This window comes from Streptomyces sp. NPDC006879, from assembly GCF_042869595.1.
Lineage (GTDB): Bacteria > Actinomycetota > Actinomycetes > Streptomycetales > Streptomycetaceae > Streptomyces.
This window is the reverse complement of record NZ_JBIAGC010000028.1, coordinates 1-55,596: the sequence shown is the minus strand read 5'-3', so window position 1 is coordinate 55,596 and position 55,596 is coordinate 1. Positions and strand designations below refer to the sequence as shown.

The 55,596-nt window shown below is 70.5% G+C and carries 55 protein-coding genes and 1 pseudogene (1 of these 56 only partly in view); 34 read left to right on the top strand and 22 right to left on the bottom strand.

Annotated features, from left to right (window positions below; all coding sequences use genetic code 11):
* From ACFYMC_RS20385 to ACFYMC_RS20340, 10 genes are all read left to right on the top strand, one after another.
* Positions 1-1,283, top strand: partial view of an adenosylmethionine--8-amino-7-oxononanoate transaminase gene (locus ACFYMC_RS20385; protein WP_388527058.1) — the 3' portion only. 31 nt of this gene lie to the left of the window's left edge; the window shows 1,283 of its 1,314 coding nt (coding positions 32-1,314); its start codon lies beyond the left edge, outside the window; its stop codon occupies positions 1,281-1,283.
* A 1-nt stretch (position 1,284) separates the two neighbouring features.
* Positions 1,285-1,998 carry a dethiobiotin synthase gene (gene bioD / locus ACFYMC_RS20380; RefSeq protein ID WP_388527055.1) on the top strand — a complete coding sequence of 238 codons (714 nt, stop codon included), beginning with the start codon at positions 1,285-1,287 and terminating at the stop codon, positions 1,996-1,998.
* A 134-nt stretch (positions 1,999-2,132) separates the two neighbouring features.
* The gene (locus ACFYMC_RS20375) at positions 2,133-2,810 is read left to right on the top strand and encodes a class I SAM-dependent methyltransferase (RefSeq protein ID WP_388527052.1); all 678 of its coding nucleotides are present in this window, start codon (positions 2,133-2,135) and stop codon (positions 2,808-2,810) included.
* Positions 2,811-2,903: 93 nt separating this feature from the next.
* Positions 2,904-3,668: an ABC transporter ATP-binding protein gene (locus ACFYMC_RS20370; RefSeq protein ID WP_388527049.1), complete on the top strand. Its 765-nt coding sequence runs from the start codon at positions 2,904-2,906 to the stop codon at positions 3,666-3,668.
* 182 nt (positions 3,669-3,850) lie between these two features.
* A complete protein-coding gene (locus tag ACFYMC_RS20365) occupies positions 3,851-4,318 on the top strand; it encodes a GNAT family N-acetyltransferase (RefSeq protein ID WP_388527046.1) in 468 nt (155 codons plus the stop codon).
* Between the two features lie 141 nt (positions 4,319-4,459).
* Positions 4,460-5,842, top strand: a complete 1,383-nt coding sequence (locus tag ACFYMC_RS20360; protein WP_388527043.1) for a hemolysin family protein — start codon at positions 4,460-4,462, stop codon at positions 5,840-5,842.
* Positions 5,839-6,858, top strand: a complete 1,020-nt coding sequence (locus ACFYMC_RS20355; protein WP_388527040.1) for a hemolysin family protein — start codon at positions 5,839-5,841, stop codon at positions 6,856-6,858. The genes ACFYMC_RS20360 and ACFYMC_RS20355 overlap by 4 nt, the downstream gene beginning before the upstream one ends.
* A 67-nt stretch (positions 6,859-6,925) precedes the next feature.
* Positions 6,926-7,705, top strand: a complete 780-nt coding sequence (locus ACFYMC_RS20350) for an SGNH/GDSL hydrolase family protein (protein WP_388527038.1) — start codon at positions 6,926-6,928, stop codon at positions 7,703-7,705.
* Positions 7,706-7,764: 59 nt separating this feature from the next.
* A complete protein-coding gene (gene purB / locus ACFYMC_RS20345; protein WP_388527035.1) occupies positions 7,765-9,198 on the top strand; it encodes an adenylosuccinate lyase in 1,434 nt (477 codons plus the stop codon).
* A 102-nt stretch (positions 9,199-9,300) separates the two neighbouring features.
* A complete protein-coding gene (locus tag ACFYMC_RS20340; protein ID WP_388527032.1) occupies positions 9,301-10,458 on the top strand; it encodes an ROK family transcriptional regulator in 1,158 nt (385 codons plus the stop codon).
* A gap of 123 nt (positions 10,459-10,581) precedes the next feature.
* On the opposite strand, the gene ACFYMC_RS20335 is transcribed toward ACFYMC_RS20340, so the two are convergent.
* Entirely contained in the window at positions 10,582-11,346 is a 765-nt protein-coding gene (locus ACFYMC_RS20335; protein WP_388527029.1) for a GntR family transcriptional regulator, read from the bottom strand.
* 675 nt (positions 11,347-12,021) lie between these two features.
* On the opposite strand from ACFYMC_RS20335, the gene ACFYMC_RS20330 reads away from it, so the two are divergent.
* From ACFYMC_RS20330 to ACFYMC_RS20315, 4 genes are all read left to right on the top strand, one after another.
* The gene (locus tag ACFYMC_RS20330; protein WP_388527026.1) at positions 12,022-12,867 is read left to right on the top strand and encodes an alpha/beta fold hydrolase; all 846 of its coding nucleotides are present in this window, start codon (positions 12,022-12,024) and stop codon (positions 12,865-12,867) included.
* Between the two features lie 127 nt (positions 12,868-12,994).
* Complete coding sequence (locus ACFYMC_RS20325; RefSeq protein WP_388527023.1) at positions 12,995-14,563, top strand: alkaline phosphatase D family protein; 1,569 nt, start codon at positions 12,995-12,997, stop codon at positions 14,561-14,563.
* 103 nt (positions 14,564-14,666) lie between these two features.
* Complete coding sequence (locus ACFYMC_RS20320; protein WP_388527020.1) at positions 14,667-16,082, top strand: GNAT family N-acetyltransferase; 1,416 nt, start codon at positions 14,667-14,669, stop codon at positions 16,080-16,082.
* 232 nt (positions 16,083-16,314) lie between these two features.
* A complete protein-coding gene (locus tag ACFYMC_RS20315; RefSeq protein ID WP_388527017.1) occupies positions 16,315-18,006 on the top strand; it encodes a DUF885 domain-containing protein in 1,692 nt (563 codons plus the stop codon).
* Between the two features lie 146 nt (positions 18,007-18,152).
* Here ACFYMC_RS20315 and ACFYMC_RS20310 read toward each other — a convergent pair whose 3' ends face one another.
* Complete coding sequence (locus ACFYMC_RS20310) at positions 18,153-18,677, bottom strand: rhodanese-like domain-containing protein (protein WP_388527014.1); 525 nt, start codon at positions 18,675-18,677, stop codon at positions 18,153-18,155.
* Between the two features lie 94 nt (positions 18,678-18,771).
* Here ACFYMC_RS20310 and ACFYMC_RS20305 point away from each other — a divergent pair, with 94 nt between their 5' ends.
* Entirely contained in the window at positions 18,772-19,218 is a 447-nt protein-coding gene (locus ACFYMC_RS20305; protein ID WP_388527012.1) for an Lrp/AsnC family transcriptional regulator, read from the top strand.
* 40 nt (positions 19,219-19,258) lie between these two features.
* Positions 19,259-19,834, top strand: a complete 576-nt coding sequence (locus ACFYMC_RS20300; protein ID WP_388527009.1) for a GNAT family N-acetyltransferase — start codon at positions 19,259-19,261, stop codon at positions 19,832-19,834.
* A 130-nt stretch (positions 19,835-19,964) separates the two neighbouring features.
* Here ACFYMC_RS20300 and ACFYMC_RS20295 read toward each other — a convergent pair whose 3' ends face one another.
* Both ACFYMC_RS20295 and ACFYMC_RS20290 read right to left on the bottom strand, forming a co-directional pair.
* The gene (locus ACFYMC_RS20295) at positions 19,965-22,988 is read right to left on the bottom strand and encodes an AAA family ATPase (protein ID WP_388527006.1); all 3,024 of its coding nucleotides are present in this window, start codon (positions 22,986-22,988) and stop codon (positions 19,965-19,967) included.
* The gene (locus ACFYMC_RS20290; protein ID WP_388527003.1) at positions 22,985-24,148 is read right to left on the bottom strand and encodes an exonuclease SbcCD subunit D; all 1,164 of its coding nucleotides are present in this window, start codon (positions 24,146-24,148) and stop codon (positions 22,985-22,987) included. The genes ACFYMC_RS20295 and ACFYMC_RS20290 overlap by 4 nt, the downstream gene beginning before the upstream one ends.
* A gap of 179 nt (positions 24,149-24,327) precedes the next feature.
* Between ACFYMC_RS20290 and ACFYMC_RS20285 the strand changes: the two genes are divergently transcribed.
* Positions 24,328-25,389, top strand: coding sequence for an enoyl-CoA hydratase/isomerase family protein (locus tag ACFYMC_RS20285; RefSeq protein ID WP_388527001.1), 1,062 nt, complete (start codon positions 24,328-24,330; stop codon positions 25,387-25,389).
* Positions 25,390-25,411: 22 nt separating this feature from the next.
* Here ACFYMC_RS20285 and ACFYMC_RS20280 read toward each other — a convergent pair whose 3' ends face one another.
* Complete coding sequence (locus ACFYMC_RS20280; RefSeq protein ID WP_388526998.1) at positions 25,412-26,044, bottom strand: YigZ family protein; 633 nt, start codon at positions 26,042-26,044, stop codon at positions 25,412-25,414.
* Positions 26,045-26,143: 99 nt separating this feature from the next.
* On the opposite strand from ACFYMC_RS20280, the gene ACFYMC_RS20275 reads away from it, so the two are divergent.
* Positions 26,144-26,551 carry a CoA-binding protein gene (locus ACFYMC_RS20275; RefSeq protein ID WP_388526995.1) on the top strand — a complete coding sequence of 136 codons (408 nt, stop codon included), beginning with the start codon at positions 26,144-26,146 and terminating at the stop codon, positions 26,549-26,551.
* 35 nt (positions 26,552-26,586) lie between these two features.
* Here ACFYMC_RS20275 and ACFYMC_RS20270 read toward each other — a convergent pair whose 3' ends face one another.
* Positions 26,587-27,159: a helix-turn-helix domain-containing protein gene (locus ACFYMC_RS20270; protein WP_388526992.1), complete on the bottom strand. Its 573-nt coding sequence runs from the start codon at positions 27,157-27,159 to the stop codon at positions 26,587-26,589.
* A 92-nt stretch (positions 27,160-27,251) separates the two neighbouring features.
* Here ACFYMC_RS20270 and ACFYMC_RS20265 point away from each other — a divergent pair, with 92 nt between their 5' ends.
* Positions 27,252-28,121 (top strand): EamA family transporter, encoded by an 870-nt coding sequence (locus tag ACFYMC_RS20265; RefSeq protein ID WP_388526989.1) that lies wholly within the window; start codon positions 27,252-27,254, stop codon positions 28,119-28,121.
* A gap of 20 nt (positions 28,122-28,141) precedes the next feature.
* Here ACFYMC_RS20265 and ACFYMC_RS20260 read toward each other — a convergent pair whose 3' ends face one another.
* Entirely contained in the window at positions 28,142-28,912 is a 771-nt protein-coding gene (locus tag ACFYMC_RS20260) for an acyltransferase (RefSeq protein ID WP_388526986.1), read from the bottom strand.
* Positions 28,913-29,043: 131 nt separating this feature from the next.
* On the opposite strand from ACFYMC_RS20260, the gene ACFYMC_RS20255 reads away from it, so the two are divergent.
* Positions 29,044-29,586: a gamma carbonic anhydrase family protein gene (locus ACFYMC_RS20255; protein WP_388526983.1), complete on the top strand. Its 543-nt coding sequence runs from the start codon at positions 29,044-29,046 to the stop codon at positions 29,584-29,586.
* A 30-nt stretch (positions 29,587-29,616) separates the two neighbouring features.
* Here the strand turns inward: ACFYMC_RS20255 and ACFYMC_RS20250 are convergent, their stop codons facing one another.
* Positions 29,617-30,312, bottom strand: coding sequence for a response regulator (locus ACFYMC_RS20250; RefSeq protein ID WP_388526980.1), 696 nt, complete (start codon positions 30,310-30,312; stop codon positions 29,617-29,619).
* The gene (locus ACFYMC_RS20245) at positions 30,309-31,919 is read right to left on the bottom strand and encodes an ATP-binding protein (RefSeq protein WP_388526977.1); all 1,611 of its coding nucleotides are present in this window, start codon (positions 31,917-31,919) and stop codon (positions 30,309-30,311) included. Before ACFYMC_RS20245 ends, ACFYMC_RS20250 begins: the two co-directional genes overlap by 4 nt.
* A 114-nt stretch (positions 31,920-32,033) precedes the next feature.
* Here ACFYMC_RS20245 and ACFYMC_RS20240 point away from each other — a divergent pair, with 114 nt between their 5' ends.
* Positions 32,034-33,428 carry a cation:dicarboxylate symporter family transporter gene (locus ACFYMC_RS20240; RefSeq protein ID WP_388526974.1) on the top strand — a complete coding sequence of 465 codons (1,395 nt, stop codon included), beginning with the start codon at positions 32,034-32,036 and terminating at the stop codon, positions 33,426-33,428.
* 69 nt (positions 33,429-33,497) lie between these two features.
* Here the strand turns inward: ACFYMC_RS20240 and ACFYMC_RS20235 are convergent, their stop codons facing one another.
* The gene (locus ACFYMC_RS20235; protein ID WP_388526971.1) at positions 33,498-34,163 is read right to left on the bottom strand and encodes a DedA family protein; all 666 of its coding nucleotides are present in this window, start codon (positions 34,161-34,163) and stop codon (positions 33,498-33,500) included.
* A 211-nt stretch (positions 34,164-34,374) separates the two neighbouring features.
* The gene (locus ACFYMC_RS20230) at positions 34,375-34,812 is read right to left on the bottom strand and encodes a DUF4442 domain-containing protein (protein ID WP_388527136.1); all 438 of its coding nucleotides are present in this window, start codon (positions 34,810-34,812) and stop codon (positions 34,375-34,377) included.
* 229 nt (positions 34,813-35,041) lie between these two features.
* On the opposite strand from ACFYMC_RS20230, the gene ACFYMC_RS20225 reads away from it, so the two are divergent.
* Together ACFYMC_RS20225 and ACFYMC_RS20220 are read left to right on the top strand one after the other, a co-directional pair.
* Positions 35,042-36,028, top strand: a complete 987-nt coding sequence (locus tag ACFYMC_RS20225) for a hypothetical protein (protein WP_388526968.1) — start codon at positions 35,042-35,044, stop codon at positions 36,026-36,028.
* Positions 36,029-36,120: 92 nt separating this feature from the next.
* Positions 36,121-37,452, top strand: coding sequence for an MFS transporter (locus ACFYMC_RS20220; protein WP_388526965.1), 1,332 nt, complete (start codon positions 36,121-36,123; stop codon positions 37,450-37,452).
* Here the strand turns inward: ACFYMC_RS20220 and ACFYMC_RS20215 are convergent.
* Together ACFYMC_RS20215 and ACFYMC_RS20210 are read right to left on the bottom strand one after the other, a co-directional pair.
* Positions 37,439-38,284: a spermidine synthase gene (locus tag ACFYMC_RS20215; RefSeq protein ID WP_388526962.1), complete on the bottom strand. Its 846-nt coding sequence runs from the start codon at positions 38,282-38,284 to the stop codon at positions 37,439-37,441. The genes ACFYMC_RS20220 and ACFYMC_RS20215 overlap by 14 nt on opposite strands.
* A gap of 16 nt (positions 38,285-38,300) precedes the next feature.
* Positions 38,301-39,182 (bottom strand): patatin-like phospholipase family protein, encoded by an 882-nt coding sequence (locus tag ACFYMC_RS20210; protein ID WP_388526960.1) that lies wholly within the window; start codon positions 39,180-39,182, stop codon positions 38,301-38,303.
* 209 nt (positions 39,183-39,391) lie between these two features.
* On the opposite strand from ACFYMC_RS20210, the gene ACFYMC_RS20205 reads away from it, so the two are divergent.
* Positions 39,392-40,123, top strand: a complete 732-nt coding sequence (locus ACFYMC_RS20205) for a TVP38/TMEM64 family protein (RefSeq protein WP_388526957.1) — start codon at positions 39,392-39,394, stop codon at positions 40,121-40,123.
* A 110-nt stretch (positions 40,124-40,233) separates the two neighbouring features.
* On the opposite strand, the gene ACFYMC_RS20200 is transcribed toward ACFYMC_RS20205, so the two are convergent.
* Positions 40,234-41,856 carry an FAD-dependent oxidoreductase gene (locus tag ACFYMC_RS20200; protein ID WP_388526955.1) on the bottom strand — a complete coding sequence of 541 codons (1,623 nt, stop codon included), beginning with the start codon at positions 41,854-41,856 and terminating at the stop codon, positions 40,234-40,236.
* Between the two features lie 220 nt (positions 41,857-42,076).
* On the opposite strand from ACFYMC_RS20200, the gene ACFYMC_RS20195 reads away from it, so the two are divergent.
* Entirely contained in the window at positions 42,077-43,036 is a 960-nt protein-coding gene (locus ACFYMC_RS20195) for a SigB/SigF/SigG family RNA polymerase sigma factor (RefSeq protein WP_388526952.1), read from the top strand.
* Positions 43,037-43,056: 20 nt separating this feature from the next.
* On the opposite strand, the gene ACFYMC_RS20190 is transcribed toward ACFYMC_RS20195, so the two are convergent.
* The 3 genes from ACFYMC_RS20190 to ACFYMC_RS20180 all read right to left on the bottom strand — a co-directional run bounded on the left by ACFYMC_RS20190 (position 43,057) and on the right by ACFYMC_RS20180 (position 44,452).
* Positions 43,057-43,671 (bottom strand): ATP-binding protein, encoded by a 615-nt coding sequence (locus tag ACFYMC_RS20190; protein ID WP_388526949.1) that lies wholly within the window; start codon positions 43,669-43,671, stop codon positions 43,057-43,059.
* Positions 43,672-43,690: 19 nt separating this feature from the next.
* Positions 43,691-44,077: an STAS domain-containing protein gene (locus ACFYMC_RS20185; protein ID WP_388526947.1), complete on the bottom strand. Its 387-nt coding sequence runs from the start codon at positions 44,075-44,077 to the stop codon at positions 43,691-43,693.
* Between the two features lie 81 nt (positions 44,078-44,158).
* The gene (locus ACFYMC_RS20180; protein ID WP_388527133.1) at positions 44,159-44,452 is read right to left on the bottom strand and encodes a DUF3040 domain-containing protein; all 294 of its coding nucleotides are present in this window, start codon (positions 44,450-44,452) and stop codon (positions 44,159-44,161) included.
* Positions 44,453-44,982: 530 nt separating this feature from the next.
* Between ACFYMC_RS20180 and ACFYMC_RS20175 the strand changes: the two genes are divergently transcribed.
* The gene (locus ACFYMC_RS20175; protein ID WP_388527130.1) at positions 44,983-45,858 is read left to right on the top strand and encodes an undecaprenyl-diphosphate phosphatase; all 876 of its coding nucleotides are present in this window, start codon (positions 44,983-44,985) and stop codon (positions 45,856-45,858) included.
* A 317-nt stretch (positions 45,859-46,175) separates the two neighbouring features.
* Here ACFYMC_RS20175 and ACFYMC_RS20170 read toward each other — a convergent pair.
* Positions 46,176-46,472 (bottom strand): annotated as a pseudogene (locus ACFYMC_RS20170) (carbamoyltransferase N-terminal domain-containing protein); the annotation flags it as partial.
* A gap of 227 nt (positions 46,473-46,699) precedes the next feature.
* Between ACFYMC_RS20170 and ACFYMC_RS20165 the strand changes: the two are divergent.
* Entirely contained in the window at positions 46,700-47,281 is a 582-nt protein-coding gene (locus ACFYMC_RS20165; protein ID WP_388526944.1) for a hypothetical protein, read from the top strand.
* A gap of 77 nt (positions 47,282-47,358) precedes the next feature.
* On the opposite strand, the gene ACFYMC_RS20160 is transcribed toward ACFYMC_RS20165, so the two are convergent.
* The 4 genes from ACFYMC_RS20160 to ACFYMC_RS20145 form a co-directional block, all read right to left on the bottom strand.
* Entirely contained in the window at positions 47,359-47,745 is a 387-nt protein-coding gene (locus ACFYMC_RS20160; protein ID WP_388526942.1) for a hypothetical protein, read from the bottom strand.
* Positions 47,746-47,819: 74 nt separating this feature from the next.
* Positions 47,820-48,227, bottom strand: coding sequence for a hypothetical protein (locus tag ACFYMC_RS20155; protein WP_388526939.1), 408 nt, complete (start codon positions 48,225-48,227; stop codon positions 47,820-47,822).
* Between the two features lie 138 nt (positions 48,228-48,365).
* Entirely contained in the window at positions 48,366-48,548 is a 183-nt protein-coding gene (locus ACFYMC_RS20150; RefSeq protein ID WP_388526937.1) for a hypothetical protein, read from the bottom strand.
* A 642-nt stretch (positions 48,549-49,190) separates the two neighbouring features.
* On the bottom strand, positions 49,191-49,352 hold the full coding sequence (locus ACFYMC_RS20145) for a hypothetical protein (protein WP_388526934.1): 162 nt from the start codon (positions 49,350-49,352) through the stop codon (positions 49,191-49,193).
* A 659-nt stretch (positions 49,353-50,011) separates the two neighbouring features.
* On the opposite strand from ACFYMC_RS20145, the gene dmpG reads away from it, so the two are divergent.
* The 7 genes from dmpG (at position 50,012) to ACFYMC_RS20110 (ending at position 55,165) form a co-directional block, all read left to right on the top strand.
* On the top strand, positions 50,012-51,052 hold the full coding sequence (dmpG, locus tag ACFYMC_RS20140) for a 4-hydroxy-2-oxovalerate aldolase (RefSeq protein WP_388526931.1): 1,041 nt from the start codon (positions 50,012-50,014) through the stop codon (positions 51,050-51,052).
* On the top strand, positions 51,049-52,029 hold the full coding sequence (locus tag ACFYMC_RS20135; protein WP_388526929.1) for a beta-ketoacyl-ACP synthase III: 981 nt from the start codon (positions 51,049-51,051) through the stop codon (positions 52,027-52,029). The genes dmpG and ACFYMC_RS20135 overlap by 4 nt, the downstream gene beginning before the upstream one ends.
* Positions 52,026-52,256 carry an acyl carrier protein gene (locus ACFYMC_RS20130; RefSeq protein WP_248013774.1) on the top strand — a complete coding sequence of 77 codons (231 nt, stop codon included), beginning with the start codon at positions 52,026-52,028 and terminating at the stop codon, positions 52,254-52,256. Before ACFYMC_RS20135 ends, ACFYMC_RS20130 begins: the two co-directional genes overlap by 4 nt.
* Positions 52,257-52,264: 8 nt before the next feature.
* Positions 52,265-53,110, top strand: a complete 846-nt coding sequence (locus ACFYMC_RS20125; RefSeq protein WP_388526926.1) for an HpcH/HpaI aldolase/citrate lyase family protein — start codon at positions 52,265-52,267, stop codon at positions 53,108-53,110.
* Positions 53,107-54,171 carry a hypothetical protein gene (locus tag ACFYMC_RS20120; protein ID WP_388526923.1) on the top strand — a complete coding sequence of 355 codons (1,065 nt, stop codon included), beginning with the start codon at positions 53,107-53,109 and terminating at the stop codon, positions 54,169-54,171. The genes ACFYMC_RS20125 and ACFYMC_RS20120 overlap by 4 nt, the downstream gene beginning before the upstream one ends.
* A 326-nt stretch (positions 54,172-54,497) precedes the next feature.
* Positions 54,498-54,842: a hypothetical protein gene (locus tag ACFYMC_RS20115; RefSeq protein ID WP_388526921.1), complete on the top strand. Its 345-nt coding sequence runs from the start codon at positions 54,498-54,500 to the stop codon at positions 54,840-54,842.
* Positions 54,839-55,165 (top strand): hypothetical protein, encoded by a 327-nt coding sequence (locus ACFYMC_RS20110; protein ID WP_388526918.1) that lies wholly within the window; start codon positions 54,839-54,841, stop codon positions 55,163-55,165. Before ACFYMC_RS20115 ends, ACFYMC_RS20110 begins: the two co-directional genes overlap by 4 nt.
* The last annotated feature ends 431 nt before the right edge of the window (positions 55,166-55,596 follow it).

The window sequence follows — 55,596 nt, the reverse complement described above, 5'->3', positions numbered from 1 at the left end:
AGGAGTTGCTCTCCCTCGACCGGCAGCACGTCTGGCACCCGTACGGTCCCATGCCGGGCAGGCAGGAACCGCTCCTCGTGGAATCCGCCTCGGGGGTGCGGCTGCGCCTGGCCGCTGCGGCAGAGGGGCAACACGAACTGGTCGACGGGATGTCCTCCTGGTGGTCGGCCATCCACGGCTACAACCACCCGGTCCTCAACGAGGCGGCCCGCGACCAGTTGGAGCGGATGAGCCATGTGATGTTCGGCGGGCTCACCCATGAGCCCGCCGTCCGGCTGGCCCAGCGCCTGGTGGAGATCACCCCGACCGGACTCGAACACGTCTTCCTCTCCGATTCCGGATCGGTCGCCGTCGAGGTCGCCGTGAAGATGTCGCTCCAGCACTGGCGCTCACTGGGTCGGCCCGACAAGCGACGACTGCTGACCTGGCGCGGCGGCTACCACGGTGACACCTGGCAACCGATGGCCGTGTGCGATCCCCAGGGCGGGATGCACGAGCTGTGGTCCGGGGCGCTGCCCCGGCAGGTGTTCGCCGACCTGCCCCCCGCCGGTTTCTCGGCCGCGCCGGACCCGCGGTACGTGGCGCACCTGCACGAGGTGTTCGCCCGGCACGCCGACGAGGTGGCCGCGGTGATCGTCGAGCCGGTGGTGCAGGGCGCGGGCGGGATGCGCTTCCACTCCCCCGGCTACCTCAAGGTGCTGCGCGAACTCTGCGACGCCCACGACGTGCTGCTCGTGCTCGACGAGATCGCCACCGGCTTCGGCCGTACCGGTGAGCTCTTCGCCGCCGACCACGCCGGCATCACCCCCGATGTGCTCTGCATCGGCAAGGCCATGACCGGCGGCTACCTGTCGATGGCTGCGACCTTGTGCACCTCGCGTGTCGCCGACGGGATCTCCCGGGGCGAGGTGCCGGTGCTGGCCCACGGCCCCACGTTCATGGGGAACCCGCTTGCCGCCTCGGTCGCACTCGCCTCCATCGACCTGCTGCTGGCTCAGGACTGGCGCGCGGAGGTCTCCCGGATCGAGTCGGCACTGCACAAGTCGCTCGCACCCGCCGCCGCGCTACCGGGCGTTCGGGAGGTGCGGGTGCTGGGTGCCATCGGCGTCGTACAGCTGGACCACGAGGTGGACCTGCCCGCTGCCACCCGGGCCGCCGTGCGCGAGGGCGTGTGGCTGCGGCCGTTCCGCGACCTCGTCTACGCCATGCCGCCGTTCGTGAGCTCCGACGAGGACGTCGCCCGGATCGGCCGCGCGATGTGCGCGGCAGCCCTGGAGGGCTGAGATGGGCATCTTGGTGGTGTCCGGTACCGGAACCGAGATCGGCAAGACGGTGGTCACTGCGGCACTCGCAGCGACGGCGCTGGCCGCGGGCCGTACCGTCGCGGTGCTCAAACCGGCTCAGACGGGAGTGGGTCCCACCGAGAACGGCGATGTGGATGAGGTGGCGAGGCTGGCCGGTGCGGTGACCGCGTCGGAGCTGGCTCGCTACCCCGAGCCGTTGGCCCCGGCCACGGCCGCCCGCCGGGCCGACATGGCCGCGGTGGGACCCCAGGAGATCGCCGGCGCGGCCGAGAAGCTGGCCGCCGAGCACGACCTGGTGCTGGTCGAGGGCGCCGGCGGGCTCCTCGTCCACTTCGACGAACAAGGCCACAGCCTCGCCGACGCCGCCCAGCTCATGGACGCCCCGGTTCTGGTCGTGGCACCGCCCGGCCTCGGCACCCTCAACGCGACCCAGCTGACCGCCGAGGCCCTGCGGTCACGCGGGCTGCGCCCACTTGGAGTGGTGGTGGGCAGCTGGCCCGGCCAGCCCGACCTGGCGGCCCGCTGCAACCTGGTGGACCTGCCGGCGGTCTGCGGCGCCCCCCTGCTCGGGGTGTTGCCCGAGGGAGCGGGCGGGCTCCGGCCCGCCGCCTTCCGCACGACGGCGGTCCAGTGGTTGGCGCCGGTGCTGGGCGGCCGGTGGAGCGCCGCGCACTTCCTGGAGCAGCACGGCTGAGCCGCTTCCCGGGTGGGGGCCGGATCACCGGCCCCCACCGCCTGGGAAGGCACGCCGTCCCCCAGCCCCGCTTCGGAGCGTGGATGGCGGGATACCGGGGGACACTGATGGCGTGTGCTTCGCCGCCCAGGAGGATGGCCATGCCCGAGCAGGCTCTGCCCCGCGACCCAGTGCACCACCCCGTGTTCTCCCGCTTCTACGCCCGCATGAGCGTGGTCGCAGACACCCGCGGCGGGTTCGCTGAACTCCGCTCGGAGTTGCTGAGCGGACTCAGCGGCCGAGTGATCGAGATCGGGGCGGGCAACGGGCTGAACTTCGCCCGCTATCCCCGCACCGTCTGCGAGGTCGTGGCCGTGGAGCCCGACCGCACCCTGCGCAAGCTCGCCCGCGAGGCGGCGCAGCGCTGTTCCGTACCCGTGGACGTGGTACCCGGTGCGGCGGAGGCGCTCCCGGTCAAGAGCGAGTCCTTCGACGGCGCCGTAGCCTGCCTGGTCCTGTGCTCGGTGCGGGACCTGCGGCGTTCGCTCACCGAGATCCGGCGGGTGCTACGTCCGGGGGCAGAGCTCCGGTTCCTCGAACACGGTCGGGCACCGGGTCGCACCATGTCCACGGTCCAGTCCCTCTTGGACAGGAGCACCGTGTGGCCCCGTCTGTGCGGTGGCTGCCACACCTCGCGCGAGCCGATCTCGGCCATCGAGGAGGCGGGCCTCGTGGTGACTCGGGCGCGCAGCCTGCGGGTGCCACCTCAAGGTCCGGCACTGCCCACCTCCTTCTGCGAGCTGGGGAGGGCCCTGGTGCCCGAGGAGGACTGAGGCGTCCGGCGCCCACCGGCTCCAGGGGATACCGCCGCGGACCGGATGCCTCTACGCTCGTGCCCGTCCAGCCGGACCGGGGAGGGGCACGCCATGCCAGGGGAGACCGTTTTGGCCGCGCCGGGAGCCGCCGCCCGCGCACGTTCCCTCACCAAGGCCTACGGCAAGGGGGAAACGACCGTGCTAGCGCTGGACGCGGTCGACGTCGACATCGAGCGCGGCCGGTTCACCGCGGTGATGGGGCCGTCCGGCTCCGGTAAGTCCACGCTGATGCACTGCCTGGCCGGCCTGGACACGGTCTCGGCCGGCCAGGTGTGGCTGGGCTCCACCGAGATCACCGGGCTGCGGGAACGGGAACTGACCCGGCTGCGGCGCGACCGGGTGGGTTTCGTCTTCCAGTCCTTCAACCTGCTGCCGACGCTCACGGCGGCGGAGAACATCTCGCTGCCGATGAACATCGCGGGCCGCCGTCCTGACCCGGACTGGTGGGACCATGTCGTCGACACCTTGGGGCTGCGCGACCGGCTACGGCATCGTCCGTCCCAGTTGTCCGGTGGGCAGCAGCAACGAGTGGCCTGTGCCAGGGCCCTGGTTTCCCGCCCAGAGCTGATCTTCGCGGACGAGCCCACCGGCAACCTGGACTCACGCGCGGGAGCCGAAGTCCTGTCGTTGCTCCGCTCCGCGGTGGACGAGCTGGCCCAGACCGTGGTGATGGTCTCCCACGATCCCGGTGCTGCCGCGCACGCGGACCAGGTGCTCTTCCTGGGAGACGGACGGGTGACCGACCGTCTGAGCGAGCCGACTGCGGAGTCGGTGTGGGAACGGATGCGTTCGTTCGCGGCGCCTCGTACGGACTAGGTTGTGCGCTCGGAAGGTCCCCCACCCGGACCGCGGCGCCCGACGGGAGACCTCGCCGGGGTTTCGCGGTCGCCCTAGGACCATCCGGGTGGGGACCGACCCCCGTGGACCAACGCCAAGGCACCTGACCACAACGTGAAATGGGTTCGACCGTGCGGGCCACGGATGGTGGGATCTGCACCATGAGTGATCTGCGCATCCGATACGCGACAAACACGGACCTGGCCGTGGCGCTGGCCTTCTGGGGTTCAGCAGCCGAGGGCAAGAGCATCAGCGACGACCTGGCCGGCGTGGAACGCCTGCACGAGCGGGATCCGGAGTCGTTGATACTCGCCGAACGGGACGGCGAACTGGTGGGCACGGTGATAGCGGGCTTCGACGGCTGGCGCTGTCATCTGTACCGGTTGGCGGTCCACCCCGACCACCGCCGGCAGGGCGTGGCCACCGCGCTGCTCGCGGCTGCGGAAGAGCGGTTCGGGCGCCTGGGCGGACGCCGGGGGGACGCCATGGTGCTCAACCGCAACGAGCGGGCCCAGAGTGCCTGGACGGCCTACGGGTACCGACCCCAGGAGCAGTGGACCCGCTGGGTGAAACCGCTGCCGCCGACATCCGACCCGTCCGACACCCGAGCCACTTTGCCCATCCTTTAATATTTGCCTCACCACTCGTCCGGACGGTCCGGACGAGCGTACGAAGGAAAGGTGTGAGCGTCCGCCCATGGGCGAGCCTCCCAGTACCCGACATCGAGCACTAGGCATCCTCCTGACCGATCATGGGACGGAGGTGACCCGATGACCGAAGTGCTCCTGCTCGCAGTGGCGCTCCTGCTCTGCCTCGCGTGCGGCGCGTTCGTCGCGGCGGAGTTCTCGCTCACCACGATCGAGCGCGGCGAACTCCAGCAGGCCGTCGAGCGGGGCGAACGCGGCGCCGCCAGTGCCATGGCGGCCGTGCGCAGCCTGACTTTCCAGCTCTCCGGAGCCCAGCTCGGCATCACCGTCACCAATCTGGTCATCGGCATGCTCGCCGAGCCCTCCATCGCCAAGCTGCTCCGCGGCCCGTTCGAGTCCGTCGGGCTCTCCGCGTCCGTGGCGTCCTCGGCCGCCCTGGTGTTGGGAACGGCGCTGTCCACGGTCGTGTTGATGGTGGTCGGTGAGCTGGTTCCCAAGAACTGGGCGATCTCCTCTCCCCTGGCGGTGGCCAAGCGCGTGGCCACCCCCCAGCGCGTGTTCAGCAAGGTGTTCGGCCCACTGATCGGTCACCTGAACACCACCGCCAACCACATGGTGCGCAGGCTCGGCCTGGAACCCGCCGAGGAACTCGCCTCGGCTCGTTCGCCTCAGGAGCTCGTGGCACTGGCCAGGCACTCCGCCAAACAGGGCGCGCTGGAGAAGGACACGGCCGAGCTCTTCGTCCGCACCCTGAACCTGGCCGACCTCACCGCCGAGAACGTCATGACCCCCCGCGTGCAGGTGACGGCCCTCGACGTGCAGACCACCGCCGAGGACGTGGCCAACGCCACCTTGGCCACCGGCCTGTCCCGCTTCCCGGTGTACCGCGGGAGCCTGGACACGGTGGTCGGGATCGTGCACATCAAGGACGTCCTGGCACTGCCTGCCGAGGCGCGGCACGGATACCCGGTCTCGCAGCTGCTGCGCGAGCCGCTCCTGGTCCCCGAGTCACTGACCGTGAACCGTCTGCTCGACCGGCTCTACGGCAAGCAGACCATGGCCGTGGTCATCGACGAGTACGGGGGGACGGCGGGGGTGGCCACCTTGGAGGACATCGTCGAGGAAGTCGTCGGCGAGGTCCGCGACGAACACGATCCGCACGAGACCCCCGACCTGGCGCCCGCCGGCACGGACGCGCAGGGCCGGCGCCTGTTCGCCGCCGACGGCGCCGCCCGTACCGATCAGCTGGCGCAGATCGGCCTTCGGGTTCCCGAAGGACCGTACGAGACCCTGGCCGGCCTCATCGCAGCCGAGCTGGGTCGCATACCTGACCGCGGCGACGAGTTGCAGGTGCTCGGCTGGCGCGTCGAGGTCGTCGACGCATCCGGTCGCCGAGCGGCGCGGGTACTGCTCCGCGCCCCGGTCGAAGCGGATGAGGACGCACCATCCACGGGTGGCCAGGACGGCTCCGCGGGCGAGGGCCACGGAAACGAGGAAGCCCGATGACTGCCGTACAACTGTTGATCGCCTTCCTGACCCTGGTGGCCAACGCCTTCTTCGTCGGCGCCGAGTTCGCCCTGATCTCAGTGCGCCGCAGCCAGATCGAGCCCCAGGCCGATCGCGGCGACCGCCGGGCCCGGAACGTGTTGTGGGGGCTGGAGCATGTGTCGGCCCTCATGGCGGCGGCCCAGCTCGGCATCACCCTGTGCACCCTGGTGCTCGGTGTGGTCGCGGAGCCAGCGATCGCACACCTGTTGACCCCGGCCTTCGACTTCTTCGGTGTGCCCAGCGGGTTGACGCACGCGATCTCCTTCGTGATCGCCCTGGTCATCGCGACCTATCTGCACATGCTCTTCGGTGAGATGGTGCCCAAGAACGTGGCGCTGGCCGAGCCGGTGCGCACCGCCCTGTTGCTCGGGCCCCCGCTGGTCACCCTGACCAGGGCTCTGAGGCCGGTGATCTTCGCGATCAACGCGTTCGCCAACGCGCTCCTGAAGCTGCTTCGGGTCGAGGTGAAGGACGAGGTCTCCGCCACGTTCACGGACGACGAGCTCGCCCGGATGGTGAAGGATTCCAGTGCCGCCGGCCTGCTGGACGGCCGATCGAGCGAGCGGCTGCACGATGCTCTTGAACTCGGCCGTCGTCCGGTAGCCGATGTGGTGATGCCCCACGACCAGGTGGTCCTCGCCCGCGTGGGGGTCACCCCCGCCGGGCTGGAGCGGCTGTCCGCCGAATCGGGGTTCTCGCGTTTCCCGGTGGTGGACGAAGAACGGCGCGTCCTTGGTTATCTGCACGTCAAGGACACTCTGGAGGCTCCACTGCGGGACGAGGCCTTCCCCCTCTCGGCCATGCGGCCCATCGCTCAGGTGAGGGCCGAGACCCCGATGGACGACGTGCTCACCGCGATGCGGCGCAGCCGGACCCATCTGGCCGCGGTCCTCGGCCCGGATGCGACCCTGACGGGGCTCGTGACCATGGAGGACGTCCTGAGGGAGCTCTTCGGGAACTCCGCGACCAGCTGATCGGGGCCGGGCGGTTGGGCCGGGAGCAGGACACCCCGCCCCAACCGCGCGGTAACATCTCACCGCCATGGAGATGAACCCCTCATACAACAGTCTCGTCGCCTTGGGCGACTCCTTCACGGAGGGCATGTCCGACGGGCTCCCGGACGGGTCCTACCGGGGCTGGGCGGATCTCCTCGCCGCCCGGATGGCCGCGCATACCGAGGGATTCAGGTACGCGAACCTGGCCGTGCGCGGCAAGCTGATCGGCCAGATCGTCGAGGAGCAGGTGGACGCGGCGGCAGCGATGCACGCGGACGTGGTGACGCTCGTCGGTGGTCTCAACGACGCCCTGCGGCCCCGGTGCGATATGGGCCGGGTACGGGGGCAGCTGGAGGAAGCCGCCGGCAAGCTGGCGCCCTCGTGTCGACAGCTGGTGCTGATGCGCTCGCCCGGTCGGCGGGGGCCGGTGATGGAACGTTTCCGCCCACGCATGGAGGAGCTCTTCTCCTGCATCGACGAGATCGCGGCCCGCCACGGCGCGGTGGTCGTCGACCTCTACGGGGCCCCGCCCCTGGCGGACCCGCGCCTGTGGCACGTGGACCGCTTGCACCTCACGGCGCAGGGCCACGTGCGGGTCGCCGAAGCCGTCTGGCAGGCCCTCGGCCTACCCGCCGAGACGGACTGGCGCGCTCCGCTGCCCGCCGATGCCGGCGCGAGCTGGGCGGTCCGCCGCAGCGGCGACCTGCGGTTCGCCCGCGAGCACCTCCTCCCGTGGGTGGGCCGCCGGCTGACCGGGCGCTCGTCAGGCGATGGCATGCCCGCCAAGCGCCCGGAGCTGCTGCCCTACGATCCACCGCTCTCGTAGCAACCCACAACCCGGCCCGGGGCGCTGGCCTGCGTGAACGAACAGTAGAATCCGTTCACGTGACAGCCAAGCCCCGCATCCCCAATGTCCTGGCCGGCCGCTACGCCTCAGCGGAGCTCGCCGTCCTGTGGTCCCCCGAGTACAAGGTGACGCTGGAGCGTCGGCTGTGGCTCGCCGTCCTGCGCGCGCAGAAGGATCTTGGCATCGAGGTCCCCGATGCCGCCCTCGCCGACTATGAGCGGGTCGTGGAGCAGGTGGACCTCTCCTCCATCGCTGAGCGCGAGAAGGTCACCCGCCACGACGTGAAGGCGCGGATCGAGGAGTTCAACGCCCTCGCCGGCCACGAGCACGTGCACAAGGGCATGACCTCCCGCGACTTGACCGAGAACGTGGAGCAGCTGCAGATCCGGCTGTCGCTGGAGCTGGTCCGCGACCGCACGGTCTCGCTGCTGACCCGCCTCGCCAAGCTCGCCGGCGAGCACGCGGAACTGGTCATGGCGGGGCGCTCGCACAACGTCGCTGCCCAGGCGACGACCCTCGGCAAGCGCTTCGCGACCGCCGCCGACGAGCTGCTGGTCGCCCACGGCCGCCTGGAGGACCTGCTGGGCCGCTATCCGCTGCGCGGGATCAAGGGCCCGGTCGGCACCGCCCAGGACATGCTCGACCTGCTCGGTGGCGACACCGTCAAGCTGTCCGAACTGGAACAGCGCATCGCCGCCCACCTGGGCTTCTCGCACGCCTTCACCTCCGTGGGGCAGGTCTACCCGCGCTCCTTGGACTATGACGTGGTCACCGCTCTGGTCCAGTTGGCGGCGGCACCCTCCTCCATGGCGAAGACGATTCGGCTGATGGCCGGCCACGAGTTGGTCACCGAGGGCTTCAAGCCCGGCCAGGTCGGTTCGTCCGCCATGCCGCACAAGATGAACACCCGCTCCTGTGAGCGCGTGAACGGCCTCATGGTGATCCTTCGCGGCTACGCGTCGATGACCGGCGAGCTGGCCGGCGACCAGTGGAACGAGGGCGACGTCTCGTGCTCCGTGGTTCGGCGAGTCGCGCTGCCCGACGCCTTCTTCGCCTTCGACGGTCTGATCGAGACCTTCCTCACCGTCCTGGACGAGTTCGGCGCCTTCCCGGCCGTGGTGGCCCGCGAACTCGACCGCTATCTGCCGTTCCTGGCCACCACCAAGGTGCTCATGGGCGCGGTGCGGGCAGGTGTGGGGCGTGAGGCCGCTCACGAGGTCATCAAGGAGCACGCCGTCGCATCGGCCCTCGCGATGCGCGAGCAGGGTGCCGAGCGCAACGAACTCCTGGACCGGCTCGCGGCGGACGACCGCATTCCGCTGGACCGGGCCGATCTCGACGCCCTGATGGCGGACAAGCTCTCCTTCACCGGTGCCGCGGGCGACCAGGTGGGCCTCGTGCTCTCACGCATCGAAGAGATCGCCAAGCAGCACCCCGAGGCAGCCGAGTACACCCCGGGGGCAATCCTCTGAACCCGTGACATCGAACCGGAAGCGCCCGTTCTCGGCCTCGCGAGGGCGGCGTCAGGCCGAGTAACATCCGGTTGACACGCCTGCGAGCTGGGAGGAATCACGTTGGGGCAGCTGACCGGCGGAGATCCTTCTTTGCTGCGGCGGATCAATTCCGCTGTGGTGCTCCGCGCACTGCGTGGCGCTCAGTCGCCGACACTGACCGACCTCACCCGGGTGACCGGGCTCTCCCGCCCCACCGTCGAAGGCGTCGTGGAGGGGCTCGTCAACACGGGGCTCGTCGTCGAGGAGCCGGCGGCCGAGGGGTCGGCGCGGCGACAGGGTCGGCCGGCCCGGAGATACCGCTTCCGCGCCGAGGCAGGGTATCTCCTGGGCATCGAGATCGGGTCACACCGCGTCTCCGCCCTCCTTTCGGGGCTTGACGGCAGGATCATCGGCGCCGGCAGCAAGGAGGTCAGCGAGAGCGCCCCCAGTGACGAGCGCCTGGACAAGGCGCGCGCCACGGTGGCCGATCTGCTGCGCCGTGCGGGCGTGCCCCGGGACTCCTTGCGTGCCGTCGGAGTCGGCAGTCCCGGCATCGTGGAGGCCGATGGACGGGTACGGCTGGGCACCGCGTTGCCCGGCTGGACGGGGCTGGCCCTGGGCGAGCGGCTTCGCCGCTCCTTCCGTTGCCCCGTGCTGGTGGAGAACGATGCCAATGCCGCGGCGGTGGCCGAGCACTGGAAGGGCTCGGCCACCGACAGCGACGACGTCGTCTTCGTCCTTGCCGGACTCAGCCCCGGGGCAGGTTCGCTGATCGGCGGACGGCTCCACCGGGGATTCGGGGGCGCTGCCGGCGAGATCGGCGCACTGCACCTGCTGGGGCGTGGCGCCACCCCGGAGACCCTGTTGTCGACGACTGACGAGCCACTGCACCCGTTGGACGAGAAGGCGGTTGCCGAGGTGTTCGCGCTGGCCCGTGAGGGCGACGAGCACGCGGTGGCGGCAGTGGAACGATTCATCCAGCGTCTGGTGCACGACGTGGCGGCGCTGGTGTTGGCGATGGACCCCGAGTTGGTCGTGGTCGGAGGGTGGGCGGCCGGTCTGGACGGGGTCCTGGAGCCGCTGCGCCGGGAGCTGGAACGCTACTGCCTGCGACCGCCACGGGTTGCGCAATCGCTTCTGGGTGAAGCGGCGGTCGCCACCGGCGCGCTCCGACTGGCTCTGGACCATGTGGAGGAGCAGTTGTTCGCCGTGGAGAAGACGGTGACGGCCCGTCGCTGACACGGCGTGACCGGGCCGTTGTCCAGGAGGGCGCCACGAGCTGCGTGCTGCGTGCCCGCGGTGCAGGGGCCCGCGGACGCCCCCTCACCGCAGGAAGCGTGCTGACCGACAGACCGTGCCGGCTCAGCCTGCCCGGCGCTCGTCGGCCGCGCTGATCTCGACGTCGCCGCTCTCGGTGAACGTGAGGCGGCAAGTGTCGGCCCGGTAGGTGGCTACCGAAACGGCCGCGACCGCCCCGGCGCTGAAGTACCGCGTGGTGACGACCAGTACCGGCGCGCCCGGAAGGCGGTCGAGTTCCTTGGCGTCGTCGGCACGGGCGGAGCCGAGCTCCACCGAGCGGTCCTTGCCTTGGAGGACGAGGCGTTGGAGCTCCCGCAGGACGGCTCGGGCTCGGGTGCTTCCCGACACCTCTTCGATGGCGGCGAGTCCGGGCACCGAGGCGGCCGGCACGTACAGCAGCTCGGCCGCGACGGCCTGTCCCTGGGTGAGCCGGGTGCGACGCACGATGTGGACCGGCTCACCGGGGCCGACGCCCAGGAGCGCGGCGACTGCCGCGGACGGCTCGACCGGCACGCAGTCGAGGGGTTGCCAACCGTCCTTGCCCGCTTCGCCGGGCCATGCGAGGTCGGGGTTGCCCACTTCGATGCCGACCCGTGGCGGCGCCACGGTGGTCCCCACGCCACGGCGGCGCTGAAGCCTGCCCTCCAGCTCCAGCTGTTCGAGGGCCTGACGGAGGGTGGCCCTGGCGACGCCGAAACGGGCCGCCAACTCCCGTTCGTTGGGCAGGACCTCACCGACAGCGAAATCGGAGTCCAGCGCCTCGCTGAGCACGGTCTTCAGGTGCCAGTACTTCGGTTCGGGCGCTGCTTCCAGCGTAGTGGTCCCCACCCTGACTCCTCCGCAAAGGCCGTATCCCGGCGCCAGTTCCGTGCCTTTGTTTATTAAAGGTTCCTGCACTATCCCTGCGACCATAGGACGGGCCACCGACTTGGTCAAGACCAATCCTCCTACCGTTATGGAGCGCATTCGACCAGTCGCACAGCGCATGCGCAGGCCGTTCGCTCGCCACACTGGAGAACCGCTTCACACAGGCCAAAAGGGCGACTCGGGCGACGCAGCCCGCGCAAGGGCGACCGGGCCAGGTGACACAAGGAAAGCAGCGCCCACCAAGCGGGCCGGCTCGGGGGATTCGCCCCGGTTGCGCAGCGCGCAGACGTCCGGATTCCGATGGTGAGGCCGTGAGATGGAACACCCCGGTATCACTGCCCAGGAGAAGGCGATCGAGGGCGGATTGCCCGTCCAGGCTCCCAGTTCCAGTGGGAGAAGAGGGTCCACGCGCAGCGATCCGACCCTTCCGGAGGGGGAGGTTTCGAGCAGGTGTGACGCCCCTGCGCCCCGCGGCGCCGCGCAGCCCCGAGCGCGATCGATCGAAACCACCTCAACCGGCCACGCCCCCAGGCATACCGGACGCGCTTCGCCCTCGCTCTTGAAGTCCAAGATACCGGCGGGTAATGCTTGTTGACGAGACGTCTAGCTCTCGTCCCCCTTCCCGCGAGGAGCACCATGGCCGCCACGGTCTCGTTCACCATCGATTCCGCCGCTGGCCGGCTGCCGCTGACCGTCTCCTGCGAACGACGCGGAGCGGGCGAACCGCTCCTGCTCCTGCACGGCATCGGCCACCACCTCCAGGCCTGGGAACCGGTGATGGACCTCCTCGCCGCCGACCACGAGGTCTACGCCGTGGACCTTCCGGGATTCGGCGCGTCGGCCCCCTTGCCAGAGGGCGTGGAATACGGACTCGCCAGCGTCGTACCGGTGTTGGGCCAGTTGTGCGCCGCCCTCGGTCTGGACCGCCCGCACGTCGCGGGGAACTCCCTCGGCGGGCTGCTCGCCCTCGAAATGGGTCGGCGGAAGCTGGCCCGGTCCGTGACCGCGCTCTCCCCCGCGGGGTTCTGGAACGAGACGGAGCGCCGCTACGCCTTCACCACCCTGCTGGCGATGCGAGCCGGAGCGCGCGGCCTCCCCCGACCCGCGATCGAAAAGCTGGCCGAATCGGCCGCCGGACGGGCCGTGCTCACCAGCACCATCTACGCCCGCCCCGGCCGCCGCTCCCCCGAAGCGGTGGTCGCCGAGACCCTGGCCCTGCGCACCGCTACGGGTTTCACCGCCACCCTGGCGGCCGGTCGCGGCGTAAGGATCACCGAGGACATCCCCGGCCTCCCGGTCACGGTCGCATGGGGAACCCGGGACCGGCTGCTGCTGCGTCGTCAGGGCGTACGGGCCAAGCATGCCCTTCCGGGAGCGCGACTGGTACGCCTCCCGGGCTGTGGACACGTCCCGATGAACGACGACCCCGCTCTGGTCGCCCGGGTGATCCGGGACACCACTCGGATGCCGGCCGCGGCCTGACATCACTGCACCGACGGGCGGGCCGGCGAAGGCTGATGGTTGTTCACCAGCGGTTCGCCCGGCGGCTGCTGGGTCGCACCGGGCGCGCTGCACACTGATCGCACCGTCTACGGAAGGCTTCCCTCCGATGCCGCAGCCCGCTCCGCACCGCCGCTCCCTGCTCCGCGGCACCTTCGCTGCCGCCCTCGCCGTACCCACCGCCCTGCGCGCCACGGCTCCGGCGCTGGCGCTCTCCGGCCGCCCCGGCGCCCACTGGGGCGTTCAGGTCGGCGCGGTGAGGGCGCACTCCGCGCTCGTGTGGGCACGGTCGGACCGTCCGGCCCGCATGTGGGTGGAAACCTCACCCAGCGAGTCCTTCCGGTACGGAACCCGCCGCTGGCCCGGCCCCCTGCTCGGTCGGGGCACCGACTTCACCGGGACGACTGCGATCAGTGGACTGCACCCGGGGGACCAGGTGCACTACCGCGTGACGCTCGCCGATCCCGAGGACCCACGGCGTACCGGCCAGCCCGTGTGCGGCACTTTCCGGACGGCGCCGGTGCGCCGCCGTCAGAACATCCGCTTCCTGTGGTCGGGAGACCTCGCCGGACAGGGTTGGGGCATCAACCCGAGCCTCGGCGGCTACGCGGTCTTCGAGGAGATGCGCCGCCGCGACCCCGACTTCTTCCTCTTCAGCGGCGACACGATCTACGCGGACGGCCCGATCACCGAGGCGGTGCCGCTTCCGGACGGGCGGATCTGGCGCAACCTCACGACTCCCGAGAAGGCCAAGGTCGCCGAGACGCTCGCGGAGTACCGCGGCAACTTCCGCTACAACCTCCTCGACGCCAATCTGCGGGCCTTCAACGCGCAGGTCCCGGTGATCGCCCAGTGGGACGACCACGAGGTGCGCAACAACTGGTATCCGGGTCAGTTGATCGAGGACCCCCGGTACCGCGTCCGGGAGGCCGACGTACTGGCCGCGCGCGCCCGGCGGGCCTTCGGCGAGTACTTCCCCGGCTCCCTGGCCCGGCCGGGCCAGGCACAGGGCCGCATGTACCGAGTGGTGCGCCACGGGCCGCTCCTGGACGTCTTCGTCCTGGACATGCGCACCTACCGCAACGCCAACTCCCCCGGCCGGCAGGCCGAGGACCCGGTCGGCATCCTCGGCGCCGAGCAGTTGAACTGGCTCAGGCGGGAGTTGTCCCGCTCCCGCGCCGTATGGAAGGTGATCGCTTCCGACATGCCGCTGGGAATCGTGGTTGCCGACGGCGCGACCGACTTCGAGGCGGTCGCGCAGGGAGATCCCGGCGCCCCGCTCGGTCGCGAGTTGCAGATCGCCGCACTGCTCAGACACATCAAGCACCACCGGATCACCGGGACGCTCTGGTTGACCGCGGACGTGCACTACACCGCGGCGCAGCACTACCACCCCTCCCGTGCCGCCTTCCAGGACTTCGCACCCTTCTGGGAGTTCGTTTCCGGGCCGTTGAACGCGGGCGCGTTCGGTGCCAGCAGCCTGGACCCGACCTTCGGGCCGCGGCGCGCCTATGTGAAGTCCGCCGACCGGCCGAACATGTCACCCGCCGAGTCGGCGCCGTACTACGGTGAGGTGGACATCGACGGCCACAGCGGCGAGCTCACGGTCCGGCTGCGGGAACACGGGGGTGCCGTCCTGTACAGCCAGCAGTTGCAGCCCGGGCGCGTAGGCCAGTGACAGTAACCGGCCAAAAGCGGACGGAAGCAGCCATACCCCTACTTAACCAGTCGGTCACAAAGCGTTCGTGATCACGCAACACCGCTGAGCCACAGTGGCATGCATGACTGACTGCCGCCCCGCCCACCCTGCCCCGAAGCCCCGCGTGCACCACTGGCGCCGAGATGCGGTCGAACTCGCCGCGGTGTTCACGGCGGTCGCCGTCGCCGACTCGGTCGCCAACCTGGTCGTGCACGGGCCGAAGGGCCCCGTCCTCCTCGCCGTCTCAGCGGTCGCCCTGGTTCTGACGGCCGCCTTCCACACCTGGTGGGCACGGAGCCACAGCCACGCACCGCCGGGCGTCGAGGCGCCCGGCGGGCAGCCCGGATCAGCGGAAGATCGCTCCCCGGGGGCAACCTCCCAACCAGCCCTGTGGCGGATGCGCACGACGGTGCGGGACGCGCCGGGGAGCCTCGCGGCGCTCTGTACGGCACTGGCCGAACAGAACGCGGACATCCTCACCCTCCAGACCCACCCGCTGGCGGACGGCACGGTCGACGAGTTCCTGCTGCGCGCCCCCCAGCAACTCACTGCCGCCCAGCTCTCCCGTACCGCGGCCCGCGCGGGTGGCACCGACACCTGGATCGAGCGGGCCGATGCCCACGATCTGGTCGACACCCCCACCAGGCTGCTGGGCCTGGCCACCCGAACCGCTCTGGACGCGGCCGAACTCCCGCTCGCCCTCCGTCAACTCCTGGGTCGTTGCACCATCCACTCGCTCCCGGCGACCACCCTCTCGGGTCGGCCCACCGGAGCGGACGCACCCATCGAGGGCGTCCTGGAAGGCACTTCGATGCGGTTGCGCGACCCCGCGGGCGGTGCCATCACGATCGAGCGGCCCTACCTCCCCTTCACTCCCACTGAGTTCGCCCGGGCCCGGGCACTGGTGGAACTGGATGCGCGGTTGGGTCCCCGAGTGCCGCGCAGCCAGGACGTCCTGACCCTGCCGGAGGGCAACGAAATCACTCTGCGGCGAGCCGACACCACCGACCTCGCGGCAGCACGAGCGATGCACGACCGGTGCTCGTCGCGCACCCTGGGGCTGCGCTACCACGGACCGGTCGTCGATGCCGACCGCTACCTGGGGCACCTGCTCAGCCCGCGCTTCGGCCGCACCCTCGCCGTCCAAACGGCCTCCGGGCGCCTTGTCGCCCTCGGCCACCTGCTGTGGGACGGGGACGAGACGGAGGTGGCGCTCCTCGTGGAGGACGACTGGCAGCGGCGCGGCATCGGCTCCGAGCTCCTCCGCCGGCTCGTGGCCCTGGCCATGGAAGCGGGCTGCGAGAGCGTGTACGCCGTCACCCAGTCCTCCAACACCGGCATGGTCGCCGCCATGCGCGCCCTGGGGCTCCCCCTCGACTACCAGATCGAAGAAGGCACCCTCGTGGTCACGGCCCGGCTTTCCAACGGCGCGCAGACCCCGCACCCCGCGCCAGACCACCAGCAGGGCGCGCTGCCACGAAGCGGCCGGCCGGCGTAGGCGCTCACCCAGCCCGTGGTGGCCGCCGCGCGGTCAGGGGCGGCGCGCGGCACGATGGACGGGCGCCCCCGTACGGGGGCGCTTCGAGGGCGCGTCGCAGTGCCCGAGCCGGTGGCGGGCGCCCCGGGACGGTGTCACGGAGCACCGGCGGAGCCCTGCGGCGGGTAGCCGTCAGGAGGCTGAGAGCGAACGCCCATGACGCGGGCGACGGTTTCGTACCAGGATGGCCCGCATGCCACACATCCACGGCAGCCAGCTGCCTCGCCAGGTCGCGGACCGTTACGTCGACGACCTCATCGCCCTGGACCCGATCACCGGAACCTACCTCGGTGTCACCGAAAGCTCCTCGAAGCTCCCCGACTTCTCACCAGCGGGCCGAGAGGCGGTGGCGGAACTCGCGCGCACCACGCTGGAGCGGCTGCGGGCCGCCGAGCAGCTGCCCGGCGCCGACTCCGAAGCCGAGCGCCGCTGTGCACGGCTGCTCCACGAACGGCTGAATGCAGAACTCGCCGTTCACGAGGCCGAGGAGGACCTGCGCGCCGTCAGCAACATCCACTCCCCCGTGCACTCGGTGCGCGAGGTCTTCTCCCTGACTCCCGCGCAGACCGAGTCCGACTGGTCGGCGATCGCCCAGCGCCTGCGGGCGGTCCCGGCCGCTTTCGAAGGCTACCGGGCCTGCCTGGATCTCGGCCTGGCGCGCAAGCTCTACGGTGGACCCCGCCCGACCGCGACCTTCCTCGGACAACTCGCCACATGGCTCGGTGAGGACGACGGCGGCCCGGGCTACTTCGCCGACTTCGCATCCGGCGGCCCCAGTTCGCTGCGCGACGAACTCGACGCCGCCGCCGCGCAGGCCACCGACGCCACCATGGCACTGCGCGACTGGGTGCGGGACGTGTACGCACCCGCCGTCAAGGGCCAGCCGGACACGGTCGGGCGGGAGCGCTACGCCCGGTGGTCGCGCTACTTCAACGGCACGGACCTCAACCTCGACGAGGCATACGCCTACGGCTGGTCCGAGTACCACCGGCTGCTCGCCGAGATGCAGGTCGAAGCAGAGCGCATCCTGCCCGGTTCCGGCCCATGGGAGGCGCTGGCGCACCTGGACGCTCACGGCTCGCACATCGAGGGCGTGGAGGAGGTCCGCACCTGGTTGCAGGCCCTGATGGACGAGGCCATCGAGGCGCTCGACGGCACTCACTTCGACCTCGCCGAGCGGGTCCGGCGTGTGGAATCCAAGATCGCCCCGCCGGGTGGGGCGGCGGCCCCCTACTACACGGCGCCCTCGGAGGACTTCTCCCGTCCGGGCCGAACCTGGTTGCCGACGATGGGCGAGACCCGCTTCCCCGTCTACGACCTGGTCTCGACCTGGTACCACGAGGGAGTACCCGGCCACCACTTGCAGCTGGCGCAGTGGACGCACGTGGCCGATCAACTCTCCCGCTACCAGGCCACGGTGGGCTGCGTCAGCGCGAACGCCGAAGGCTGGGCGCTGTACGCGGAGCGGCTCATGGACGAGCTGGGCTTCCTGACCGACGCCGAGCGGCGGCTGGGCTACCTAGACTGTCAGATGATGCGCGCTGCCCGGGTGATCGTGGACATCGGCATGCACCTACAGCTGGACATCCCGGCCGATTCGCCCTTCCACCCGGGCGAACGCTGGACCCCGGAGCTGGCGGAGGAGTTCTTCAACGCGCACAGCGGCCGTCCGGGGGACTTCGTGGAGAGCGAGATGACCCGCTACCTTTCCATGCCGGGGCAGGCCATCGGCTACAAACTGGGTGAGCGGGCTTGGCTGTTGGGCCGGGAGAGGGCCCGCGCCGCGCGCGGGGCGGAGTTCGACCTCAAGGCCTGGCATATGGCCGCCCTCTCGCAAGGCTCCCTGGGCCTGGACGACCTGGTGGAGGAACTGTCCAAACTCTGACCGGCATGGGTAACCCAACCGTTCCGCGAGCGAGTTGACGGCTGCGGGCCCGCTTGCTTCACAGCCGTGCGGGCAGAGCGTCGGCGGCTGCTTCCCACCGTTGTCCGGGGGAAGCAGCCGTCGGTGAGCGGGCACGGTGGCCTCCTTCAGCAACCGCAGTCTTCGGAGTCGACAGGCGCAGTCAGCGGGTCGGTGTCGGCGCGTCGCCTCGTACCGCCCACGGTCTCGACCTCGAACCCCTCACGGATCCAGTACTCGATGCCGCCGATCATCTCCTTGACCTGGAAACCGAGCTCGGCTAGCGCGAGGGCGGCGCGGGCCGCCCCGTTGCATCCGGGTCCCCAGCAGTAGGTGACCACTGGCACGGACTTGTCCAACACCCGCTCGGCTTGTGCCGCGATGAGTGCGGTGGGCAGGTGGATGGCGTCGGGTACATGACCCTGGTCCCATGCCGCGGTCGACCGCGTGTCCACCAGGACGTAGCCGGGGTGGACGGCGCCCGTCGCGCGAGGGTGGGCCTCGGCGACATCGGAGACATCGGTGTAGAAGGTCAGGTTGGCGCGGAAATGGGCAGCCGCGGCAGCCGGGGCAGCAGGTGGGACCCGCAGGACCGGGCTCTTCGCGGTGATCGGCGAGGTGGCGTCGGGGGCAGAGTTCTGCAATGCGTTCATGACTGAGAACCTATGCAGCGTTCACCTTTCCCAGAAGGGACCTTCCCCGGTCTTCTGCTTGCCTAGCCGTGGAATCCGCTGCTATTCATGGCCCATGACCACGTTTTCACCGGACACCACCGACTGGCGCATTCTCGACGCCCTCCAGAGCGAGGGTCGGGCGAGCTTCGCCGAACTCGCCCGAGCCGTCTCGATGTCGGCGAGCGCCGTCACCGAACGGGTGCGCCGGCTCGAAGAGGCCGGGGTCATCCGCGGGTACGCGGCCGTGGTCGACCGGGAGAAGCTGGGCCTTCCCATCCTGGCTTTCGTCCGGCTGCGCTACCCCCACGGAAACTACAAGCCGTTCCACGATCTCCTCGACACCACCACCGAGATCCTGGAAGCCCACCACGTCACCGGCGACGACTGCTTCGTACTCAAGGTCGCTGCGCGCTCGATGAACCACCTCGAAGAGGTCGTGGGCCGGATTTCCGGCTTGGGCGCCGTCACCACCAGCGTCGTCTACTCGTCCCCGCTGCCCCGACGGGCCGTCAGCGGCTGAGTACGCCGGGTACTGCGGGACAGTCCTTAGGCTCCTGGCCATGAACCCGACCTCGTCCAGCGGTGCGACCCATTCGCCGACAGTCCTTGACATCGCGGAGCTGACTGCCGATCCGGATCTGGAGGTTCGGTTCACGGAGTCGGCCCACCAGATCCTGGCCGACCTGGTGGACGCAGGTGCCGCGCTCGGCTGGGTCGAACCACCCTCACGAACTGAGGTGGCGAAACTTCTGGGCCACCTGGTGGCTGCGGTGCAGGCAGGGGACGCGGCCCTGCGGGTCGCCTACCTCGACCGTCGGCTCGTCGGTTTCGGGTACTGGCTCCGCTACGCCCGCCCGACCCATCGACCACACGCCGACCTTGAGAAGATCGCGGTGGATGCCGCCTTCCACGGTCGTGGTGTCGGTCGGGCGCTGACCTCAGCCCTCATCGCTGACGCCCGGAAGGCGGGCATCGAGGTCCTCACTCTGGACGCCCGTGGCGACAACGCCAACGCCCTTCACCTCTACCGGTCGTTGGGCTTCACCGAATACGGCCGTCTGCCTGACTTCGTCGCCGTCGGTGAACACCGCTACGACAAGCTCTTCTACATGCTGGACTTCCGTCAGCGAAGTTGAGCACGGCCACGAGCGAAGGCCCGGTGGCGAACCGCTTCGTGATCCTTCGTACGAGGCAAGCCCGACGGGCCCGGCAGGGAAGGAAGTTCGAGGTCGGCGGCATCAAGCCGGACCGCGGCCGACGCCACCTTCACCCGCGAGCGGATCCATGGCGGCCGGCGCCGGTGCCCCTTTGCCGTACGACCGACCCCGTCCGCCCCTTGACCACTTCCAACTGCGCGTGAATGCGGCGGCGAAGGTCTGCCACGTGGCTGACGATGCCCACGCTTCGGTCCCGCTCGCGCAGGGAGTCCAGGACGTCGAGGACCTCGTCGAGCGTCTGCTCGTCCAGGCTGCCGAACCCTTCGTCGATGAAAAGGGTGTCCAGCCGCAACCCTCCGGCCTCGTCGGTGACCACGTCCGCAAGACCCAGGGCCAACGCCAGTGAGACGAAGAAGGTTTCACCGCCCGACAAACTCGCGGTATCACGCTCCCGGCCCGTCCAGGCGTCCACCACGTGCAGCCCCAGGCCCGAGCGGCCCCGCCCACCGACTCGGGCGTCGGAGTGCACCAAGGTGTAGCGCCCTGCGGACATGCGTCCCAACCGGACTGTCGCCGCCGCCGCGACCTGTTCGAGACGGGCCGCCAGCACGTAGGACTCCAGTCGCATCCTGCGTTCGTTGTCCGTTGAAGTGCCGGCGGTCAGCGCCGCAAGGCGGGCCACCCGCTCGTACTGTGCCCGCAGCGGCCCGAGTTCGCGCAGCGTCTCCTCGGCCCGCGCGGACAGGTGGTCGAGTTGGTCGCAACGCTCGCGGGCTGCGTCGGCGGAGGAGGACGCAGCCCGCAGTTGTTGGTCCGCCCACTGCACCGACGCCTCGGCGGCAGCGGGGCGGGCCGGTGGTCGTTCGGCGGCGGCAGCGGTCCCGGGCTCGGCGAGTCGGTCTGCCACCGCCGCACATTCCGCGTTCCACTCGTCGAGACGCGCTTGCAGCGCCCGGAACGCCTCCTGCGGAAGCACAGCCGCCGCGGCGGCTGCCGGCGTGTCGAATCCGGCCTCGAAGGCCGCGTGCGCCAGGCCGTCGTCCGCTGCCTTCAACCTCAGCGCCGTTGCCTCAGCGGCGCCGGCCGCGCGTGCGGCCTCACCGACCCGGACCGCCCGCGCCGCGAGGGCCGTTGCCCGCGCGCCCACGCTGGGCGCGTCTGCGCGCAGCGTGGCGAGCACGGCCTCAAGCGCGGCGAGTTCGCGGTCGAGCTGTTCGCGACGGGCCATCCGGGCGGCGCCGTGTTGTTCGGCCTGGTGTCGTTCGGTGACGCGGCGCTGGTGTTCTCGTTCCGCACGGGCCAGATCCGCACGAGCCGGGGCAAGGTCGGATGCAGTCGCGGCGCAGACGTCCCGGTCATCGGTGAGTTCCTCGACGAGCCTTTGGAGCGCTTCGGCGGACCCGTCGCCGGCTTCGTCCCGGGCTGACTGGTGGGCGGTGCTCAGGGCGGTGTGCTTGTTCTCCGCCTCCACCCGGGCGTTCTGCGAGCGCTCGTACGCCGCGCGGGCCGCTTCCTCGGCCGCCCGGTCCACATGGCTCGCGCCGGGGCGTGCCGGAGCCGGGTGCTCCAGCGATCCGCAGACCGCGCAGGGTGTGCCGTCACTGAGGGAGACCGCCAGTTCGGCAGCGATGCCCAGCAGCCTGGCTTCTTTGAGCTCCAGCCAGTGTTCTCGGGCCGCGGCGGCGCTCTCCCGGGCGGCCAGGAGGCCAATGGTCGCGGTCGAGACCTGCGCGTCGAGGTGATCACGGCGGCGTGCGGCTGCCAGCTGGCGCTGGGCGGGCTCCAGGCGTGCGGCGAGCCGCTCGGTGCGGCCGGCGGCCTCTTCTGCTGCCGACGCCCTGTCCAGGAGGGCGTTGTGGGTGTCCTCCCAAGCGTTCAACCAGGCCGAACCCTCAGCGAGCAGTTCCTCGGCTTGTCGGGCCTCTCGTTCCAGGGTTCGGCGTTCCTCGGTGATCTCGGCGCTGCGCAGCTCGTCTCGGCGCGCAGCCTGAAGTGCGCCCAGTTCCTGCCGCAGTCGCTGCTCGTACTGGGCGAGTTGCTCCGCGCCCGCCTCGGCGAGGTCGGCGTCCAGCGTGGCCGCGCATCTGGCGTACGCGTCGGTGGCCGCGCGCCACTCGCGTTCCGCGGCCTGGTGCAACGCCAGCGCAGGCGCCACCCGGTCGGCTTGGCGGGCTCGCTCAAGACGCCGTCGAACCTGCTTCAACTCCTCTTCTTGTTCGTTGAGTTGGCTCTGGCGCCTACTGGCTTCGGCATGCCGGCGCTGGAGCCGCTCCAGCTCGCGCTCCTGGTCGAGGGCCGCCACCGCCACGGCGTGCCGGCGCCGCGCCGCGCCGAGTGCGTGGGCGGTGACGGTGTGGCGTTCACGGGCACCACACCGGGCGATCGCCGCCCAGGAGCGGACCTCCCCGGCCAGCCCCGGCTCGGCGGGGGCCAGCTCCGGAGGGGCCATCTCCACGACGTCACCGGCGGCTTGGGCCATCCGCTGGACGATGGCCAGGACGCACTCGTCGCCCGCGCGGACCCTGGACTCCGCAGCCCTGCGCTGCTCGGCCAGTCGGGTTTCGACCGCCGCGAATCGGCTGGTGTCAAACAGACGGCCGAGGAGCCGGCCGCGGTCTGCCGCATCGGCCCGCAGGAACCGCTGGAACTCTCCCTGTGGCAGCAGCACCACCTGGCAGAACTGCTCCTTGTTCATTCCGATGAGTTGCGAGATCTCCTCACCGATTTCCTGGTGGGAGCGGCTGAGCGCCGTCCAGCCGGTGGCGGCGGTGTGCTCGCGCAGCCAGCTCTGCGCCTTCTCCCTGGTGGTTCCCTTACCGCGCTTCTTCGGGCGCGCCTGCTCGGGACGGCGGGTGATCTCCAGCCGCCGGCCACCCACCGTCAGGTCGAGGAGGACCTCCGTGAGCGTGTCGGCAGTGGCGTGGTCGCTGCGCAGGTTCGCAGCCGGCGCCTGTCGGGCGCCGGGAACGGTGCCGTACAAGGCGTAGCAGACAGCGTCGAGCACGGAGGTCTTCCCCGCGCCGGTGGGTCCGTGCAGCAGGTAGAGGCCGGCGGCGCTGAGGCTGTCGAAGTCGATCTCCTCGGTGCCGCCGAAGGGGCCGAAAGCGGTCACGGTGAGCCGGTGGAGCCTCATCGGGCCACCTCGTTCACGGTGGCTTCGACACGGACCTCGTCGAAGGCCCGATGCAGTACCGAGCGCTCGTCGGGGTCGAGAGCTCCGCCCCGCACGTGGGCGACGAAATCCTCGGTGATCTGCTGGTCGCTGCGTCCCGCCAAACGCTGGGCGTAGGAGGCCGGGGTGGTCTCCGCCCGCTCCTCGGGGGCGAAGGCGAGGGCCAGCGTGTGGGGGAACCGCGCGCCGAGGCGGGCCATCGGCTCGGACGGACGGACCGGGTCGGTGAGGGTGGCCTCGATCCAGGAATCCTCGTGCCGGGTGAGGGCCGGGTCGCTCAGCAGGTCGGGGAGTCTGCCGCGGATCCTGGCGATCGGGCGGGGCACCGGGGCGTAGAGGCGTTCGGCGGTGAGTTCACCGGCCGGGCCGAGCTCGACGAGCCACATGGACTTGCGGTGGTCGGCCTCGGAGAAGGAGTAGGCGATCGGCGAGCCGGAGTAACGCACCCGTTCGGTGATCCGCTGAGAGCCGTGCAGATGCCCGAGGGCCACGTAGTCGACGCCGTCGAAGACGGCAGCGGGTACGGCGGCCACGCCCCCGACGGTGATGTCGCGCTCGCTGTCGCTGGGGGCACCTCCGTGGACGAAGGCATGCGCGAGGACGATGCTGCGGGTGCCATCGGCCCGTTCGGCGAGGTCGGCGCGCACCCGGTCCATGGCGGCCCCCAGCACCGCCTCGTGTCCGGTGCGCTCCACCGCGAACTCGTCCCTGACCAGCGCCGGCTCCAGGTACGGCAAACCGTAGAGGGCCACCTGCGCATGCGCGTCGCGCAGCACGACGGGGCGGTGACAGTCTGCCGGGTCGGTCCGCAGGTGGATGCCGGCGCGGTCGATGAGACCGGAGCCGACCCCCAGTCGGCGGGGAGAATCGTGGTTGCCGGAGATCATGACGGTGGGCACGCCGAGGTCGGCGAGGCGGTGCAGGGTGCGGTCGAAGAGTTCCACTGCGGCAAGGGGAGGTACTGCACGGTCATAGACGTCACCGGCGACGAGCACCGCGTCCACCTGGTGGGTGCGGGCGGCTTCGACGAGATGGTCGATGAAGGCGGCCTGGGCCTCCAGGAGGTTCACCCGGTGAAAGGACCGGCCGAGGTGCCAGTCCGAGGTGTGCAAGAACCTCACGCGGCGGTCCCGCAGATCGCCAGGCCCATCACTACGCCCCTCCCTCACCCGGTGTTCCAGCCGCACCCGGGTGCACGCCTGCCGCCCGTCTGCGCAGCCTCCACGCTAACCCGGACGCAGGTGTGGTCGCGCCCATATCTGCGATCACCGAGGCAGGGCTCTCTCGTATGCTCAGCCGCATGAGCGCCGACCCCGAGGCCGACGGGCCCGTACGCATCCACCGAACCGGCATATCAGGCTGGATCACGCTCAACCGCCCGCGGTCGATCAACGCCCTCACGCACGCGATGGTGCGCCGGATCGACATGGCGCTCACCGAGTGGGAGGACCGGGACCAGGTAGTGGCGGTGGTCCTGGATGGCGCCGGGGAGCGCGGGCTGTGCGCGGGTGGGGACATCAGGGCGATTCGCGAGTCCAGCCTCCTGGACGGCGCCGCGGCTCGTGACTTCTGGCGGGACGAGTACCGCCTCAACGCCCGGATCGCCTCCTACCGCAAGCCGTGGGTCGCCCTGATGGACGGCATCGTGATGGGCGGCGGCGTCGGCCTGTCCGGGCACGGCTCCGTGCGCGTGGTGACGGAGCGCTCGCAGGTGGCGATGCCCGAGGTGGCCATCGGTTTCGTGCCGGACGTGGGCGGCACGTATCTACTCAGCCGAGCGCCCGGCGAGTTGGGCACGCACCTGGCGTTGACGGCGCGATCCATGTCCGCGGGGGACGCCCTGTGGTGCGGGTTCGCCGACCATTTCGTCCCGACGGCGGTGCTACCGGACTTCCGGGCGGCACTTGCCGAGTCGGAGCCGGCCGGGGCGCTGCTCGCCTTCGCTGCGGAGCCGCCGGCGGCCGGCTTGGCGGAACACCGCGAGTGGATCGACGCCTGCTACGCCGCCGACTCGGTGCCGGAGATCGTCGACCGGTTGTACTCATGCGGGGAACCCCAGGCGAAGGAGGCCGCGGAGCGGATCCTCACCCATTCCCCGACGGCGGTCTCGGTGACCTTGAGGGCGCTGCGGCGGGCCCGGGACGCCCGGTCGCTTCCAGAGGTGTTGGATCAGGACTTCCGGGTGTCCTCGGCCGCCCTGAGCGGCCCGGACCTCGCCGAGGGCGTGCGCGCGCAGGTGGTTGACAAGGACCGGTCTCCGCGCTGGTCACCAGCGACGTTGCAGGAAGTCTCGGAAGCCGATGTGGAGCGGTACTTCGCTCAGGTGCGTCAGCCCCTTTCGCTGACGCCCACCAGTCGGTGACGGGAACTGGCAGGGAGCGGGCTCAGCCCTCCCCGTACGCCTCGCCCCCGAGTTCCAGCTCGGCGGAGCCGGCGGTGGCGTCTGCGAGCCAGGTGCGGAAGGCGTCGACGTCGGCTGCCGGCAGGCCGATGTCGATGGCGACGGACACCTCCCCGTACCGGACGCCGCGGACGGACCGCCCGGTGGCACGCAGGTCGTTTTGGACCTTGCCGGCCCGCTGGTGGTCAACGGTGACGGTGGCGAGTCGGTAGCGGTGCCGGGTGAGGGTGCCGACCGTGTCGAGCGCCTCACCGACCACACCCCCGTACGCTCGGATCAGCCCTCCGGCGCCGAGTTTGACCCCGCCGTAGTAGCGGGTGACCACGGCCACGGTGTAGCGCAGTTCGCGACGCAACAGCATCTGGAGCATCGGTACCCCGGCCGTGCCGCCCGGCTCACCGTCGTCGCTGGCCTTCTGGACTTCGGCGCCGGCCCCGATGACGTAGGCGAAACAGTTGTGCGTGGCGGTGGGGTGTTCCTTGCGGACGGCGGCGATGAAGTCCTGCGCCTCCTGCTCGGTGGCGGCGGGGGCGAGCGCGCACAGGAAGCGCGAGCGGTTGATCTCGGACTCGTGCACGCCCTTGCGGGCGACCGTCGTGTACTGGTCTGCCTTCACCCGCCCACCCTACGGCCCGGGGAATCCCCGCCGGTCCTCGGCCGTTGCCAGGGTGTGCCCGCCGGTTCGGCGGGTCCCGGCGGACTTGAGGGGTGCCAGGTGCAAGAAGACCCGCGGACGATCCAGAAGATCCTCACTGAGCTCGGCGACACCTGGGCGGTGGTGGGTCTTTCCTCGAACTCGAACCGCGCGGCGTATTCGGTGGCGCGGGTCCTTCAGCGCTACGGCAAACGCATCGTGCCCGTCCACCCGAAGGCCGAGACCGTGCACGGCGAGCCGGGGTACGCCTCGCTTTCGGAGATCCCTTTCAAGGTTGACGTGGTCGACGTCTTCGTCAACAGCGCGTTGGCCGGCCAAGTGGCCGACGAGGCGGTGTCCGTGGGCGCGAAGGCCGTCTGGTTCCAGCTCGGGGTGCGGGACGAGGACGCGTTGGCCCGGACCCGGGCGGCGGGGCTGGACATGGTGATGGACCGTTGTCCGGCGATCGAGATCCCCGCGCTCGCTTGAGCCCTCTCGCTTGAGCGTCTCGGGTGTGGGTCGCCTCAGGTCGGCGGCGGAACGGAGACCGCCATGGTCAGCTCGACCGGGTCGGCTCCGTCGTTTCGGTAGGAGTGCGGCAGATGCGCCTCGAAGGCCGCCGAGGTGCCGGCGGGGACGAGGTGTTCGACGCTGTCCACGACCAGGGTGAGGGTGCCCGCCGTGACGTGCAGGAGCTCGGCCGTTCCCTCGGGGTGGGGATCTGATTCACTGCGGTCGCCGGGGGCCAGCAGCCAGGCCCACAGTTCCAGGGGGCCGGGCTTCGCGGCGTCCACGAGCAGCCGGGTGCTGCTGCCGGCGGGGGTTGACCACATGCGCACCGCCTGGTCTGCGGGGACCAACCGGACGTGGGGACCCTGTTCGTAGTCCAACAGGGCGGTGATGCTGACCCCGAGGGCATCGGCGATCTTCACGGTGGTGCCCACGCTGGGGTTGGTGCGCGCCTGCTCGATCTGAATGATCATGCCGCGGCTCACGCCGGAGCGGGCGGCCAACGCATCGAGGGTGAAGCCCCGTTCAGCGCGTAGGCGCTTCAGGTTCCGGGCGAGCGACTGGGTGAGCTGGTCGAGGTCCGACACATTCCGTCCAATATTTTAGATGCTTCGGTTCGCTTTACTGCACTACTGTCTGGTGTACTGAATCGTTCATCCCACAGTACTGCGAGGCTTCCATGACCGCCGTGTTCGCTCTGGCCACCGCCCTGCTCTGGGGCCTGGCCGACTTCGGCGGTGGCCTGCTCACCCGGCGGATGCCGGCGCTCACCGTGGTGGTGGCCTCGCAGGTCATCGCCGTACCCGTACTCGGCGCTCTCGTCCTGGCCACCGGGGCCTGGTCGGAGGCCGGCGACCAACTGTGGTTCGCCGTCGGCGCGGGCGTCGTCGGCCCGGTGGCCATGCTCTGTTTCTACAAGGCGCTCGCCCTCGGCCCCATGGGCGTGGTCTCACCGCTGGGCTCGCTGGGCGTGATCGTCCCCATCGGCGCCGGCCTGGCCCTCGGCGAACGCCCCGGACTCCTGCAGTTCGCCGGCATCGTCGTGGCGGTCATGGGCATCGTCCTGGCCGGCGGCCCCGAACTGCGCGGCGCTCCCGTGCAACGCAAGGCACTGACCCTCACCCTGGTAGCCGCCTTCGGGTTCGGCTCGGTCATGGCTCTAATCTCGGAGGCCTCGACCACCTTGAACGGCCTCTTCCTGGCCCTCTTCGTCCAACGGGTGACCAACGTCGCCGTCGGCGGAGCCGCCCTGTGGGCGTCGGTACGGCGGGGCCGGCCCGCGCTGCCCGAGGGCGCTGACGGGGTGCGGCTGCTGTGGACCGCAGCGCCCGCCCTGGCCTTCGTCGGACTCGCCGATGTGGCCGCGAACGGCACGTACTCGCTGGCGGCCCAGTCCGGTCCGGTCACCATGGCCGCGGTACTCGCCTCGCTCTACCCGCTGACCACGGCGATCGCCGCACGCACCGTCCTGGGTGAGCGACTGCGGGCGGTACAGGCGGCGGGCGCCGGCCTGGCCCTTGCAGGGACGGTTCTCCTGGCCGCCGGCTGACCGGGGCGCCGCCGGGCGCCTCAGGCCATGGAGCCGCCCTCCGGGACCGGCCGGGCCGAACCCTCGTGCTCGGCCAGGGCACGCAGTTGGGCGGGCGTGACCCCCTCCGGAATCGGCAGCGGCGCGGGAGTGCGCAGCGGGGGTTGCCAGCCGTGCTCCGCGTCCCAGCGACGCACCGGCCGCGCCGGCGCCCCGGCCACGACCGTGTGGTCGGGCACCTCGCCCCGGACGACCGCGCCTGCCGCCACCACTACGTTGCGGCCCAGCCGCGCCCCGGGCAGAATCACCGCGCCGGTGCCGAGCCAGCAGCCGGGGCCGATGTCCACCGGCGCGCTGCGCGGCCATTGGCGCCCGATGGGCTGGTGGGGATCGTCGTAGCTGTGGTTCGTGGAGGTGATGTACACCCCGGGCCCGCAGAAGACGTCGTCACCGATGGACACCCGAACATCGGCGATGACGTGGCTGCCGCGCCCGAGGACCACTCCGTTGCCGAGGACCAGCACCGGGTCCGAGCCGAGGTCCAGGTCGGGCATCATGCCCGCGGTCAAGGTGACCTGTTCGCCGATGATGCAGTGGTCGCCGAGGTGAATCCAGCGTTCGCCGAAGACAGTGCCCTGGGGGAAGGCCAAACGGGTGCCCTGGCCGATCCGGCCGAAGCGCAGCCGCCCCGGCGTCCGCGCCGTGACGGCCCCCGCGTCCTGCAACCACTGCCAGCCCCGGTGTACGGCGCGGGAGACGGCCCGTCGCCGCCAGGCCGTCAGGGATGAGAACGTGTTTCGGTTTCTCGGCACTCAGCCACGGTAGTCGTAGCCAGCACCCGGGGCGCGGCGGACAACCTGTGATCTTCGCCCCAGCGACCTACCCGGGCCGGCCGGTGGCATACGGTGCACTCGGCGCGGCACGCATACGAACGGAGTCACCGGTGAGCGACCAGGCACATATCGCAGCGGTTTCGGGTCACCACCCGAAACTGGACGACACCGCGTTCGCCGCCCCCACCTCGGTCATCGTCGGCGAGGTCACGCTCGCCGCGGGTGCGAGCGTGTGGTACCAGGCAGTGCTGCGCGGCGACTGCGGGCCGATCACACTGGGCGCGGACAGCAACGTCCAGGACAACTGCACGCTGCATGTGGACCCCGGCTTCCCGGTGACCATCGGGGAGCGCGTTTCCATCGGCCACAACGCGGTCGTGCACGGCTGCACGGTCGAGGACGACTGCCTGATCGGTATGGGCGCCACCGTCCTCAACGGGGCGGTGATCGGAGCCGGCTCGCTGGTGGCCGCCCAGGCCCTCGTGCCCCAAGGAATGCAGGTGCCGCCAGGTTCGCTGGTGGCCGGCGTACCGGCGAAGGTCCGGCGCGAACTCACCGCGCAGGAGCGAGAAGGCATCAAGCTCAACGCGGCCATGTACACGGAGCTGGCCATGCGGCATCAAGAGCCCGCCGAAGGCTCCGAGTCCCGTTGACGGAGCCGGGGAACAGCCGGGCGGGGCACGTCAGCTCTCGTTGAGTACCCGGGCGAGCCATCGGTAGTGCAGTTCGGGACGCCCCACTTGGCCGTACCGCGGACTTCGCTCGGCGCGGCCGGTGTCGACCAGGTGCTCCAGGTAGCGGCGGGCAGTGATCCTCGACAGGCCGGCCGCGGCGCCCACCCCGGTGGCCGTCAGCCCCTTGGGCGCGGCGGCCCGCAGGGCCGCGACAACCCGCCCCAGCGTGGGGGCGCTGAGCCCCTTGGGCAAGGTGGCGGGTCGGGGCGCGCGCAGGGCGGCGAGCGCCTGGTCCACCTCGTCCTGGCCACTGGCCTCGCCCGTCACGGACCGGAACTGCGCGTACCGCAGCAGTCGGTCACGTAGCGTGGTGAAGGCGAACGGCTTCAGCACGTACTGCACGACGCCCAGCGACACGCTCTCGCGCACCACCGCCAGATCACGGGCGGAAGTCACGACGATCACGTCCACCGCTCGTCCTTCGGCGCGCAGGCCACGGGCGAACCTCAGCCCGTGGCCGTCCGGCAGGTAGAGGTCCAGCAACAGGAGGTCCGCCTCGGTCCGGTCCAGCAGTCGCCGCGCCTCGGAGACGCAGTGGGCCTGGCCCACGACCTGGAATCCGGGCACCCGGTCCACGTAGAGCGCGTGCGCGGCGGCTGCCACCGGATCGTCCTCGACGACGAGCACCCGCACTCGCCGGCTCATCGCGGCCCCCGCGCCGAAGGCAGAGTGACCGTGAACTCGGCGCCGCCGCCCAATGGTTCACGGAACCGCACGGATCCGCCGTGGCGGTGCACCGTCTGCTGGACCAGCGCCAGGCCGAGCCCGCGCCCCGGCCCCTTGCCGGACCAGCCGCGCCTGAAGACCTCGGCGGCGGCGGGGATCCCCGGGCCGTTGTCAGCCACGCACAACTGGAGTTCGCCGTGCCCGGGCTCGCCCGTGTCGACGGTGACGGTGACTCGGGCACCGGGGCGCCCGGTGACGGCGTCCACCGCGTTGTCGATCAGATTGCCGAGGATCGTCACCAGGTCGCGGGTCAGCAGGGGGCCCGGTGGTTCGCCCCTGACGGCACGAACCCTGGTCTGTGGCGTCACCAACAGCGCCACCCCCCGTTCGTGCGCCTGTGCTGCCTTGCCCAACAGGAGGGCGGCCAGAACCGGCTCGTCCACGGCACCGACCACCTGATCGGTGAGCGCCTGCGCGAGCTGAAGCTCCTCGGTGGCGAAGTCCACCGCTTCTTCGGCCCGGCCCAGTTCGATCAGGGAGACCACGGTGTGGAGACGGTTCGCCGCCTCATGCGCCTGCGCGCGCAGGGCCCGGGTGAAGCCCCGCTCGTTGTCGAGCTCTCCGGTCAGCGCTTGGAGTTCGGTGTGGTCCCGCAGGGTGACCACGAATCCTCTCCGGTCTCCGCTTGAGACCGGCGAGCTGTTGAGCACCAGCACCCGCTCGGCCGTCACATGTACCTCGTCCACCCGGGGTTCGGCGGCCAGCAGGGCTCCCGTCAACGGCGCGGGCAGGTCCAGTTCGGCCACCCCACGCCCGACGATCCGGTCGGGGTCCACTTCGCGCAGCCCCAGCAGTTCCCTACCACCGTCGTTGATCAACAGCACCTTCCGCTGACCGTCCAACATCAACAGCCCTTCCCGTACTGCGTGCAAGGTCGCCTGGTGGTAGTCGTGCATCCGGCTGAGCTCGGCGGCGTTCATACCGTGGGTGTGCCGTCGCAAGCGGGTGTTGGCGACGTAGGTGCCCACACCCCCCATCGCCGTGGCAGCCGCCGCCATGGCGGCCAGCGCGGCCAGTCGGCCCGCGAGCCGATCGCTCACCGCGGCGACGGTGATGCCCGAGCTGACGAGCCCGGTGATCCGACCACCTTCACGGATGGGCGTGATGACACGGATCGAGGGCCCGAGGGTACCGGTGTAGGTCTCGCTGAAGGTGCGGCCGGCCAGTGCTGGTGCGGTGTTGCCCAGGTACCGCTCCCCTATCCGGTGGGGATCGGGATGCGTCCAGCGGCGCCCGGCCGGATCCATGATCGTGACGAAGTCCACGCCGGCGTGCACCCGGACCCGCTCCGCGTACGGCTGGAGGCTGCGGGAGGGCTGCGCCTGGCGCACGGCCTCCTTGACCGAGGGGGAATCGGCCACGGCCCGGGCCACGGCGCCGGCTTGCCGTCTGGCTGCCTCCCGGGCCTGGCCGCGGGCGATGACATAGCCGAAGACCGCGCACCCGGCGACCACGACGACGATCAGGAAGGCCTGCATCACGAAGAGCTGGCCGGCCAGGCTGCGCGGTCGCAAGAGGCTGAACATGGCGGTCAGTCTGCCCCCCGGACGGGAACGAAATGAACGCAAGGGTGACCGCCGTCATCACGAGATGGATATTCGAGCAGCACCTTGACCCCGCTCTCCAAAGGCAGGACCACCGTGACCGCTCAACGGGACAGAACCCACTACCTCTACCTCGCGGTGATCGCCGCCGTGGCACTCGGCATCGTCACGGGGTTCGCCGCGCCCGGTGTCGCCGTCGAACTCAAGCCGCTCGGAACCGGATTCGTCAACCTGATCAAGATGATGATCTCACCCATCATCTTCTGCACGATCGTGCTCGGTGTGGGGTCCGTCCGAAAGGCCGCCAAAGTCGGCGCGGTAGGCGGTCTCGCGCTCGGCTACTTCATGGTGATGTCCACCGTCGCTCTGGGCATCGGCCTGGTCGTGGGCAACCTCCTGGAACCGGGCAGCGGCCTGCACCTGACCGAGGCGGTACGCGACGCCGGTGAGGCGCAGGCAAGGAGCGGAGGATCCGAGTCGACCGTCGAGTTCCTCCTCGGCATCATCCCGACCACACTGGTGTCGGCCGTCACCGGCGGGAAAGTGCTCCAGACCCTGCTGGTGGCCCTGCTGTGCGGATTCGCGCTGCAGGCCATGGGAGCCGCGGGGGAGCCGATCCTGCGCGGCATCGGGCACCTACAGAAGCTGGTCTTCCGCGTCCTGGCGATGATCATGTGGGTGGCGCCGGTGGGTGCCTTCGGGGCGATCGCCGCCGTGGTGGGCGCCACCGGCATGGACGCGCTGAAGTCACTGGCCGTCATCATGGTCGGCTTCTACGCCACCTGCCTGCTCTTCGTCTTCGTGGTGTTGGGCACCCTGCTGCGACTGTGCGCCGGAATGAGCGTCTTCGCCCTGCTCAGGTACCTGGGGCGGGAGTTCCTGCTGATCTTGTCCACGTCCTCCTCGGAGTCTGCGCTGCCCCGCCTGATCGCGAAGATGGAGCACCTGGGTGTCTCCCGGCCCGTCGTCGGCATCACGGTGCCGACGGGCTACTCCTTCAATCTGGACGGCACGGCCATCTACCTGACCATGGCCTCCCTATTCGTCGCGGAGGCCATGGGCAGCCCGCTGGCGGTCACCGAACAGGTGTCTCTCCTGCTGTTCATGATCGTCGCTTCGAAGGGCGCTGCCGGGGTAACCGGCGCAGGCCTTGCCACGCTCGCCGGCGGCCTCCAGTCGCACCGCCCCGAACTCGTCGACGGCGTGGGGCTCATCGTCGGGATCGACCGCTTCATGAGCGAAGCCCGTGCCCTGACCAACTTCGCCGGCAACGCCGTGGCGACCGTACTGATGGGCACCTGGACCGGCGAGATCGACCGGGAGCGGGCCTCGCTGGTGCTCGCCGGCGAGATCCCCTTCGACGAGAGGACCCTGCTGGACGAAGACCTCCGGCCCGTTGCGCCCAGCGGCGGGGCCCTCACCACCGAAGTGGTGCCGGACGCCCGGGACTCCGGCGGCCGGGAACCGGCCTCCGTCTCCCGGACCCCCTGACGGAACGCGGCGCGGCATCCGGGTCAGGAGACGCAGGGCCCTCACCCCCTGGGGTCGCGGTGGGGGCCCTCAGCCCCGGGTGACCGCGCCTTGGGTCGCTTCCCCTTCCAGGGCGGGTTCGGTCCTTGCCGCAGCGGCCTTCTTCGCGCGGTGCTTGAGCATCAGCATCGAGCCGATACCGAACAGCACGGCGAGGACCAACCCCAGCCAGGAGAAGCGCTTGAGCCAGGCCTCGGCCACCACGCCCACGTAGTAGATGACGGCGGTCGTGCCGCCGGCCCACAAGATGCCCCCCAGGACGTTCGCGGTGAGGAACTTCCAGTACGGCATCTTGAGGACCCCGGCCAACGGGCCGGCGAAGATGCGCAGCAGGGCGACGAAGCGACCGAAGAAGACGGCCCACATGCCCCACTTCTCGAAGGAGCGCTCGGCCACGGCGATGTTGGCTTCACCGAAGTGCCGGGGGAACCGTCGACCCAGTCGATCGAGCAGCGGTTTGCCACCGCGGCGTCCGATCGCATAGCCGATGGAGTCACCCACGATCGCACCGACGGTCGCGCAGGTTCCCAGCACCAGCGGGTCGATGTCGCCGTGCTGGGAGGCCAGGAGCGCGGAGCTGACCAGGATGATCTCGCCGGGCAGCGGGATGCCGAGGCTCTCCAGTGCGATGACCAGTCCCACGAGCGCGTAGATGCTGACCGCGGGTACGGTCTCAAGCCATTCCTGCACGTGCACCGGCGCTGCCTCCTGCTGCTCCCCTTGGGCGGATATCGCCCTCTTGCGCCCAGTGGCGCACCGGCGGGAAGCCTACCGGGTCGTTCCGGCGCCGACACAGGGCAGGAACGACCGGTGGCGTGCAGCCGTCAAGGAGCGGCGCCGGCCCATGCACCGGACACTTCCCGCACCGGGTCGTCCGGCAGTCGTTGCCGTAGCGCCGGCGGCGCCCTCAGCCGTGCGGGCGGAGCGTCCAGATGACGGTCATCTCACCCGTGACGGCCTCGTCCTCGCGCTGGATCAGCACGGTCACGGGGAACTCGGGGCGACCACCGGCATCGAGCTCGGCTACCACCTCGTCGACCGGGCGGCCGAGGGTGGCGGTGGCGGTGACCACTCCCTTGGCCACCTTCTTGTAGACGATTTCGGCCTTGACCGCGAGCGGGACCGCGCGCTGGAGCTGGGAGCCGAACGCCTCAAGGACGATCGCTCCGCTGGCGGACTCCGCGAGGGTGAACATCGCGCCAGCATGGGGGCCCTGGATGTGGTTGTGGTACGCGGGCTGGTCGGGCAGCCGGACGACGGCCCGTTCCGGGGTGGTCTCCAGGAACTCCAGGTTCAAGGTGGCGGCCATGGGAACCGTGGCGGCGAGGAGTTCGCCGGTCGTCATCTCAGCACTCATGGGCACGATGTTACCCGCGGGTAGCGACTGTGGCCAGACCCTCACCGACACCAGGCCGGCCCCCCGCCGCCGACGCCCTCTATCGTTGTCCGCCATGGGGCCAGGAGAGCAACCGCCCGAGGGCGAGCAGAACCCACCAGAACCGGGGCGAGCCCCTCGCCTCCAGCAACCTCGGCGCGACCAGCCAGAACCCTGGCCGCAGCGACCCGCCCACCCCGTGGCGCACAACCCGTACCACCAACCGGAACACGGGCAGCCCAACCCCTACCGACAGCCGGCGGCGGTCGAGCAACCGCCCGCCTACGCGTACCCACCTACCGGCCAGGGGCAGCCCAACCCGTACCGACAACCGCTCCCGCCCCACTGGCCCGGTCCACCACCGCCGACAGCCGTCGCCGGGCCCCCGCAGCGCCGCGCCGGACTCTCCACCGCCACGGTCGCCGTGCTCGCGCTCACCGCCGTACTCCTCGTCGCCGCGGCCACCGCAGCCGTAGTCCTCACTCATCGTGGCGACGAAGGCGGCAGTCGAGCCGGGTCCTCCCCCACGTTCCGGGCCACCGGGCCAGCCGCCGCCCCCACCACGAACCCGCGCGGCGGCCCCGACACCTCGCTACGCCCCTCCGTGACCGGCTGGAAGGTGGTGGTGAACCCGAAGTACGGCACCGCCTTCGACGTTCCGCCTGGCTGGAAGGTCTTCGGCTCGGGCACCTCCTGGGGCATCGAGGAGGAAGGCGGGGGGCGCCCCGTGGTCAGCATGTCCGGACCGGCGGCACTTGAGGAGAAGTGGTGCGTGGTGGACGCCGACGAGAACGGCTACGAGGAGAGCCACAGCCTCGCCGCAGCCGGCACCAAGGGCGGCATGGGCGCCAAGAGCACCGCCGAAGCGGCCCGCAGCGAAGCGGGCAACTGGGCCTGGGCGCCGTACGCGCAGCGCGCGCCGAAGGGCACCGTCAGGACCAGTTCCGCCGTGCCGTACAGCACGGCATCCGGCCTGACCGGCCACCTGGCGACGGCCACCGCCACCGGGGTGCGCAAGGACCACCGGTGCGCGACCGACGGCAAGGCCTTCGCCTTCAGCTTCAAGAACGCCGAGGGAGACTTCGTCAGCTGGGTGCTCCACGCCCCCAAGGACGTACCCGCCGAACTGCCCGACAGCACCATCCAGAAGGTCCTGACCACCGTGCGGCTGACGACCGTCCCGTAGCCCGAGACCACCGGGTAGTCCCCGCCGTCCCCGCTCTGCGGACCACCCGATATTGGTTTGGCATTTAGGGCAGGGCCGGCGATAGTCCACGGGTGAACTGGCTCCCTCCCACCGCCGCCCGGGGCCTGCCGCACTGGGCCGGACGCAACTACTCGCTGCTGACGGCCTCGGCGATCATCACCAACCTGGGGAGTCACGGCGCCCTGATCGCCGCTGCCTTCGCCGTGCTCCAGCACGGCGGTGACGGTGGCGACGTCGGTCTGGTGGCAGCCGCACGCACCTTGCCGCTCGTGCTCTTCCTGCTGATCGGCGGCGCCCTCGCGGACCGCTTCCCACGCCACCGCGTGATGGTGGCCGCGAACGCCCTCAACTGCCTGTCCCAAGCGGCCTTCGCCGCACTCGTGCTCACCGGTCAACCACAGCTGTGGCAGATGATGCTCCTGACGGCCCTGTGCGGCACGGGCACGGCGTTCTTCAACCCGGCCGCGGAGGGAATGCTGCTCGCCACCGTCTCCGGTGAGCACGCGAACCGGGCTTTCGCCCTCTTCCGGCTGGCCGTCAACGGCGCCGGCATAGGTGGCGCCGCCCTCGGGGGCGCGATGATCGCCGCCGTGGGCCCGGGTTGGGTACTCGCCGTGGACGCCGCGGCCTTCGCCGCGGCCGGGGCCCTGCGCGCCTTCCTACGCGTCGGGCCCGCTGCCGAGCGTCCTCCCGGCGAAGGCCTGCTCGCCGATCTACGCGAGGGCTGGCGCGAAGTCATCGGCCGCCCCTGGCTGTGGAGCATCATCCTGCAGTTCTCCGTCGTCGTCGCCGTGGTCGGCGCCGCCGAGGCCGTGTACGGGCCGCTCGTCGCCCAGGAGCACTTCGGCGGCGCCCGCCCCTGGGGCCTGGCGCTCGCGGCCTTCGGCGCCGGCACCATCTGCGGAGCCCTGCTGATGATGAGGTGGAAGCCCCGACGGCTGCTGCTCGTGGGCACCCTCTGCGTGTTCCCCCTGGCGCTTCCCTCCGCTGCACTGGCCGTCCCCCTGCCGGCCTGGGGGCTCAGCCTCGTGATGTTCCTCAGTGGTACCGCCATCGAGGTGTTCGGCGTTTCCTGGATGGCGAGCTTGCATCAGGAAATCCCGGAGGAGAAGTTCTCCCGGGTGGCCGCCTATGACTGGTGCGGCTCCGTGTCGATGCTGCCCCTGGCCACCGCTCTGGCCGGACCCGCGGAATCGCTGGTCGGCCGCTCCAACGCGCTGTGGGGTTGCGCGACACTGGTCGTACTCGTCACCGGGGCGGTCCTGTTCGTACCCGACGTACGCACCATCAGCCGGCGCACCCCGGAACCAGTAGCCACGGGCGAGGCCACGGCGCCCACGGAAGGAGCCACTGGCACCACCGCACCTGCGGCGTCCGCCGCGCCGACGGTCACCCCAGGCTGAACGCCCCACCCGGGGGCTGCGGAGACGCGACCGCGCGGCCGTCCGGGACCGGCTGCGCACCGCCGATGAAGCGCTCCAGCGCTCCGTCCCGCTCGACTCGGGCCGGAAAGACGTCCGCCGCGCACGCCCGGGCGAGCCGGTCGAGGTCGAACGGGCGGTCCGCGGCGACCAGAACGGCGTTGCCGAAGCGGCGACCGCGCAGCACCGACGGCTCCGCGATCAACGCGAGGTGCGTGAAGACGGTAGCCAGGTTGGCCAGCTGGGAACGGAGGAAGTCAAAGGGTGCGCCGTCGGCGAGGTTGGCGGCATAGACCCCGCCGGGGCGCAGGTGGCGTCGCACGGCCTCGGCGTACTCCACGGTGGCCAACTGGGCGGGCACCCGGGAGCCGCTGAAGACGTCGGCGATCACCACATCGGCCGTGGCGCCGGGCGCCTGCTCCAGCCAGGCACGCGCTTCCCCGTGGCACACGGTGATCCCGCAGTCCGCAGCCAGCGGCAGGTACTCGGCGACCAGCTCGATCAAGGCCCCGTCCGCCTCGACCACCTGCTGGCGAGACCCGGGACGGAGCGCTGCGCAGTAGCGCGCGAGCGTGAGGCCACCACCGCCCAGGTGGGTGAGGGCGAGTGCGCCCTGTCCGGGAACCGCGCACTGCACTACGTGGGCAAGCCGGCGGGCGTACTCGAACTCCAGGTGCTCGGGGTCGTCCAGGTCCACGTAGGACTGTGGGGCCCCGTCGACCGTGAGCAGCCAGGCCCGCGGCCGGTCCACATCGGGCATCAACTTGGCGGTGCCCCAGTCCACGTCCCGGATCACGGGTATCGGCTCGTTCACCGCACCATTGTGGGGCCTACGGCTGTTCGGTGAGCCCCCGCTGCCGTGTACCCGTCCGGCCGCTCCACACCTGGGCCACCTCTTCGACGTGCGCCGCGGCCTGGGCCCGGCCCGCCTCCGCAGCCGCGGCCCGTCGCGCGGGATCGAGCATGTTGGGGCCGAATGCCTTGCGCGCACCGGCATCAGGGGTGATCAACAGCACCCGGGCACCAGCAGAGCGCAGGCGCTCTGCTTGCGTGCGGGCCGACTGCACGGGGCCGGCACCGGCAGCGACCGGAGCCAAGATGATCACCGCTCGGTAACCGGCGGCGAGGTCGGCGTTGGCCGAAGAACGGACGCCGCCGTCGATCCAACGCCGGTCCCCGATGGTGACCGGGGGCCAGACACCAGGGACCGCGCAGCTGGCTCCGACGGCATCGAGGAGGGGAACTCCGCTGTCCCGGTCGAAGGCACGGAAGGCGCCGGTGGCCGCGTCGACCGCGGTCACCAGGAGCCGGCGCGCCGGCCATTCATGCGAGACCAGGCGCTGCGCCAACACCTGGCGGCGGTCAGCCTCAGCGCCGGTTTCCGCGGACAGGGCCACGGCCCCCATGCGCGCCCCGTAGGCCTGTGGATCACGGTCACGGAGCATCCCCCAGGCGAAGCGTACGAGCACGCCCGCGCCGATGCGCGCCGCGTCCTCCCCACCCGGATCCGCAAGCTGACGCTCGTAGAGCGCATCGAGCCCCAGCAACCCCGAGGTCAGCTGTGCGCCGACCACGGACCCGGCCGAAGTGCCGACCACCAAGTCGGCACCGGAGAGATCAGCCCCGCTCTCGGCCAGCCCGTGCAGCATCCCGCACTCCCAGCCGATGCCGGTGAGCCCGCCCCCGCCGAGCACCAGTGCGGTCTCGCCCATCGCCCTCGCCTCCCTCGCGCGCGTGGTGGTGACGGCAGTCTGACCCAGCGCGGGGCACCTCACCATTCGAGGTCGGCCGAACGGGGTCACTGGCCGGCGCGAACGGCCCTCCCGAAAGCGCCGGTGGGCCCGGGAGCGGACCCGCTTGACCAGCCTCGGATCACGTCGGGACTGCGGCGATCAAAGACCCGGTGGGCTAGCCTGCCCGAATGCCCGACATCGCCACCACGACAGCCGCCGCTCCGCTCGTGCCAGAGCACGCGGGGCACGGCGCGCCGAGAGCCAGGCTCCTGGTCTCCCCGCGGATGCGACTTGCCCTGCTCGCGCTGCTGCTGGCGACCGCGATCGTGTGCGTGGTGCTCTACGAACCCCAGCGTCTGCTCGCGCAGGGCTGGCCGCTCCGCACGGGTGGGGGCCTTGCCGTGGCGCTGTTCGGCCTGGCGTACGGCGTGTGCACCTCGGCGTTCGTTCCCCGTCCCCTGCTGAACCTGGCCGCAGGCGCCCTCTTCGGCTCCGCGTTGGGGCTGGCGGCGGCGATTGCCGGAACCGTGCTCGGCGCGGGCATCGCCTTCGGGCTGGGACGGTTGTTGGGGCAGGAGGCCCTGCGCCCGCTGCTGCGCGGTCGCCTGCTGGAAGGCATTGACGGGCAACTCAGCCGGCACGGCTTCCGCTCCACCCTGGCCGCCCGTCTGGTGCCCGGAATCCCGTTCGCCGCGGCGAACTACTGCGCGGCGGTCTCCAGGATGGGCTGGTTCCCCTTCCTGTTGGCCACTGCTTTGGGGGCGATCCCGAACACGGCTGCGTACGTGATCGCCGGCAGCCTGGCCGCCGCTCCGACTTCCCCGGTGTTCCTCGCCTCGGCTGGCTTCATAGCCGTGACCGCGGTGGCGGGCGCCGTGGTGGGGTGGCGCAAACGGCACCGTCTCGGCGGGAGCGCATGAGGCCGGTCCCCCGTGCCGCGCGGGCCCACGCGGCACCCCCGCTGAGGAGGCCCCGCCCGAGGCTTGCCCACAGCGAGCCGAAACCCTGCGTCCGGCGCTGCGTGCCGGGCTCAGGCCGCGTCCTGTCCCGCTTCCGGTGGGGTCCGGCCCGGTTCGTCGTGCGGCACACCGGCTCCGTCCTCAAGGCGTTCGAGCGGCTGCGTGGCGGGCCCTTGGAGCAGCGAACCGTCAATGTCGAAGCGCGAGCCGTGGCAGGGGCACTCCCAGGTGCGCTCGGCGTCGTTGAAGCCCACCAGGCAGCCCCGGTGGGGACAGCGCGCCGATACCACGTGGACCGCTTCCTGCTCGTCGCGGTGAACGGCGCACGGCTGGCCGTCCAACCGCACCACGGCCCCACTGCCCTTCGGTAGCTGGGCGACCTCGGCCAGCGAGTGCACTCGTTCCAGCCCGCGGCGATCTCCGAGGTAGTGACCTGCCACCGCCCGTTGGGTCCGCAGGACGTCGGGGACCTCGCGGGGCGGCAGTACCCGCCGCGGGTCGAACAGCTCGGTCCAGTCCGGACGCGGGCCGCCACCTATGTGGGCGGCCAGCAGCCGTCCGGCCATCACCCCGTTGGTCAACGGCCAGCCACCGAAGCCGGTTGCCACGTAGACATGCTGCGTACCGGGGTGGAGATGGCCCACATAGGGCAGTCGGTCGCCCGAGTCGACGTCCTGCGTGGCCCACCGTCGCAACCTTCCGGTGTCCGCGAGATCGGGAAAGCGGCGCACCGCCCAGTCCTCCAGCCGGTCGAACCGCTCGGCCACCCCGCCCGCGCCGGGCGGGAAGGCTTCTCCCGTGACGATGAGCAACCGCTGCCCCGCACGGTAGGGGGCGGTGCGCAACGAGCAGCCGCTGCTCTCGACCGCCCCGTAGACGCCCTTCGGGTCTCCGTGCGCGGGAATGGGCCCGGCCACCACGAGTTCCCGGCGCGCCCGTAGCCGCATGGTGAGCGTGGCCGGCCCGAAGAGCGGGAACTGGGTGGCGATGACGGCCTCGCGGGCGTGGACCGCGTGACCGCCGGCGGTCCCGAGTCTGATGCGGGCGCCCTCGTGCAGGCCGGTGACCCGGGTCTGCTCGTAGATGCGTCCACCGAGCCCGATGAAGGCCTTGGCGAGCCCCTGGAGGAAGAGCACCGGGTGGAACTGGTACTGCCCGGCCAACCGCACGGCGCCGGCCGTCGGGAAGGGCAGGGCGGTCTGGGCCACCAGGCGGGCGTCCAGGCCCGCCCTGCGGGCGGCTGCCGCTTCGGCCTCAAGGTCCTGGGCGAGCTGCTCCCGCTGCGCGTAGCTGTAGGCGGGGAGCCGCTCAAGCTGGCAGTCGATGGCCAGTTCCGCACAGAGCTCGACCACCCGGCCCAGCGCATCCTGCTGTGCGGCTGCGTAGCGGCGCGCACTGAGTTCGCCGCGAGTGCGGACGATCCGGGAGTAGGTGAGGCCTTGCAGGGTGCAGAGCACGCCGGTGGTGAACCCGCTCGTCCCACCGGCGGTGCGCCCTGCCTCCAGCAAGATGACCTCACGGCCCGCACGGGCCAGCTCGAAGGCGGTGCACAGTCCCGCGACGCCTGCGCCCAGGACGACCACGTCCACTGAGAGATCACGGTCCAGCGGCGCGTGCGGGGGCGGGTCGGCGGTATCGAGCCAGAAGGACCGGGAGTCCGCGCGCGTGCTGGGTGCCCGCCTTGGTCCGTTCATGCCGTCACACCGCCTTCGGAGTACCGCACGGCCGTTGTTGTCTTCCTACCCCGAGTGCCGCGGCCGGTACCGGAAGGATCAGGTGCGGCTTCACCGTGCCAGCAGCCGGGGCGAGCCCGCCGCCGGGTCGGTCACCGCAGGCCAGCGGGCACGGCGGTGTGTGAAGCTTCAGAATCTCTCGAACGGGTAAATCGGCCTCAGGGGACTCAGAAGGAGCCTCATGTCAGCCATCACCCACTCCGACCGACAGCAGGCGGACCAGGGCCGGGAGAGCGGCGACGTGGTAACCGCCTCGTGGGCGCAGCGCCCGGCCACCCTGGCGGACCTGCCGGAGATCCCGGACCCGACCTCCGTACCCACGGCGGACGCTCGGACCTTGTCGACGGTGCTCTTCGGCCGCCTTCGCGTCCTGGAAGAGGGCACGACCGAGCATGCCTACGTGCGCAACACCCTGGTGGAGCTCAATCTGAGCCTCGTACGGTACGCAGCCGCACGGTTCCGTAACCGCGCGGAACCGATGGAGGACATCGTCCAGGTCGGCACCCTGGGCCTGATCAAGGCGATCAATCGCTTCGAGCTCGATCGCGGCGTGGAGTTCGTCTCCTTCGCCATGCCGACGGTGGTCGGCGAGATCAAACGGTACTTCCGGGACTCCAGCTGGGCCGTGCGGGTGCCACGGCGGCTTCAGGAGCTCCGTATCGACCTGGCGAAGTGCTCCGACGCCCTGGAACAGGTGCTGGGGCGCACGCCCACCCAGCGGGAGCTCGCGGACCGTCTCGGCATCAGCGTGGCGGAGGTCGCTGAAGGCCAGCGGGCGGCGAACGGCTACGTGGCCCGATCGCTGGACATCACTGCCGGCGAGGACGAGGAGGGGCTGGGTTCGGTGATGCGTCGCCTCGGGGCGGTCGACGACGCCTTCGAGACCATCGAGTGCCTGCAGTCGTTGAGGCCGCTCCTGGCCCGTCTGCCCGAGCGGGACCGGGCCATCCTCTCCTTGCGCTTCGGGGAGGAGCTGACTCAGTCCGAGATCGGCGCCCGTCTGGGAATCTCACAGATGCACGTCTCCCGGCTGCTGACCCGGATCCTCGCCTCGCTGCGCAGCGGCCTACTGACGGACGAGCCGCCGGACGAGCAGGGCGGCGGGCCCGAGTCCACCGACGGCCGGGCCCCGGCGCGCTGACCCACCGGGGCCCGAGCGACTCAGTGGGCCTGGGTCCTACTCCCCGGCGGGGCCTTGGCCGGCAGTGGAGCCATCTCCAGCCAGACCGTCTTGCCCGATCCCTGGGGCAGCACCCCCCACTCGCGGGCCAGCCTGCTCATCACGATCAGTCCGTGCCCGCCCGGCAGATGGGCGGCACCACTCGGCCTGGGGCGGGGCGGCGCAGGACTGGGGTCGCTGACCTCGATCCGCAGGCTTCCGTCGGGGCCCGCGGGGTAGCGCAGGGCGAGTTCCGTCGGGCCTCCGGCGTGCAGGCACGCGTTGGTCACCACTTCCGACACGAGCAGCAGGACGTCCTCGACGAGTGCGGCCCGGTCGTCCGGAGCCGCGAACAGGTCCTCGTCGAAGTCGACGAGGCCGTCGAGCAGGTCGATCCCCTCCTCGGCGACGTGCGGTTCACGCCCACCGCTTCGCAGACCGAGGGCTGCCCCCGCGCCCAGGGTTTTGGTGCCCGCGTCCTGGTGCGCGGGAACCGGCGGCCAGTCCCAGTCGGACAGCGCCTCACGGCAGAAATCGCGGCATTTGCCGACCACTCCACCGGTTCCGTACAGAGCCAGTCGCCGGGTCTGCCCCGGCGGCTGCACTGCCTCGCTCATGTGCCGCTCCCGCAGACTTTCAGGGCCGACCGGTTTCCGCAAACGCCTCGTCCAGGCCTGCGTGCACCGTGAATACGGCCTTTGCCCCCGTCAGATCGAGCATCCGGGACACTGCGGGTCGCAGTGCCGCCAGTTCCAGCCGGCTGTCCGCCTCCTGCGCGGCCAGCCTGCCCTGCAACAGCACGTTCAATCCGGTGGAGTCGCAAAACCCCAGCCCGGCGCAGTCCACCAGAACCCGCTCGGTACCGAGGGCCAGCGCCTCGTCCAGGGCAGCTCGCAGTCGGTCGGCGCTGTCGTGGTCCAGTTCTCCGGAGAGTGCGATCACGGCCGACCGCACAGCCCTGCTGACGTGCGCGGTGAACCTCTCACCGCCCGTCGTCTGCCTTCCGTACCCATCCGGTTGCATCCGGTACTCCGGTTTCCCTTCACGCAGGCTTCGAAACTCTGTGGCGAATGTACGTTCTACGGAGGCCCACAGTCGCAGCGGTCAGCCGCGGCGCCGCCTCCAGAGGCGGCCGAGCAGCGGCACCGCCGCGACGAAGACCGCCGTCCAGACAATAGCGAAGACCCAGATGAGGACCGGACCTCGGGACAGGCCCGCGGCCACGAGCAGCACCAGGGTCCCCACGGTCAGCAGACCGAGCAGCAGGGTTTCCCCGGGCGCGCCCAGGCGCCGGCGCATCGTCCTCAGACTGAAGTCCAGGCCCCGGTCGGCTCTGAGTTCCGATTCGATCTCCGAGAGCATCCGTTGCTCGTGGTCGGAGAGCCCGGGTCCATCCATCACCAGCGCCTCCCGTTCGCATACGTCACATGTGACGGTTCGCGTAATGCATCTCGACGAGGCGAATAAAGGCCACGTCGTCCTCGTGCCGACCCCGCTCGAAATCCGGCGAATCCTGCACCGTCTCGCGGTCGCACGAGAGGTACACGCACGCGTGTGCCGTATCTACACTGGACACCAACCCGGCCGGCAGCACCACCCGTCGGCCCAGGATCCAGCGAACCGGTCTCCACCACGAGCGAGGACCGACCCACATCCTCGGGGTGAGGATCAAGCCTGCCCACGGGCCGGTCCGTCGCGACCACCTCGAAGCCGACCAGGTCCGAGCCGTGCCTGGACGTCCGGTCGAACTTCCAGATCCGTCCTCCCACGGCGACCTCCTCGCACGGCTCCCGCACACCTGGCACGTACGAGACGCGATGGCCTCTCTTCCATCCTGCGGCTACCCGGAGATTCCGGCGTCATTCGGGACGCTACGCTGCACCAAGACCCCGATCACTCCCGTCTTCTCCTGGATGGCTTGCCACTTCATGTCTTGGTTCGAATCGTTGATCCTCGGCCTCGTCCAAGGACTCACGGAGTTCCTCCCGATTTCCTCCAGCGCCCACCTGCGGCTGACCGCTGCGTTCGCGGGCTGGCAGGACCCGGGTGCAGCCTTCACGGCCATCACCCAGATCGGCACCGAGGCGGCCGTCCTGATCTACTTCCGCAAGGACATCACGCGGATCCTGTCCGCCTGGTTCCGCTCGCTGCGCGACAAGCACATGCGTTCGGACCACGACGCGCAGATGGGCTGGCTGGTCATCGTCGGCTCCATCCCCATCGGTGTGTTGGGACTGACTCTCAAGGACCAGATCGAGGGGCCCTTCCGTGACCTGCGGCTGATCGCCACCACCTTGATCGTGATGGGCATCGTGTTGGGCATCGCCGACCGGCTAGCCGCCCGCGACGAAGTCGGCGGCAAACACCGGGTGGTCCGCGAACGCAAGACCCTCCGGGACCTCGGTGTCCGCGACGGTCTCATCTTCGGCTTCTGCCAGGCCATGGCATTGATCCCCGGAGTCTCCCGCTCCGGCGCCACCATCAGCGGTGGCCTGCTGATGGGCTACACCCGTGAGGCCGCGGCACGTTACTCCTTCCTGCTCGCCATTCCCGCGGTGCTGGCATCCGGCGGCTACGAACTCAAGCACGCGACCGAAGGCGGTGCCATCTACTGGGGTCCGACCATCTTCGCCACGGTCGTCGCCTTCGCCTCCGGCTACGCGGTCATCGCCTGGTTCATGAAGTTCATCACCACGAAGTCCTTCATGCCCTTCGTGATCTACCGGATCCTGCTGGGGCTCGCGCTGTACCTCCTGGTGGGCGCCGACGTGATCAGCCCGCACGCGGGCGAATCCGGCGGCTGACAGGGCCGCCGCACGGGGTCGCGATCTAGCATTTCCGTGCACCTGAACGCAGCATCGAGCCATGATCATCTCCCACTGTTCTCCCAGTCGTCTCCCACCGGGGAGGCGGGATGCGCCCTCTCAGGGCGTGTGCGTCCGCAAAGTTGGGGATGACGCAGAAGGGCCCGCACAGCTGTGGCGGGCCCTTCTGCATGGCGGCCGGCCCGGGCCAGTCCAGGCTGAGGCTCGCCAGCAGGCCCCGGGCACGGCCGGCGAGCGCCTTCTCCGGGTCCGGGCAGATGGTGGCAAGTGCCACTGCGCCGTCACGATGACGTCGCTCAGCTCCTTCTCGACGAGCCGCCAGCGCGGACGGTGAGGAAGTCGAGGGTGTAGCGGTCGGGGTTGCCGTAGCCGGCCAGGCCCATGGGCTTGCCGGAGCTGGTCCAGTTGCCGAGTCGGAGGTGTTCGGCGACGGTCTCGTAGAACCAGCCCAGCGACTGGCTGAACGGGAACTGGCGCAGGACCTTCAGTCCGTCGGCGGCACCGTGGGCGAGGGCGGCGGAGACGCCGTCGCCGGAGCCGTCGACCACCAGGACGGCGGCCTCGTCGAAGCCGCTGGAGTGGAGGGCGGAGGCGGCGCGCGAGGTAGTGCTCGACCACGGTGACCTACCGGGGCCGGTGGTGGCCGAACAGGGCGGGGTCGAGGAGTTCGGCGATCACCTCGGCGTCCGTGCAGATGTCGCTCGGCGTAGGCTAGGCCGGGTTGAAAGGCGATGGCGATCTCGTCAACGTCGGCCAGGGTGATGCCGGCCCCGGACAGGCAGTAGGCCGCGGCCACCGCGTAGGAGCGGGAGTCCTTGTGGTGCTTGCGGCGGGAGAAGCGCTCCTCCCCGGCGAAGGCGACCACGCCATCACCGGAATGACGGCGGGTTTCGACGCCAAGAAGATAAGTACGGCGGAGGTCGACGCCGGCCGCGGCATGCAGGCCGACCAGAAGGTTTGCCAGCCCCTCGCCAGCCTCATCGGCGGGTTCACGCGCCTCCCCGCAGTGAGCACGGTCCACCGCTCCCTCAAGCCCGGCGAGGCGAAAAACGCGACCGTCGGCTCCATGTGGCTCGCCTCCCACTCGCAGGACGACGCCTCCCGGGTCGTGAAGGAACTCCGCGCAGCCGTCGCTGCATGCCCGAAGGGCTTCAAGACCCTCGGCCTCGCGTACGGCAAGGTCGAGAGCCTCCCGGCTCCGAAGCTCGGCGACGAGGCCGTCTGCTACCGGATCACCGGCGACATCGGCAAGCAGAAGTTGCCGATGACATACACCGTCGTCCGCAGCGGGGGCGTGATCGCCGTGTTCTACGGAGTGAACATGCTCGACCCGAAGCAGGCGGCGATCCCGGAGCCCGTGATCAAGGCCCAACTGGAGAAGATCGCGGCCACGACGGGCTGACGCCGTCGCCCGGAAACGGAGAAAGGGGCCTTCCCCGGTGCATCCGCACCGCGGACAGCCCCTCTGTCCATCCCTGTTCAGGCAGCCTTGAAGGCTCGGTCGATCTCCGCACCGGTGCCTGCGACGACCACGGGGCAGCCGTCCGTCAGGGCATCCGGCAGCAGCTGCCGGAGCGCTTCACGCGGCACCAGGACTGGCCCTCCCGGAGCGACGAGCACGGCGTCAAGACGTCGTAGCAGGACGGCCAGGAGGTCCGTGACCCCGCCACCTCCGAAGCGGTTGAAGGTGATGCCGGTCGGGGGGTTGAAGTACACGTCCGCCTCCTCGCCGTCCGCCGTCCTCACCGACAGGAAGTCCGCCTCTCGCGCCACCGCGAAGGGGCCGAGGACCTCGTGCGCGACGCCCATGTCCAACGGGGCCGTCTCACCGCTTTCGAACCGCATCACGAAGATGTCAGCACTCACGCGCTTCTCCAGACGAAGGAACACAGGGCCGGCGCTCCCGAGGATCCGGAGGCGCCGGCGCACCGGCTTGACGGTCAGCCGACGTTCCCCGACTCCGCCGGGAACTCCGGCGGCCAGGGCCCGTCGTACAACGATTCCCGCTCACCCATCAGGGCGTACTCCGCCTCCCGCCAGTTCGGATTACTGGCGACGACGAAACTTTCGCCGTCCGGATCCAGGATCCAGGTGTAGGAGGCCTCCGTCGCCGGAATACCATGCCGTTCGCTGAGCACGGCGAAGTCGGCGGCGGTCGCCCGCCGGATGTGGAGTCCGTTCCGGTAGAGAGGCTTGAGGAACATCAGTTCCACATGCCCGATGGAAACCTCGACCCGCGTCGTGGTCCCGTCCACCAGTGTGGCCTCACTGGCCAGGAAGAGCTGCCGGTGCGAAGGGAGGAAACCGGTGACTCTGAAGAGCCGTCCCTCCCGGATGAGATCTGTCATGTCCACTATCTTCTTCCCACTAGTCCACCGGCGTTCCGTTGGCGTACGTCAACCGCGTCGGGTACACCCGCTCGAACACCTTCTTGCCGTCCGCGTCGAGCACCGGGGAGGCCCCTCTTCTCCTCCTCGCGTCTTCTGTCAGGAGCGGTTGAGATACTCCTCAAGAGCCGGGCCGGTCATGGCGACGACGGTGGCACCTTCCTCCGCTTCCGCGGGAAGGTGCACACGGTCCTCCTCCGTACGGAGAACCACCGGCCGGTCCGACGGCGTCACACTCGCCCCGAGGCGCTCCATGGGCCCCGTGGCGGTCTCCACGGTCACGGCGGTCACTCAGTGCGGGAGGTAGTCCAACGGCAGCCGAGCGGGCTCGTGGCGAGGCGGGATGCGATCATCACGCCCCGTTCCCGGGTACCGTGCGGAGGCCGCGGGAAGGTCACCGAACAACCTGCCCTCTCGAACTGCTCGGCCGTGACCTCGCACCGCGCTCCGCGCCGCTTCTATGAGGATGAACACCGGCTCTGCCGGTGCGCACGCGGTCTGATCGACGGCATCCGCCACTGAAACCCCCGCGAAGGCACGGGCGGAGTCGGGAAGTCGGCTGTCGGCGTTTTCGCCGGGAGCAGCCGCCCGAGCGTCAGCCAAGCCCTCCACTGCGGGAAGCTGACGACAGTTGTCGGTGCGGGATCGTACGCTTTACCAATGCCTTCCCCCTCCCGGTCTCACGGAAGGCTTCGCCCTGCTGCTGCACGGATCAATGCGGCCATCCGCCGGCTCATGGCGGAGCCCGACACCCCCGGCCGCGCGGCGGAGTACCAACGACTCCTGGTCGAGTGGGAGAGAGCGACCCGGGCCGACTTGGTCAAGGCCGCGTGACGCACGAGCGACCAGGGTCTTCCGGCGGGGCGCTCGCAGCATCAGCATGGGATGCCGCGACCACACGCCGTTGTGGTGTGTGTACTGAGGTCAGCGCAGGCCGTCGGAGTCGTCGTGCTCTTCTCCGACCGGGAGTGGCTGACGATCAACCCCCGGGTCCTCGCTGTAGATGACTGCGGAGACCGCGCTGTCGTAGGCATCGCTGAGGCCGTTGCCGCTTGTGCCGAGCATGTTCTCCCAGTCAAATCCCATGCCTACGAGCCTAGCTGCACCGCTCGAGAATCTTGGCGATGTGGGGGTTGCCTCTCATCTACCCGGGCGAACATTGCAGCTTCCGCTTCAAGGGCGAAGCGCCCCTCAGTCAGCGCTCGCCCGTATGAGAGCGGCGTAGAACTGGCCATTCCGCACCTCAGCCGGGTCAACCACCGCGGGCCGTCGCCGTGCCGCATCTGTCAGCCTCGCTTCCCCCAGCTCGCCGGACTCCTCGCCGGCCATCCCCAGTGCATCTCCTGCGTCCCGAAGGGGAACGTTCGGAGGGGGGACTCGAGGTACTCACAGGCCGCGGCGGTGGACCTGCACATACCGCGACATGAAGGTTCCGGACATTAAAGGACGCCCAGGCACCGAAGTCCGCCTGGCGCCGTTGCGGCATCACGCGCCGCGCCCAGACCCATCACACCCCTCCGGCAGCAACCGTCCAGGGGCTCCAGGCCACCGAGCTCGATCCCTCCAGGGACTATGGCGACGGCCAGCGCGGTCGCGGTCTGATGCCGGGCCCGTGGCCGCGAGTTCAGCCAGAGGCATCCGGTGGTGGAAAGCCGAGACGGTGAACGCCTACGACCGGGAATGGAGCCCGGCTGCCCGCAACAGCGCGTTATGCGCCTGAGCCTGCGACCTCCCCGGCCGCCCTGTTGTGGATATCACGCATCCGGACATCGAGAGCGGCCTGGCCCTCCGTTCTGATCCACGACCCGACCCTGCGCGACGGGCACCACGCGGTCGGCCACCAGCTCGACGTCGACCAGCTCCGCGCCTACGCCACCGCCACGAACGCGGCCCGGGTGCCGGTTGTGGAAGTCGGCCACGGCAACGGCCTGGGCGCCTCCAGTCTCCAGATCGGCCGCGCCCTCCTCGACGACGCCACGATGCTCACCACCGTCCGCGAGGCCCTCACCTCCTCGAAGATGGGCGTCTTCATGGCCCCCGGCTGGGGCACCTCCCAGGACCTGACGGCCGCCGTCCACCTCGGCGCCGACGTCGTACGCATCGCCGCGCACTGCACCGAGGCCGACGTCACCGAACGCCACCTCGGAACCGCCCGCTCCCTCAGCGCCGAAGCCCAGGGCGTCCTGCTCATGAGCCACATGGCCAGCCCCGAGCGCCTCGCCGAGCAGTGCGCCCTGATGGTGAAGTACGGCGCGCAAGCCGTCGGCATCATGGACTCCGCCGGCCGCTACCTCCCCGGAGACGTGATCGAGCGGGTCCACGCCATCACCGAGGCCGTGGACGTCCCGGTCATCTTCCACGGCCACAACAACCTGGGTCTGGCCGTGGCGAACTCGCTGGCCGCCGTGGAGGCGGGGGCATCCGTCATCGACGCGACCGCCCGCGGGTTCGGTACCGGAGCGGGCAACACTCAGCTCGAAGCCCTCGTGGCCGTGCTCGACCGGCGCGGCTTCGACACCGGGATCGGCCTGCGCGAGGTCCTGTCCGCCGCCGATGTCGCCGCCGACCACCTGATGAAGGCCCCGCCGTCCATCGACTCCATCGCGGTCGCCGGCGGGCTGGCGGGGGTGTTCTCCGGGTTCAAGCGCCCCGTCCTGGAAGCCGCCCGCGCCGAAGGCGTCAACGCCATCGACCTGTTCCTCGCCCTCGGCCAGCGGCAGATCGTCGCCGGGCAGGAAGACCTGATCGGTGATGTCGCCCGGCAGCTCAAGGCGGGCTCTCGATGACCCGGGCCGCCGTGGTGGCCGCGGTCGGCGCAGCCCTCCCCGCATCCGTCGTCTCCAACGCGGACCTGACCGCACGCCTGGATACCACCGACGAGTGGATCCGCTCGCGGACCGGCATCACCCGCAGGCACGTCGCCGGTCGGGAGCAGTCCACCGCCGACCTCGCCGTGCGGGCCGCAGCCCAGGCCCTGACCAGCGGCGAACCGGAGCACGTGGACGCCCTGGTCCTCGCCACGACTACCCCTGACCGCTGCTGCCCGGCCATCGCGCCCGCCGTCGCCACCCGCCTCGGGCTCACCGGCATCCCCGCCTTCGACCTCGCAGCCGGCTGCACCGGCTTCCTCTACGCCCTGGCCACCGGCGCCGGACTCATCGCCGCCGGAACCGCGCGCACGGTCCTGGTCATCGGGGCGGACCGTCTGGCCAGCCTCCCCCACCCCGACGACCGCACCACCGTCCCCCTGTTCGGCGATGGCGCTGGCGCCCTGCTACTCCGCCATGGCACCGCAGGCGAGCCGGGGGCGCTCGGTCCGGTCGTGCTGGGAAGCGACGGCACCGGCGCGGACCTGATCCGCGCCGACCACCCCGGCGTCCTCCACATGGACGGAGCCGACGTCTTCCGTCACGCCGTCGACCGCATGGCCGCCGCCTCCCGGCAGGCCGCCGCCGTTGCCGGCTGGGGCCTCGGCGACGTCGACCGGCTGGTCCCGCACCAGGCCAACCACCGCATCACCTCCTTCGTCGCCCGCCAGCTCGGCGTCCCCGAGGACCGACAGCTCGGCAATGTGGCCGAGGTCGGCAACACCGGCGCGGCTTCCATCCCCCTGCTGTTGGACCGGGCCCGCGCCGACGGCCGCCTGGAGGCCGGGCATCGCACCCTGCTTACCGCGTTCGGCGCCGGACTGACCTGGGGCGCCCTCACCCTCACCTGGCCCAACCTCACCCGCACCCGCCGCCTGGAAGGAGCCCCGGCATGACCGGCGACTTCGCCCGCATCCTGACCGACGACCTCAAGCTGCCCGCCGGCCAGCTGACCGACGACGCCAGCCTCGACCATGCCGGCTTCGACTCCCTCGCCGTCGTCGAGCTCTCCGTCCTGCTCGCCGACCGGTACGGCATCGACATCACCGACAGCGACATCAAGGACGCCGCCACCCTCGGGCAGCTCGACCTCCTCATCACCACCAAGCGCAACGGAAGGTAGACCGCCCCATGACCCACACCAGCCGTCGGCCCGGACGGGCCTGGATCATCACCCCCGGCCTGCGCACCGACCGCTTCGAAGCGGCCCGCACCTGCGGCGCCTCGGTCGCCGTCGTCGACATCGAGGACTCCGTCGCCCTGCACGACAAGCAGAGCGCCCGAACCGCCTCCGAAGCCTTCTTCGCCCTCGCCGATCCGCCGTGCACCCTCGGCATCCGCATGAACGGCCTCACCACCCTCGACGGCATCAAGGACCTCGTCGCCCTCGCCGCCTACACCGCCCACCCCGACCTGATCGTGGTCCCCAAGGTGGAAGCGGCCCGCGACGTCGAACTCGTCGCCGCCGCCCTGGACGCCGACGGCTACACCCCCGACATCTGGGCTCTGATCGAAAGTCCCCACGCCTTCGACCACCTGCCCGAGATCATGCGCGCACCCCGCCTCGGCGGCGTCATCTTCGGCTCCGCCGACTACGCCGCCTCCGTCCGCTGCGGCCTGGGCTGGGAAGCCCTCCACTACGCCCGCTCGGCCCTCATCAACGCCGCCACCGCCGCGAATATCCCCGCCATCGACGCCCCCACCTGGGAAATGGACGATCCCGACGCCCTGCGCCGCGACGCCGAACGCGCCAAGGAACTCGGCTTCTACGGCAAGGGCTGCGTGCACCCCCGTCACGTGCAGGTGATCGACGACGTGTTCACCCCCACCGCCCAGGAGATCGCCGAGGCCCGCGCCATCGTCGCGGCCGCCGACGCCAGCGGCGGAACCGTCACCACCGTCGACGGACACATGCGCGGCACCCCCTTCTTCAACCGCGCCCGCGCGCTGGTCGCCGAAGCGGACCAGACCTCATGAGCACCGCGCCGCCCCGCGGATACCGCGCCCTCGACGCCGAGCGGATCCGCGAGAACGTCGGCCTCTCCTACGGCGAGCTCGCCCCCGGCCTGGTCATCGAGCACCGGCCCGGCCGGACCGTCACCGAACTCGACAGCCTCCTCGGCGCCGCCTTGAGCGGCAACGTCGCCCCCATCCACACCGACGCCCACTACAGCAGCCAGACCAAATCCAGTCAGCGCGGTGGTGCCGGCGGCGGCCAGAACACTGCTGGCGGCATGCTCTCGGGCGGCGCACCGGCGGGCCCTGTGGCTGCCGCCGTCCCGCCCCCCGGGGTACAACCGGCCGTCGAGGACGCCGCTACAGCCGAAGTCGCTGCTCATGACGTCGTCGCCGCACCGGATGAACCCGAGCATGTAACGCCCGGATCGCTGCAGCTCACCGACCACCAGGATGCCGTGCAGAGCCCGGCCTCGAAGGGGGGCTTGAGCAGCACAGGCGAGACCTCCACGCTCCCCCAATCGGGCTTCCGGCTGACCGGCGTGCAGAGCCAGCCGCACATCAAGGCGCTGCCCGAGAGCATCATGAACGCGCTGCGGGAGCAGCTGCGAGCAGCCGCGGTCCGCGAGCTGGGCGTGAACGACAGCGCTGCTCGGGAGTTCAGCCGGCGGTTGAGCCAGGGCACGCTGGTGACAGCGTTCCTGCTGGCGCAGCTCGACCTGCGCCTTGATGCCGATCCTGCCACCGAGCGCGCGGTCGAGCTGTTCCGCTCCCGTGACCCGCTGCTGGGCAGCGTGGTGGCACACCTGGCGAACATCGAGGGTGCTGAACGCGAGCGGGACGGGTTGTTGCGCAAGCTACTCGACGAGTTGGGCGAGGTGCGCCAGACCACCGCGGTGATCGAGCAGGCGCTGGCGTACTCCGTCGCCGACCGCACGGAGAACTTCCTGCGGGGCTCGCACAACCTCCACGACGCACCGATCACGCACAAGGAGGCGATCTACTTCCGGGACAAGGCCCGTGAGGCGACCAGGAAGCAGCTGAGGCTTGAACGCGAGCGGGAAGGACGGCCGATCCGATGACCACGGCAAGCAAGGAGAAGCTCTTCCCCGCCCGGCAGCGCTGCAAGACGTGCGGCAAGAGTCTGGGCCTCCGCGCCCAGGACCCGGTGCACCTCGGCCTGTACTGCACCCCGGATCGAGCTGGCCACCTACCCCGAAACCATCGTGCTCACCGGCCTGTTCGCCTCGCCACACTGGCGAGACCATCCTCAACTGCCGGCCGAAGCAGCACAGCGACTCAACATCGCACCCCATCAGCTTCCGCTGCATGAGATGGTCATCGCCACGATCAGGAAGGGGCGGTGATCACTCCCCGCCTGTCAGTGCCGATCGTCATCATGGGAGACATGACCAACCCGAACCTGACCACCGGCAGTATCTGGCGGCTCCACCACGGCGACCAGGAGATTGCCCGGCTGACCGTGACCGGCGCCGATATGCCCTGGACACACGCAAAGGTCGAGACACTTCCTGGTTTTGAAGAGTTTCGCCCCCTCTTCAGTGAGCAAGAGCGGGCTGCCGACGAGGAGGACTGGGAGCGGGCCGACGCCTGCTACACCCAGATCCGCAGTGCGCTCACCCTGACGCTTCCCGACGGCGGCCCGGTCGCCGAGTTCATGCTGCACATCCACGACGACGGCACCGCCGGCTGGCGCTGGCACGACGAGCCCTTCGACGCGGTGAACCCGTGACGACCTGGGTTCGCTGCTTCTGGGACGAGGAAGCCGTCTGGTTCTACTTCGAGCTGGACGCCGATGGCTATGTGATCCGGCAAGTCGAGTTGCAGGAGCCCGGAAGCAAGGCTCTGACCGCTGCCTCGCTGGCCGAGTGGCAAGAGGCCCACAGAGACGGTCGGTCAGCTGAATACGAGAGCGTTTACGGTCTGACCGCGGAACCACCCATCTCCGAGTGGGAAGGGCACGACCCGCAGTCGTTGTCGGCCGATGAGTTCGAGATCGTTTGGTCGACCGCCCGCGGTGAGCTTCAGGATCGTCAGCGGCGCCCCTCTTCCTGAACACGTCCATTACTGCGGCTTCCAACGAGGAAACTGCCATCTTCAATGCGAAACCGGCCGTCAAGCGTCTCGCCAACCTGACAAGGTCCTGCTCACGCGGCATCACCCTCGCCATGATCCATGAGACGCGCCAACCGCACCGCCCACGCGTCTTCGCGACGCCTCGTCGCTGCCCCCCAGCAAGTCGCGGTTGAACCTGTCACCCCGCAGGTCAACGGCCTCGCCCCTGCAAGATCTAATGAGACGGGACAATTCTCATTGCGTCGCGTGCTGAGCAGAGACGTTGGTTCCCACTCGTATACTCGTGCGAGCTCATGGAGGGGGAGGTGGAGACAGTGAGCCTTTTCCATCTTCACTCTGAGCTGGTCAGATGAAGGGTGAGGATGGCCTGGATGAGGCTGGTGATCCGGGTGGTCGAGCACCGCAGTTTG

Excerpts from the sequence above, each read along its gene's own strand:
- bioD (WP_388527055.1), top strand. The coding sequence starts at position 1,285 with ATGGGCATCTTGGTGGTGTCCGGTACCGGAACCGAGATCGGCAAGACG.
- ACFYMC_RS20375 (WP_388527052.1), top strand. The coding sequence starts at position 2,133 with ATGGCCATGCCCGAGCAGGCTCTGCCCCGCGACCCAGTGCACCACCCC.
- ACFYMC_RS20370 (WP_388527049.1), top strand. The coding sequence starts at position 2,904 with ATGCCAGGGGAGACCGTTTTGGCCGCGCCGGGAGCCGCCGCCCGCGCA.
- ACFYMC_RS20365 (WP_388527046.1), top strand. The coding sequence starts at position 3,851 with ATGAGTGATCTGCGCATCCGATACGCGACAAACACGGACCTGGCCGTG.
- ACFYMC_RS20360 (WP_388527043.1), top strand. The coding sequence starts at position 4,460 with ATGACCGAAGTGCTCCTGCTCGCAGTGGCGCTCCTGCTCTGCCTCGCG.
- ACFYMC_RS20355 (WP_388527040.1), top strand. The coding sequence starts at position 5,839 with ATGACTGCCGTACAACTGTTGATCGCCTTCCTGACCCTGGTGGCCAAC.
- ACFYMC_RS20350 (WP_388527038.1), top strand. The coding sequence starts at position 6,926 with ATGGAGATGAACCCCTCATACAACAGTCTCGTCGCCTTGGGCGACTCC.
- ACFYMC_RS20330 (WP_388527026.1), top strand. The coding sequence starts at position 12,022 with ATGGCCGCCACGGTCTCGTTCACCATCGATTCCGCCGCTGGCCGGCTG.
- ACFYMC_RS20325 (WP_388527023.1), top strand. The coding sequence starts at position 12,995 with ATGCCGCAGCCCGCTCCGCACCGCCGCTCCCTGCTCCGCGGCACCTTC.
- ACFYMC_RS20320 (WP_388527020.1), top strand. The coding sequence starts at position 14,667 with ATGACTGACTGCCGCCCCGCCCACCCTGCCCCGAAGCCCCGCGTGCAC.
- ACFYMC_RS20315 (WP_388527017.1), top strand. The coding sequence starts at position 16,315 with ATGCCACACATCCACGGCAGCCAGCTGCCTCGCCAGGTCGCGGACCGT.
- ACFYMC_RS20310 (WP_388527014.1), bottom strand. The coding sequence starts at position 18,677 with ATGAACGCATTGCAGAACTCTGCCCCCGACGCCACCTCGCCGATCACC.
- ACFYMC_RS20305 (WP_388527012.1), top strand. The coding sequence starts at position 18,772 with ATGACCACGTTTTCACCGGACACCACCGACTGGCGCATTCTCGACGCC.
- ACFYMC_RS20300 (WP_388527009.1), top strand. The coding sequence starts at position 19,259 with ATGAACCCGACCTCGTCCAGCGGTGCGACCCATTCGCCGACAGTCCTT.
- ACFYMC_RS20295 (WP_388527006.1), bottom strand. The coding sequence starts at position 22,988 with ATGAGGCTCCACCGGCTCACCGTGACCGCTTTCGGCCCCTTCGGCGGC.
- ACFYMC_RS20285 (WP_388527001.1), top strand. The coding sequence starts at position 24,328 with ATGAGCGCCGACCCCGAGGCCGACGGGCCCGTACGCATCCACCGAACC.
- ACFYMC_RS20265 (WP_388526989.1), top strand. The coding sequence starts at position 27,252 with ATGACCGCCGTGTTCGCTCTGGCCACCGCCCTGCTCTGGGGCCTGGCC.
- ACFYMC_RS20250 (WP_388526980.1), bottom strand. The coding sequence starts at position 30,312 with ATGAGCCGGCGAGTGCGGGTGCTCGTCGTCGAGGACGATCCGGTGGCA.
- ACFYMC_RS20245 (WP_388526977.1), bottom strand. The coding sequence starts at position 31,919 with ATGTTCAGCCTCTTGCGACCGCGCAGCCTGGCCGGCCAGCTCTTCGTG.
- ACFYMC_RS20230 (WP_388527136.1), bottom strand. The coding sequence starts at position 34,812 with ATGACGACCGGCGAACTCCTCGCCGCCACGGTTCCCATGGCCGCCACC.
- ACFYMC_RS20210 (WP_388526960.1), bottom strand. The coding sequence starts at position 39,182 with ATGGGCGAGACCGCACTGGTGCTCGGCGGGGGCGGGCTCACCGGCATC.
- ACFYMC_RS20205 (WP_388526957.1), top strand. The coding sequence starts at position 39,392 with ATGCCCGACATCGCCACCACGACAGCCGCCGCTCCGCTCGTGCCAGAG.
- ACFYMC_RS20200 (WP_388526955.1), bottom strand. The coding sequence starts at position 41,856 with ATGAACGGACCAAGGCGGGCACCCAGCACGCGCGCGGACTCCCGGTCC.
- ACFYMC_RS20195 (WP_388526952.1), top strand. The coding sequence starts at position 42,077 with ATGTCAGCCATCACCCACTCCGACCGACAGCAGGCGGACCAGGGCCGG.
- ACFYMC_RS20190 (WP_388526949.1), bottom strand. The coding sequence starts at position 43,671 with ATGAGCGAGGCAGTGCAGCCGCCGGGGCAGACCCGGCGACTGGCTCTG.
- ACFYMC_RS20185 (WP_388526947.1), bottom strand. The coding sequence starts at position 44,077 with ATGCAACCGGATGGGTACGGAAGGCAGACGACGGGCGGTGAGAGGTTC.
- ACFYMC_RS20180 (WP_388527133.1), bottom strand. The coding sequence starts at position 44,452 with ATGGATGGACCCGGGCTCTCCGACCACGAGCAACGGATGCTCTCGGAG.
- ACFYMC_RS20175 (WP_388527130.1), top strand. The coding sequence starts at position 44,983 with ATGTCTTGGTTCGAATCGTTGATCCTCGGCCTCGTCCAAGGACTCACG.
- ACFYMC_RS20155 (WP_388526939.1), bottom strand. The coding sequence starts at position 48,227 with ATGACAGATCTCATCCGGGAGGGACGGCTCTTCAGAGTCACCGGTTTC.
- ACFYMC_RS20145 (WP_388526934.1), bottom strand. The coding sequence starts at position 49,352 with ATGGGATTTGACTGGGAGAACATGCTCGGCACAAGCGGCAACGGCCTC.
- ACFYMC_RS20135 (WP_388526929.1), top strand. The coding sequence starts at position 51,049 with ATGACCCGGGCCGCCGTGGTGGCCGCGGTCGGCGCAGCCCTCCCCGCA.
- ACFYMC_RS20130 (WP_248013774.1), top strand. The coding sequence starts at position 52,026 with ATGACCGGCGACTTCGCCCGCATCCTGACCGACGACCTCAAGCTGCCC.
- ACFYMC_RS20125 (WP_388526926.1), top strand. The coding sequence starts at position 52,265 with ATGACCCACACCAGCCGTCGGCCCGGACGGGCCTGGATCATCACCCCC.
- ACFYMC_RS20120 (WP_388526923.1), top strand. The coding sequence starts at position 53,107 with ATGAGCACCGCGCCGCCCCGCGGATACCGCGCCCTCGACGCCGAGCGG.
- ACFYMC_RS20115 (WP_388526921.1), top strand. The coding sequence starts at position 54,498 with ATGACCAACCCGAACCTGACCACCGGCAGTATCTGGCGGCTCCACCAC.